We start from the raw sequence: 44,205 nt of genomic DNA, 5'->3' as shown, positions 1-44,205 counted from the left end.
AGGCGATAGCCACTCTGGCCGGATAGATACGCTTGGACTAATTTGATTTTGAACGGCAAATCATATTTTGTCATTGAAAAGACCCCTAAAAGTTGAATGGGTGTCCAACTTTTTGGGGTCAGTTCAGGATGTGGGAACGGTTTGACGCGATACCAGCCGACCGGCACGCTGTCGGACGGGTTGTAGATCAGGCGCGGCAGCGGCTGCACGAGCACCGTCCAGGCCAGCGCAGCGAGGCCGACGGCGGCGAAGCCCGCCAGGACGATGCGAGCGCGCCAGCGTGAGCTAGGAAACGGCGCGACTTCGGGTGTGCGGGCGGTGGTGGAATCGGCGGTCATGACAGCACTCTCCCAGCCAGCCAGGCAGTGTGCCGCTCAATGGTGTATTCGGGCAGCGCCAGGCGGGCCGCCAAACGGTTGCCCAGCGTGCGCCAGTACGCTGGCGATGTGGCGGCGGGCACGATGCCCAGCGCCTCGATGGCGTCAATGCGCTCCAGCACAGAACGAACTAGATGATTGCCTTCGACGTTCAGCAGCAAACGCGCACCGGGCTGTACGCCGGGAATGCGCAGCGCCGCGTCCAACGGTGTGCAAGCCTGCATTACCATGAGCTGCCAGCGTACCGTGCCGTAATCGCTGGCCTGCCAGCGGACGCGGCAGAATATTACGCCCGGCATAAACACCGCCCAGCGCCGCCAGCGATCCAGCCGGATCATGTGTGCCGGTTCGCCAAAACGCAGATAGAGATTAAAATGCGGTTCGATCGTGGCCAGCGCCACGCGCGTCAGCGGCACGCTGTTGGTTTGGTTGGCAAGCGTGGCGGATAGCGGCAGCGATGCCGCCGTCGCCGCGCCCGTGGCGGACGAGGCGGAGGTATTCATGGCGTGTCCTCTTTGCGATGTGCTGGAAACTCGCGCTCCAGCAGACCGCGCAGCAGGTCGGCCACGGTCAGGCCTTGCGTGAAGGCCGATACCTTGATGCGCGCCCGCATGGCGGGGGTGATGTCCAGCGTCAGGCGGGCGGTGTAGCAGTCGCCCTTGTTCAGTGCGCTGGCCTCGCCCTGGCGAATCCAGGCCTCGGCGTGCGGATTCGCAGGCGGACGCGCGCCGATTCCGACGCGCTTAGCCGGACGTTTGCTGTTCAGTGGCGGCTTCGCTGTCATGTCGGCCACCGCAGCAGTTCATCGACCAGCGCGGTGATTTCACGCGCCGCCGCGCTGTCGGGCGCTGTCTCGCGTGCAAGTCGCCCGGCGGCCACACTGTCGGCAAAGACGATTCTTTGCCGAACCTCGGCGCGCAGCGCCGGCAGCGGCTGATCGGCCAGCGCCTGGCGCGCTTCGCGTCCAATGACGGTGGTACTGACCCGTCGATTAATGACAAAGGCCGCTCGCAAAGCGGGCCGGAAGACCTGGGCTTCACGGATAAGCGCCACCATCTCGGCACTGGCCCACAGATCGTAGGGGCTGGGCTGCACGGGAATCAACACACGTTCGGCTGCCAGCAGCGCGGAGCGCGCCAGGGCGGCGATGCGCGGCGGGCCATCGATCACGACATAATCGGCCCGTCTGGCCAGTTCCGGCGCTTCCTGATGCAGTGTTTCGCGGGCCAGACCCACGGCGCTGAACAGCCTTGGCAAACCTTGCTGACTTCTACGCTGCGTCCAGTCCAGGGATGAACCCTGCGGGTCAGCGTCCAGCAAAATGACATGCTGACCACGTAGCGCGAGTTCTCCCGCGATGTGTGTGGCTAGAGTGGTCTTGCCCACACCGCCTTTCTGATTAAGCAAGGCGACGATCATTGCGCAGCCCTCCCATCTGGAGAACCTGTCTGTTCTTGTCTTGCCAAACGGGCACAGTGCTTCGGCTGGTTTCGCTGTTCAGACTGTCCTGATTTTGAATTTTTGGAAATTACCCATGGAAATGGCGCATCTGTATTAAAAGTTAGAGTAGTTAAGTTAGGTAAGTTAAGGGGCACGCAAACCCAGTAATGGCGAGGGGTTGCGGCCGTTTTTGTTGCCTGATAGCACGAGGGTTTGTTGCCTGATAGCACGAGTGTTCTGTTGCCTGATAGCACGACACTATCCACAGGATACTCACAGCTTACCCACAGACTTATCCCCGTGCCGTAGGCAGCACGGGCCGGAAGGTGAGCAACTCCTTCTTTTCCCTCGGTATGAGTACGATGCCCAGGACGTAGCCCGGTAATGATTGCCGGGCCACCAGGGTGCGCAAGTCGGCGGCGAAGTCGTAGAAGCGCGCCGCACTGCCGGATTTGCGGTACAGGTGCCGAAAGTCGAACTGCCAGCCATGTTCCTGGCGACCGCCGTGCTTGCGCACCAGCCGGTACAGCCAGCGTTCGATACCGCCCGTGAGCCGGAAGTACGCTGGGTCGATGGTCAGCACCAGGGCGGCATCGAGCACGCCGGCATAGAACCAGCCCGGCAGGATGAGTTCGATACCCAGCGGCTTGCCGTTGGTATCGGCCAACTCCTTCCATTCGTTGATCCACGAAAAACGGTGCAGCCGCCGCCCCGTGGTTTCGCGGATGGAGGTCGCCACCGTGGTCGATTGCAGACGGTCCAGCGCCGCTTTCAAACGCTGATAGTCGCGCACACCCGTGCCGCGCCCGATGAAGCGCAAGATCTCGTAGGGACGTACCTGCATCAGTCGTGAACTGCGAATGCCCGCATCGCGGGCTTGCACGATCTGGCTGGCGGCCCAGATCAGAATGTCGGCATCCCAGATGGTGGCGATGCCATACTCTTGCGTACCCTCCACGCGGATGGTGACGTTGCCGCTGCGAAAGTCGATCGGTGCGGTGCGCCGCGACTTCGCCAGCGAGAAAAAGGGATAGGCCATCAAGTCCTGGGCATCGCGCGGTGCCAAGTCTTCGCCTGGCAGTGCCCGAAACAACTCCAGTTGTTCGCGCTGCTGCACGGGTCGCGGCCGTGGTGGCGGCGAAGGACTCGGCATGGCGGTGAGTACCGTCGCGCCGACGATCAGCGGCCATCACGATAATCACCCGCGTGACGCTCGGCATATTCCGGGTCGGACGTGGCCTCATAGCTGCGTGCATCAGCCCAGGCATCCAGATCGGCCACGGCGTACATGACGCGCCGGCCAAATTTGCGAAAGCGCGGTCCGCCGCCGATCACGCGCTGCTTTTCCAGCGTGCGCGGCGACAGACGCAGGTAGTCCGCGGCTTCGTCGTTGGTGAGATAAGGTTGGGGCTGCACACGCGCCGAGGCGGGAGCGGCGGCAGGTCGTAAGGGTGCGGGTCGCATAAGGAGAACCTCCATCGGTTGAGAACGCCCGGCCACACAACGCGGCCGGATGCAGACAGTCTCAACAAAGATGAGGCGCTTGCTCAGGGACGTTTTACAAGAAGTGCGAAACGTCCCCCTAATCATCCAACGGCAGCAATGGAAGCTGCACCAAGCGGCGGTAGCCGCCGCGCATGAGCGCATCGCCCCGACGCACCAACCGCCGCACGCGGGCGCGCAAGGCGCTGTCAGCGTGCCAGTCGGCCACGACGGCATCCACACCAAACAGGCCTTGGGCCACCTCGCGCAAGGACGCGCCCGCCAGCGCCGCATCAAGCGTCTGCAAGGTGTGCAGCTCCAGCAGGGCGGTCGGTGTGGGACGGGAACGGGTTATGGCCACAGGCGTGATCTTCGTGGCGGCGGTCAGTGCGTCCAGCCTGGCGGCGAACAAGCGATACCGCGCGCTCGGCGTGGCACAGGCTCGAACGGCGTAAAGATAGGCCATGCCGTCTTGCAGATCGGGAGCCAGTACGAATCGCAGACTGCCGCCAGGCCAATACGCCACCAGCACCAGGCGCTTGCCATCATGAATCAGGTGTTTGCGCCCTGGGATATGCCAGAACGCAAAGGCAGCCGCATTCGGTGGCGGGTCGGCATCCGGGTGGAGCTGCACTGCGATGTCGTGATCGGAAAGCCAGGCGGCGTGAGCATCGCGGGCATCCAGCGCTGGATTTTCCAGCAGGCGCAAGCCCCAGCGACGCGCCGCATCAGGGTGGCGATGGCGGCTCAGCCAGTCGAGTCGGTAATCCGGGTTTCTGCGCAGATATTCCCAAGCCAGTGAAGCATCATCCAGATGCAGCGTATAGAGATACGCCGCTGTCGGATACCAACAGTGATGGGCGGTGAACGAATCGGCCATGACGCAACCTCCTTTGACTCAGCGGAGGCGACCTCATAGAAAAACAAACACAACGCCGTTTCAATGCGTTAGGATTTAATAACTAATCGCATAATATGAAACTAAAAACATCAAGTCCGATTGCGTCTTAACCATTGCGCTGTTGATCTGAATGCGTCGCCAACGCCGCTAAATAATCAACGTGCAGCACCTATCACCCTGCCGCATTACGCGCAAAAGATCATGACTATTTAAGTCTGAACCGCTGCGTTTTCCTGCAACGCTCATGATTCAGACCGTACCGGTCTTGAATATGACCGAAATAGTCTCAATGCACCTTGATTGAATGGGTTGCTTGCGTGTATTGCAATAGTCCATTCAATCCGTGATCGAACCATTTTCTTGTGCCAGGCGCACGTATTCCAAGAGCGGGCGCACCGCCTGGAAATAGCGGTCGCGCATCACAGGCTGCTTGCACGGGCCGACGATGGAGGCCAAGGCGGAAAGCCGCACGGTGCCCAGCTCCGGCATACCTATTCCCAGATCGATCAGCCCATAGGCCGTGTCGCCGTCTTGCGGATCAAGGCTGGCCAGCAGCCAGGTCGCATGCGCGTCCGGCGTGAATATCCGCACAACAGGCGGCGGGTCGATGCGCTGGCCCGCAGCGCGAGCCTGCCCGTGGGCGAGCAGTTGTGCGCGTTCGTCGTCGGTAATGAGTGGCTGGTTCACGTATGCTCCGCCAAAGCGTAAAGCCGTCGATCTGTCTTTGTGCTTTCCTGCAAAGACCCGCAAGCAGTTTGTCTCGAATCCGTCAAAGCGGGCAATCGCAATGCCGGTTGTGCGCAAACCATCAAAAGCACAATAGTAAACCTCCGCTTTTGAAGAAATTCGCCCATACGGATTTCCGTAATTAAACAAGAAAAAGCTGAAATTTGGATTAATGAGTTAAAGATAACGTGGTTTTAATTGTGCCGAAGAACGACGCTTCTGTCTATGCAAAAGCGTCCCATCCAGCGCGGCCGACCCACCGGCGCCACCACTTTCGACGCCGAACTGGCGCAAGCCTTCGGTGCAGCGGTGCGCGCGCTGCGCACCGAGCGCGGCATCGCACAGGAAATGCTGGCGAATCTCGCCAATGTTGAACGCTCCCACCTGGGTAAGATCGAGCGCGGCGAACACACGCCCACCCTGGCGATTATCTTCAAGATCGCCGGCGCGCTGGAATGCAGTACGGCCGTGCTCATGANGGACAGAAGCCCAGCTTACCCAAGGCAAGGTCTCAGAATAAGGTCTGGGGCGGCCGCGCAGCTATGGGCCGTCGGGTGGACAGGCGCCCCGCCAAAAGGCGGGGCGCTGTGGTTTAGGCCGCCTGCGGCTTGCTGCGCGTCCACAGCAGATCATGCGTGCCATCCTCGCCTTCGATCAGGCGAGCGTAGACGGTGGCCGGGAACGTGGGGTCGTCCAGGGTGACGGACAGGTATTCCCGCCCGGCCTCGCTGGTTTTCTTCCACGCCGCGCCGATGTCATTACCGGCGGCCTGCAAGCGAAAGTCGGGGGCTTTGTCGTTGTCGCCCTTGTCGTTGGCGACCAGCTTGACCTTGGCGTTAAGCGTCAGGGTGCGCAGGGTGCCGGTGTAGCCGTTGTTGTCTGCGGTGAAGGTTCCGATGTTAGCCATGGTAATACTCCTTTCAGGAATTCAAGGTCGCGCCAGTGCGTCCTTGTTGTGATCCGGTCGGCGGGGGTGGGCGGGCCGCACCGCGCCAGCGGCCGTAACAGCGTGAAGGGCCGGGAAGCACATACAATTTGTCTCGCGAGGAAGCCGATCGCGGCGGCGGGGAAATTGTTTGTGCTGGACGGTTGCGGCCAAAGCCCGAAGGCTTGCCGTCCCCCGCCAGGATTCACGACAAGACAAGGACGTACAGGCCGACCGTCCTGCAAGGAAAAATGGTGCACTCGGTTTCTCCGCATACAGGCTCGACCGGCAAGCGCCCTGATGCGAGCAAGAACCAAGCTGCCGATCTTGGGCGAAAACGTCCCCGCCGCACGCTGCGGCGCCATCATTGAAAGCGCGGTGTGCAAGCTCCATAAGCCAGGCCGGGCGGCGTGTCGGTGAACCGCTCCTCGTGATGTCCGGACAAGCAACCGTCAGCATCGAGGACGGCACGCTTGCGTGCAACCTGCGCCAGCAAGCCCAGGCGTAGCCTTGTCCGTGCCGCCTTTGGCGGGACGCCATATAGAAGCCCAAAACGCTTGATGCTGCCCATCTAATAAGAAAGAATGCAGGGCGCGATGCCCTGCAATGTTTTAGGGCTTTACACTTGCCCCCGCTCTGCCAGTGAGGTCGTGCTGGCCGCCGTCACGATGACATGATCGAGCAGCCGTACATCGATCAATGCCAGCGCATGCTTCAGGTGTTTGGTCAGGTTCAGGTCGGCCATGCTGGGCTCGGTTATACCGGATGGATGGTTATGCGCCATTATCAGCGCGGCGGCGTTCAAGCGAAGTGCGGTTTTCACGATCTCGCGCGGATAGACGCTGGCCTGGCTCAATGTGCCTGATCCCTGCTCGATGTAGCGAATCGGCTTGAAACGCGAGTCCAGATAAAGGAAGGCCGCGCATTCGTGCCCCAGCCCGGCCAGCTTGGCCTGAAAAAACTGCTTCACCTTGGTCGGCTGATCGACTGGCGACAATTGGGAAACCAGGCTTTCCGCTGCCGTGCGGCCCGCCGCCAGAATCTGTTCGTCGCTGGCCAGCTTGTAGCGGCCGCTGGGACTGCGTACATACAGGGTGCATGTCTCGTCCATGTTGTCATAGCTCAGCGCGGCGATGTTGTTGTCCATGATGCTCTCCAGTGTTCAGGGCGGGATTGCCCGGAACCCGAAGGGCATGGCGCAGCGCAGGTATCAAGGGTCGAAGACGGCCAGCGGCCGCAAGCGGCGCCCACGGCGGCGAGCCGCCCTTGAAACCAAGAACGGCATGACACAATGACCGGGAGCAAGACAGCCCCACAGTGCCACTTGGTTTTTCGTTGGAAACTCCGCGTGAAGCGCGGCTAGGCTTTCATGGGTGCGCCCCGCGCAATCCGCAAACGAGAGTGCGCAGCGCCGCAGGTGCGAAGGCGTAAGGGATGCGTAAGGCTGGCCAAGACCAGTCCCATCAGGGATGAGCGAATAGCGAACCTGGAGCAGCGCGGTCTGCGCAAGCAGAGACGCCATGAGTGTTCAATGATCTTCAAAAAAACCGCGCTGTTTGTTTTTGATACATTTAATGGCGATAATCCACGGGAATCAAGGACGAGAATCTGCCAGAAGCGTACGTTCGGCGCGCGGCGCCGAAAGCTGTCGTTTATGACCCCATTGTGGGATATGCCAAAGCAAGTGACCCTCCCAGAATCGGCCTAACAACTCAGTCAATTGCGGATTGCCTTCGGCATCCGCTTACTTCATTCGTTACATTCAGGAATCCCGCATGCAGACACCCACCGTCTTCATCTCGTACTCTCACGACAGCGATGGACATAGAGACTGGGTATATCAGCTTGCTTGTCGGCTCGTCGAGAACGGCGTTGAGGTAGTTCTCGATCAGTGGGACATACAACTTGGCTCGAATATCCTTAAGTTCATGGAGAAGGGTCTGACCAATTCGGACCGGGTGTTGGTTGTTTGCACGGACAACTACAACCAGAAGTCCAACGAAGGACTGGGCGGTGTCGGGTACGAGAAGAACATCCTGACCGCAGAACTCTTCTCTTCCCAAGATACCAACAAGTTCATCCCTTGTATACGAGGCGTGTCCACCAAACTCAAGACTCCCGTCTGCTTAGGTGGGCGCACATACATTGACTTCACTGATGACGGGAACTTTGATTCCAACCTGAAGCAGCTGCTGCATGAGCTCTATGGAATACCGTTGAAGCCGAAACCTGTACTCGGGAAGAGTCCGTTCGCTCCTATGGACGAAGACGCCTTACCGTCGATTCGCGGCGAGAGTAGTACCGTGTTCTTCAGCAATCGATTTAGCGACGCATTTCCTGGAGTTCGTGGCATTCAATGGTTCCGGCAGCCAGCCGATGCCATCGAACGGCTGCGGATTCTCTTTCGGAATCCATTCGTGTTTCATGAATCAACCCCGATCTGGTGGTGGCGAACCGGCGACATGCACATCAACAGCTTCGATGTTCTTGCTGCCGATACCGTCCTACTCGATCACCAGGAGCTCGTCATTGATGAACTGGCAGCCGTCAACGCTGGTGCGTACTACCAATCATTCGTTTACATCAAGGCCAAGCCGTCTGAGCCGACAGGTCTCTACGATCCTGCGTCTGTGCCGTCGCAGGTTGAACACTGGGGGTACGCACGCGAGGAGTTTGGTCTGTTTCGCGGACGCCCAGTGACCAGGGCAGAGTATGACGACGGGTCAACAGTTATCGATGGCAAGGTAGTCGATATGGACCGCGAGGCAGAGCTTCGTGTGAGGTACGTGACTCCTTACAACTTGTTGATCGCGCCACATGACAGCCCCATCAACAACAACAGATTCGATCGACAAAGGGACGAGTTGCTGAACTCCATCCTTCGAGGGGAGGCATCGCTGGATACCTTGGTTGGAGCGGTCTTACAGCTCCCGAAGAGGTCGCGCGCCTGAATCTAAGCCTTCGCTTGAGCTGACCCGCTACGGCAGGCGCCGCAGGCGGTTCAGCTCAAACGTTTAATGACGGCTTTCCTTGCTCTTCGATTGTCAGCTATGGGTCTATTGTGTTGAAAAACTCCAAACCAACCGTTTTTGAACCATCGGAAGGGGTGCTTGACCCCTTGCCTGAGGTCCGATCGTGGCATACGCACGATTCTGGAAGGTCGCCTTTTTCTCAGTTCGAGTTCAAACGTCAAGAATCGAGTTTTTCAACACAATAGGTCGAAACCGGCCCCCCTTCCTATACTTGAAGGCAAATGCCGACAGGCACGCGGCAGGCTCGGAATGGAAGCCGAATGGCCGTGACGGCAAGGTCGGCACGGGGCGCTGCCCGACAGCCCGGCGGCGCTTGCGCCGACACGCACGGCTTTATCCACAGATTCTGTGTGCAAGCCTGTGTATAATCCGTGAAGTTTTCGTGACACGCCTTTGTTTGCCACAACTTACGATCACATGAGCGGCACTTGGCCATGACACCGATGCTGTCCAGCGTGAAGGTCGATCAGCCAGCGTCAGCGATCGGACACACGCCCAGGCCGCTCAAACGAGCCGAGGAAACACAGCGTACAAGCCGCCGCTGCGCCATCCAGTCGGAGATGGTGCAGCGGCGGCTTGCCATTCCTGGCTTTGAGCGTGATACACCGGGCCAGCCGGATGGCTGTGTCCGGCCGATGTGCCTTTGGGGGTTGGCACCGGGCGCGACAATGCAGCGCCCGGATTTTTATATCATCGGTTCCAAGGTGTCGTCGCCTTGGAGCCGATGCTGATTGAATCCCGCCGCGCTCCGGTCACATCGGGGCGCAGCGGGCCAGCTTGTGCGGCCTTCGATGGGCCGGCAAGCCGTCCGGCGTTCGCAAAAAACAGCTATCGGAATACTTGCAGCCGGTGAGGACATGCCCCGACGACAGGCCGGGGCATATAGGGAGGCAACGCTTACGCGGCTACCGCATCAACCGTTTCGTCAGTTTCTACGGCTTCATCCTGCGGATCTTCCATGCGGAAAATAGCGGGCATCCACCCCGACCCTTGCATCAACCGTTCGGCTTCGCTGGCAATATCGGCTTTCTTCAGCTTCGCCAGCCGGGAAACGTGGTCAGGCGCGAACTCGTCCACGGCATCAAGAATCACGGCCTTGGAGACATGCTTGAAGTAGCCCTCGGCGGTGGGCTGCCACCATGCCGCCATGTTCAGCCCCACGGCCTGCGCCAGCTCCGCTCCCGGCTGATGCTGGCTGGCGCGGGGAGTGATGACGTCCACGCTTGCCGCCGCGCATATTGCCAACAGCCGCAGCAGTTCATCTTGCGGCTTTGCCAGCAAGACGGCGAACAGGTCGGCGCTGTCCTCCGGCAAGTCCTCGCTCACGGTCTTTTGCAGTTCTGCCAGAGCCACGGCGGCGGGCGATTCGGGCCAGTCCGGGGCCAGGCTTTCCAGCCGGTCTTGCACGGTCAAGCATATTTCCAGCGGTAAGCCATCACGATGATAACGATCATGCAGCAAGACCGTCTGCACCATGCCATGCACCACAGCGGCCAGCGCCGCTTGCGGATGGCGGGCCAGTTCGATTTGCAGCGCGGCGGTGCGGTGGGCGCTCAAGCGCTGCGCCAGCCGGTCGGACATGGACGCGACCTTGGGCTGGTCGTCATCCTCGCCGTCGCCGTTCGCGTCATCCTCGCCGCTGAATCCCTGCCTCAACCGTTCCAAGGTGCGTAGCGCCTTGGCTTCGGCTTCCCGCATCAGGCCGCGATGCACGACAATTTCCCCTTGCCGGTCAAGGGTCACGATAGCTCCAGCGGCGGCTTTGACGTTCGTGGCGTAATCCAGCAAACGATCTTCCAGCGCCTGTAACTGCTGGCCCACGCGGTCACCTTCCTCTTGCAAGGCGTCGGCTTTTTCCTCATCATTTTCGTCCAGCACCATATCGAGTGCTTCACCAATGGTCTGCATCTTGGCTTCCAGCTTTTCCATGCGGTCGGCCTCCCGCTTGGTAGGACTGCGCCGCTCTCGCGGGGCGCGCTGGAAGACTTGCAGATCGGCGTAGGTGACGGCGGTCGCGGCATCCACCCATGCCCAACCTTCCGCCTTCACTTCGGCGGCGTGGCCGTCCAGCTTTTCGCGCACCAAGGTTTCCAGCAGCGCGGCATCCGTCACATACACGCCGCTATCGTCCTGCGCGAACAGATCACGGCGAATGCCGCCGCCCGCGGCTTCGTAGGCATCCAGCCCCACGAAACGCACCAGCGCGTGGGATGCGTCAATTTCCCTTTCCGTCAGGCGATCACGCAAGGCATGGGGGCTGCGCTGCCATTCGGGTGCATCGTAAAAAGCTGCGTCCTGCGCCGCATGATCGTCTGTGATGGCAAGGGCCATCAACTGATCAAGGTTCACGGCATCGGCCCGATAATCGGCCAGCAGGCGCGGCGAGACATTCGCCAGCTTCAAGCGGCGCTGCACCACCAGCGGCGTGACGGAAAAATCCGCTGCGATATCCTCGATGGGTCGGCCTTCGGCCACCAGCGCCGCGAACGCTTCAAACTGGTCTGCCGGGTGCATGGCTTCGCGCTGCACGTTTTCGGTCAAGCTCACGGTGCGGGCGTTGGCGTCTGCCACCAGCAGGCACGGCACTTCCCAATCCTTCGGGATACGTCGGGTCTTGGACAGCAACTTCAATGCGGCCAGCCTGCGGCCACCGGCCACGACGTCGTAATGCTCGCCGTCGCGGGCCAGAATAACGGTGAGGTTTTGCAGCAGCCCCACGCGGGCGATGCTCTCGGCCAGCGCATCAATGGACTGGCCCGCCGTCTTGCGCACGTTACGCTTGGACGGCCGCAACCGCGACAGCGGCACCCTTATCAGGTTCTGTTCCGGGGTAATGGCGTCGGTGACGGCGTTGATCGTGTCGATGGCTTGGGTTTCGGTGTGCTTAATCGCGTTCATGGTGAACACTCCTATGAGTTTGTGAATTGCAGCCATAAAAGACGCGGCAAGGATGGCTGCCTGACCCTGCCGCGCAAGGGGAATCAGGCTTTCAACTGACGCATGCCCTCGGCCAGCAGCCACAGGGCGCGGTTCAGGCGAATATCGGAATCAATGCCTTGCACCGCTCGGGTGCTTTGGCGGCGACCGTTGGCGCTGCGGCCACGCAAACCGCCTTTGGTGAGGTTTTCTTGCAGGCGGTTGAAGGTCATCCACAGATCGGGGCGGCGGTCGTCATATCGGCGCGGCATCAGAATCTGGCTTTCCGTGATGGGTGCGGGCTTGTCCGAGTCGTCGTATTTCAGGGCCAGCGCGGCGCGGGCGAGAATGTGGGCTTCGCCTTCGTCCAGCGTGATGGCCTGCATGGCTTCGCGGGATTCCTGCACTCTCTCGAAACCGTCCAATACCTCGAACGCGCCTTCAATCACCTGCCCGGTAATGTCGCCCTTATGCGGAATACGAACATCGGCCACGGTATCGCCGCATACAAGGCCATTTGCGCAGACAAATCGGAAGGCTCCACCGAGCATCTGATAACTGCTCGTACCATCGTGCGAGTTCAAGAGGATGATTTCATTGGCGATGCTGTCATTCACCTGATTGGCATGGCGAAGCCGAATCATGTGTTTGGTGTGTTCGCGCCGGTCTTGGTTGCGTACTCGGGTCTGCGTCACCATGAAGGGCTGAAACCCTTCTTTCCGTAGTTCCGTCAGCACCGCCGCCGTGGGGATGTAGCTATAGCGTTCTGAACGGCTTTCGTGTGGGGCATCGGCATAGATGGACGGAACCACGGCCCTGATCTGATCGTCCGACAGCGGCCGGTCGCTGCGAAGCACCGGGGAAAGGGAACCGAAGCGGGATGCAAGCATGGGATTTCTCCTGACAAAGAAAGGGTTTGCTGTTCACCGCACACCGGATTCCAAGATTCGGAAGCCCAAGGGTTTGAGCTGTTGATGTGCGGTCGGCACGAAGAACCCGGTTGGCCTCGTTGCCACCGTCTTTCCTGAGTTCATCGCCCGCGACGGTCAGGAGCCCACGAACGTGGGCCGTCAAGGAGAAAAGCGTCAGGTTGGTGCGGCCCGCAGGCGTAGCCGAGGACACGGCCTGGCGCGCCTTGACGGCACGCGGCCACGGGCTACAGTCGCGGACAAGGTGATGAGGTCAGGAAAGATGGCTGGGCAGGCAACGGCCAGGTCTTTGTGTGCAGATTGCACGCAAGCGCCAGCGTGCAGGCCCGAAGCTGCGAAGCCGGGCCGGAGGCGTCAGGGATGCGCAAGGCTGGCCGTGACCAGTCCCGTCAGGGATGAACGAAAAGCGAACCTGAAGCAGCGCGGTCTGCGGAGCAGAGACGCAAGAAAACACTTCGTTTATTATCTATTTGTATGTATTGACTACTTTCATCTACGGACGACAAACGCACGAGACTGAATATTTGGACTTGCCAAAGTCAGCGTGCGCACACTGAGGGAAGATAAGGTGCGAATTAAATTTGTCGAAATTACAAATTTTCGAAAACTGAAGTCTACGCATATTGACTTCGACAAAAAAACAACGATTTTTGTTGGTGCCAATAATAGCGGCAAGACATCAGCGATGTTGGCTCTCCGAATCTTCCTACTCTCACCAAACCGTCTCGCCCTACGCGATATAACAATTGCCAATTGGACAAAAATTGATCTCCTGGGTGAGGAGTGGGAGGCGGATGGTGACCCAACCGTCGATCTAAATAATCTTCTTCCTTCGCTCGATGTATGGCTCGACGTTCCGCTCAGTGAAATCCAACACGTTGTTCACATTCTCCCAACATTGGATTGGGCCGGCGGCATGCTTGGCGTTCGGCTCTCGTATCAGGTCAAAGATTTTGACAAGCTGAAAGTTGAATATCTTGCGCAACGCACCGCAGCGCGGGACGCATCAATCACCGGAGAGAATGGTGAAAACATCAAGATCGCATTGTGGCCAAGTAGCCTGACCGATTTCCTTGAACGCAGATTCCAAGCACATCTGGAACTCGTAGCTTATCCTCTCGACCCAGCCGCCGTCACACTACCGGGGAAGAATGGCCTTGCCACACCACAGATACTGCCCACCAGTGCACTCGCGTTCGACCACCCGCCGTTCAAGAATCTCATTAAAATTGATGAGATCGCCGCTCAACGTGATTTCACAGACGCTGGGAGCAATGAAGATCACGAAGAAAGAGGAGACAGAACTACTCGGCGTTTTAAGCGTCGTCTCTCTGACCAACTTCGCTCTTACTACGACCGCCATCTGGATCCGTCGAAAACGCCTTCAGAGAAAGATTATGAAGCTCTTGGAGCAATTCAAGCGGCCGAACAAAGTTTTGACGCTCGTCTTGAAGCCGGATTTTCCGCTGCTTTCGAAGAACTCGAAGATCTAGGCTATCCCGGCATGAACAACCCTAAGCTCAAAATATCAACACTACTGCGAGCAACTGATGGTTTAAAGCATGGATCCTCCGTCCAATATCAGGTTGCAGACCCATCAGGTGATGGCACTAAGACACTCAAGCTTCCGGAAGACTATTCCGGCCTCGGTTATCAAAACTTGATCGCCATGGTATTCATGCTCATGGGTTTCCGCGATGACTGGATGCGTGTCGAAAAAGCAGGAATCCACGAAGGTTCGGACGTATCACATGAGATACAGCCTTTACACCTCGTACTCGTCGAAGAACCTGAGGCCCACCTTCATGCGCAAGTCCAGCAAGTCTTTATTAACAAAGCGTATGATCTCCTCAGGAAGCACGGCGATCTTGGCAACAGCGATAACTATTGCACCCAATTGATCGTCAGCACCCATTCTAGCCATGTCGCACATGAAGCTGATTTCTCTAGCCTGCGGTATTTCCGGCGTCGATCTGCCCCGCATAAAGGAGAAACACCGACAACAACGGTCGCTAATCTTTCTCATGTTTTTGGTGACGGTGATGATACAAAGCGCTTTGTTAAGCGATACCTAAAGGCTACGCATTGCGACCTATTTTTCGCAGACGGAATCATATTCGTCGAAGGACAGGCAGAGCGCATACTCGTACCCCACTTCATCCGACATCATTTTCCGGAGTTAGCGCGACGATATGTAACTTTGCTTGAGATCGGCGGAAGCCACGTACATAGCTTTCGCGATTTAGTTGACTCACTCGGCATTGCAACATTAATAATCGGTGATCTTGACGCCACGACAGCAGTAAAAATCATCGACAAAAATGGCAACGAGACAACACGCTGGAAATCCACTCGCCCCGAACAAGGCAAAGCACAACAAACGGCAAATTCGGTGCTCAAGGAGTGGCACCCCAAGAAGAAACTGATCGACGAACTAATTACGCTATCACCTGAAGAACATGAGTCGACGACCAATGGCGACTATGAGCTCTACGTCGCCTACCAGAAACCAGTTAAGGGCGTGAGCGATGACACCGTCCAAACCATTCCTCGGACATTTGAGGATGCCTTAATTATAGAAAACCTTTCCACGGTAGAGAAAGTTCAAGGTTCGGCCACGTCAAAAAAAATCCGTGAAATCGTGACACAAAGTCTATCAGGCGACGACCTCCAAGATGAACTATTCGAATTGCTAAAAACTGCTGAAAAAGCAGCCTTTGCACTCGATTGCTTGATGCTCGAAGACCCAAAGACATTGAAACCGCCGCGTTATATAGCCGACGGTCTTAAATGGTTCGAAGGGGCTGTTAGCAAAGATGTCGCGGAAAGCGAACTCAAGGTGGGGCCAGATCATGGTAGAGGTTGAGACAGTATCGCCGGACTTTGATAACGACGCCGACGATCAAATCCAAACTTGCCTGAATCCATCCGCTCCGAAAAGCTTTTTCTTGTACGCCGGTGCAGGCTCTGGAAAGACTCGTTCACTCAAAAGCGCACTCGATACGTTTCGTGCAAACTACGGCGCGTCGTTCCGACGAACCGGCAAGAAGATAGCGGTGGTTACCTATACGAATGCCGCTGCCGACGAGATCGCAGCGCGCGTAGGTTCTGACCCACTTTTTCCTATTTCTACGATTCATAGCTTCTGCTGGAAGCATATCGAAACTTATCATCATGACATTCAGACGTGGCTACTCAAAACTCTTCCAGTTGACCTTGCCGAACTTCACGAGAAACAGGCAAAGGGACGCCCTGGCACCAAAGCGGCGATGGATCGCGAACGCGCCATCACTTCAACAACAAGACGCCTTGAATGGCTCAGCGTCGCACGACGCTTCACCTACAACCCTAACGGCGACAACTTTGGCCAAGACTCACTGTCACACTCCGAGGTGCTGAAGATTACGGCTTCGTTTATCGAAACAAAGCCATCAATGCAAGCCGTTCTTATCAACCAGTATCCTTTTCTACTCATCGACGAGAGCCAAGACACAAACAAAGGATTACTCACAGCATTCTTTATGCTCGCAGCCACGCACAAGGGAAAATTCGGCATGGGGCTGTTCGGCGATACCATGCAGCGCATCTACCTTGACGGCCATCCAGAGTTAGAGAGCCTTGTGCCAGATAATTGGGCCCGTCCAGTTAAGCGGCTGAATCATCGCTCGCCTCAGCGTATTATCGCGCTTGGCAATATATTGCGAGCGCCGATTGATCGCCAAAGCCAAGTGGCACGTGATGACAGCGAAATTGGTTTCGTCCGTCTTTTCATCGCACCGAATAATACCCCCGACAAACCTGGATTCGAGAAGCGTGTTCGCGAGCGAATGGCTAATCTGTGCAGTGATCCTGATTGGAACAATGAGGTAACAATCAAAGCGCTCACACTTGAACATCATATGGCAGCATCGCGACGCGGTTTTCTCGACATGTTCCGAGCGTTAGATCGCGACTCGCGCCTTTCGACGGGACTACGAACTGGTGATCTTCCTGGCCTGAGACTATTCACCGAACGCGTTGCTCCACTCATTGCTGCAGCTCGCGCAGAGGACAAATTCGCAATAATGGCTCACCTGAGAGCGACCTCTCCACTCCTGAAGCGGGCGGCCATTGCTCTTAGCTCAACGCCTGGAGATCCGCTACAACCGATACGATTTGCAGTGGATGCACTGCTTGCGCTACACCCAGAGCAATCAACTACCACCTTCCTATCGGTCCTGCAATGCGTAGCGGAACACCATCTATTCGAGATTCCAACTGCTCTGCGTCCTTTTGTAGTTAATGAGCGCACGACGGTGGAGAGTGCTCTAATCACTGATGATGCATCGAGTTATGAAGACGAAGCAGTAGAAAAATCACCCGAAAGTCTTGAGGCTTGGCGAGCATTTTTGGAAACACCATACAATCAAATAATTCCATTCGCCGAATATGTCAGTGACCGTGGGCCGTTCGGAACCCACCAGGGCGTAAAAGGTCTCGAATTCGAGCGCGTATTGGTCATACTTGATGATAGCGATGCACGTGGATTTCTATTTTCATACGAAAAACTCTTTGAAGCCAAACCATTGTCGGATACCGATCGTAAACATCTCGAAGATGCCACGGATGGGGGCGTCACACGTACACGCCGTCTCCTGTATGTCACTTGCACTCGCGCAAAGAAGAGTTTGGCTCTAGTCGCTTATACAGAGAATCCCGACGCGCTGCTCGCGGCTGCACTTCGTAATCAATGGTTTGTTTCAGAAGAAATTGAACGACTATGATGGAAATCCTGATTGTTGCGGATATCTCTTTAGATAATTCCGCTTAGCCGTCTGGCGGGCGGCTTCAAGAATCTGTTCCGTGGTCGCTAGCAGGTAGCGTCCCTGCACGTCACTGGCCAGCAAAGCGGAATCGAAAGAGGAACAGGTTATTCAAGCATGATCGTGCTTTGGTTTCTCGGACTGAAGGGCCCGGAACTGTGTTCAGCACGGTGCAGCGCAAGCAGCGCGACCCGGCCTAACCGGGAAGCGCACCGACTAAGCAGGTATTTCACTTGTTGTTGGTGTCGATTTTGTACTGCTTCTCCATGCAGTTACGAACGTATCCATAACTTCGAAACACAAGCACTCGTCATGCCCATCACCCATGTATGCACCCCGTTGCGCCATGCCCGCGACGCGAAAGCGGTCATCAGTGAATGGCCCACCGCTATTGCCTGGGCGAATGCTGCCAGCCCCCGAGATCGTAAAACTAAACATGCTGCGGTTTGGCTCGGTCCGGTTTAGCACCTTTTGCTCATTCTGATCAGGCAGGTTCCAGTTCTGGTAGGCAGGAAAGCCGATCAGGAGGCCGTCGGCTCGCGGCTTAATCGGCGTATCCATGGCGGAGAAATATCGGTGTGGTGGCACCGGCCCCTCAAATTGGAGAATTGCAAAGTCGAACTGCCTGTTACGGTAAACGATCCGCGCGGGCCAAGAATCTTTAGTGCCAGGACGGACTAACCTGAGTGACTTATTGACGATCTCAGGTGCCTCATAATCCGTTGGCGCCTTCAGGCTTCCGACTGTGGCATCTACTTCAAAAACATGATCGCACGTCACCAACAGGTTCAGTTCGCGATAGGCAAAAGCAGTCCCTTGCGCTTGAAGCGTATCTTCGTGACGCCCCGGGGAGCTATGGTAGTCACCTGCCCACTCTACGACGAAGACACCTTCCTGAGCTGTATCATGATCCCGTACGACTGGTTCAATAGGAAGTTTCGGTGCAGCAAATGATCCGAACGATTGCTCAAAATCAACTAACGCGTTGAAACGCCCTGCAAGGCGGGTGTAAAGCACATCATCTTTACCTCTTACCATCCGTAGATAGAGCAACTTACCCCACAGCACATTTTTTAACTTGGGAACAACTCTACTTCGTGTCTGGCGCTTCCATAACACTTTCTCGTACGGCACCTTGCCACCGATTATCACGCGATCCTGCCACCCTTGTTCCGCTGCTTCGTACCCGTTTCGCTCCCATGCGTTCAAGGCACCCCGGATTCTGTCAATGAAGATCCGACGGACGTTCGGAAACTTGTTGATTGTCAGTCCGGTAACTTCCATGCGACGATGCCGGTCGCTCAACCGCGTTTTAGCGGCGTTGATCGCGAAATGGTGCTTTGCGGTGATCAGATCATGTAGCTCAGTTCCGAGAGTCACGTGACCGTCATCGTCCACTACGCAAATGGCAACCGGCAACCGAGAGGCGGTGCGAACATTAAACGAGAAAGTAATGTCATCGGCGTAACGCGTATAGGTAGCACGATTACGCCGCGCCAGTTCGGTTAAATCCCGATCCATCGACCGACAAATCAAGTTGGAGAGAAAAGGAGACGTTGGCGCACCCTGCGGCAGTTTGCCATCGAGTGTGCAGATGTGGGCGACAACCGTCGCGACATGATGCGAAAAGTTGAACGGGTGCTTTCGCAAAACGCCCCGCACACGGTAAAAGGTAATACTAGGAAAAAAATCTTGCAAGTCAAGATTCAGGATGTGTTGAGTCTTCGGCAAACAATGCACTTTGGCGTTGGTGACGATGCTGCGATCCACCACGAAGCCGTGAACGGCAGGCCTGACTGTTCCAGAACGCTCCTTCAGGAACGCCAACACCTGCTCCTGAACAATTCTCAAGCGTTGTCGCGGCTCTGCGATGGCGCGCGGGCTACCGTTCCGTTTGGTGATCGTAAAGCGTTTATAAGGCGGGCGCGGGTAAATCATTCGCATCAGTTGCGAATAAGGTACGCCCAGCACATGAGAGGAAAACCACGTGACGCTGGTGCGTAGCATGCTTTCGTTAAGCGCCATTGCGCTGGTAATGGCTACCATTTGACCTCATGTACATTTAATGAGTGCCACCCTCCGTCTGTCTTTCTCCTATATACGTTGCGGCGGATTGACTAGCCAGCTTCAGGCGGACAGGCCGGGGTTACCTCATCGAAAGCCTGCGTTAAACGCGGGCCTGGTTAAGCTCCATTCGGAGGGTGACAACCAATTGTAAGCGACTGCCGCGGATACAGGCAACGTCGCAGGGCAATCCTCGACGTAGACAAACCACATCGACTTCGCCGATGGCCAAGGCATGACCTTCAACTATATAGTGCAGCTATGACACTGTAGACGTACTCTGCAGTGTGCTGTTACGATGCGCAACAAAAACAACCTAATATTTACAAGACATACCTCCGCATTAAAAATGCGTTTTTTCGCGCCGGCTACTAAATGGAAGGTAAAGCATGGAGTATTTTTCGGAAATTTTGGCCTTTATTACTGGACTAGCTTCCGGCTGGGTATTAAAAGTCACCATAGATAAATCCAGAAACTCCACAGCGATTAACAATAACAATGTCGGTGGCGATATCGCTGGGCGCGACATCATAAAAAAGAAATAGTCAGGCATGGCAAGCATGATGACCATTGTTCGTGACAACACAACCCAAGGCGACCTCGCAGGCAGAGACATCCATAAAACCTATAACGCCGTACGGGAACCGACGGCGATGGCTAGGTTGGTCGAACAATATCTTGCGGAGACGCTCGCCGATCAATCACTCTCAGCGTGGACTGAAAAACTTGAACACTTCCTTTCCAACGAGACTAGTTCCGATATACGCGGACTGGAAGAAAAGCTGAAGTGTTCGGGACGCGAAGAAATGGTAAAGGTCGCGCTGCTCAGAAAGCAGTCCGCATGGAAAGCAATTATGCGGCAACAGGGATCAAAATCCGCCCAGACCATCTACACGTTTTTAATGGCTGAGATCGTCGTCAATTTCGAGCAATCAGTGCTGCCCCTAGTACAGGGCAACGCGTCCAGAGAAATGGTCGACACAGCAATGCTAGACAAGGTGATATCTCCAGCATTACAAATGCTTGAGTCCAATCCGCTCATGCTAAATAAGATGGACATTCAAGGCTTGGTTTATTTTTTGGCGGGCAATTGCTATATCAGGTGGGACGCATGCTAATCTACGACCCTGCCCTCGACCCCTACCATAGTGCCGTTAGAATCTTAGCCATTCTTGAGTCTGCCACCGATAGAGTCATTGATTTATCTATCGACACGGCCAGAATCACGGACTACTTCCTTGTCTACCCATACAAATTGCTCAGCTTCAAATTTCCTAGTGAATATAAAGCTATGCGCTCGGCAGTAAAGGAAACTGAAACTCCATATCGACATGCTTTGGGCAATCGCGCGCCTTTTGAAAAAATGCGCCCCATATTTTTTGCAGCGTTGAGTGGATTGGTAGCAGCAGATCTTATCAACGCGGATAAGCTGAAGCGCGGGATCATATCGCTGTCTGGAAACAGCATACCGGACGATCTAGCAGCCGCGATTTCACGGTTTCAGAAACGACAAACTACGGTGGGCCAGTTCCTACTGTCGGATTTTCTAGAACTTCCCGCCCATGGAAATAATGGGATTAAGCATCGCTCTGGCCTTATCGAGTTTCGTTATGACCCTGTTTAAACCAACTATTCTTGTTAATCGTTTGATCGTTGTAAAAGACGGTAGATCTGTTATAGACATTTCTTTTCATGCGGGACTGAACGTTATCGCTGGTCAGAATAGTTCAGGAAAAACAACCGTCATCCGTTTCATTGCATATGCGCTCGGATCTGAGAATATTAATTTCAATCAAGTGGCTCAAATGTGCGATGACATATATTTAGAAATCGCAGCAAACGAAGCGGTCGTGACATTGCGCAGAAACGTGTCAACGCAATTAATGCAGCCGTTATCAATATTCTGGGGAAGCATGCTGGCCGCGATGGATGCAGGGCCAGCAATGTGGCAGTTGTATCCATTTAAACGGAGTGAATCCAAGGAAAGCTTTTCGCAAGTTCTATTCAGGCTGTTCGAAATGCCAGAACTTCGTAGCGAAGGTGGATCGAATATTACGATGCACCAATTGATGCGGTTGGTCTACTCCGACCAAGAGACGCCTCCATCGGATCTATTTCGTCATGATCGATTTGACCGAGCTATAACCCGAGCGGCTGTTGGTGACTATCTTCTAGGAATCGACTCGACTGAACTGTATGATCTAAAGCTAGAGGAATCGTCGTTAGACAAGGAGACGACTGCTATTCGTGCAAGCATCAGGACAATCTACAGCACGTTCGGACATTCTGGAACAAATATATCACTCGAGTTTCTTGACGAAAAAATCCAAACGCTCGCAAGCGAAGTTTCTGACTTGCAAGTTCGATTAGCTAATCTATCCGCTGAGTCTCATAAAACCTCATCAGCAAAGGAAGATAACTCCCTTAGAGAACAGTTGAACGACGCACATTCGTCCCTCTCTAAGCTCAAACAACAAAAAATCGCTCTTCAGGCTGAAATCGCAGACTCGGAACTCTTTCTTAAGGAGCTTGAGGAAAGGCTGTCTAGTTTAGAAGAGTCTGCCGTTGCTGAATCCTATCTAGGCACTGCCATTTTTTCATTTTGTCCAAGTTGCTTTACAAAGCTGGAAAGCGCTGACGAAAACCTATCGACCTGCACACTTTGTAAATCTGAGATTGCCGAAGATGCAGCACGCTCGCAATTGGCCAGAATGAGAAACGAGCTTGCATTACAACTTAGTGAGTCCAACACCATTCGCACACAACAATTACGTGAGCTCGATTCGATTTCTCTGGAAATTCCTTCGGCGGAAATGCGACTGAAATCCTTAGAGGATCGGTTCAAACGCAATCAGTCTCACTGGAGGTCACCACATCAAATTATGATGCAGTCTATTTCCAAAGATATCGGCAGCAAAGAGCAAGAGATTAAAAATACCTTGGAGTTAAAGAAGCTCGCTAATTTGCTTGAACAACTGAACACGAAACTTGGGCAAGTGGAAAGCCAGTTGGAATGGACGCGAGGACGGATTGAGGCAGTAAGTCGCGCACAAGTGGATCGTCGAAATATTGCATATTTGTCCGTCGCGGACAACTTGAAAGAAATCCTTAAAGAAGACTTATCTCGTCAGACTGAATTCGCAGAGGCTAACGAAATCGATATCGATTTCGCCGCCAATCGACTGACTATAGATGGGCAAAGCCAATTCTCTGCAAGTTCGATGGTTTTTTTGCGACACGGATTTCATTTAGCACTCCTCCTCTCATCGTTGGACAATGAGTACTTCCGCTATCCAAGACTTTTAATTTTAGACGGCATTGAAGATGGGGGAATGGAAGTTGAAAGGAGTTATAACTTTCAAAATATTATTGCGAACCGCTCCAATAACTCCGATACAATTCATCAAATTATCATGACAACAATGGATGTATGTCCAGAACTGGACAACGAAGCTTACCTCGTTGGAAGAAAATTCACTCATACTGAAAAGTCGATCGGCATCAGTTAGTCGGCACCGAACTTTGACCAATGCAGGTTCTCTATATTGTGGCGTAAAAACATCGCTATATAAAATAGTCCCCTGAGGTGTACCCCAAATTTTTCATAAATGACCTAACCCGCATGTTTACTAAGCTAGAGCATTTATTGCGATTCCGGCCCCGGCACCACAAGATAATCAATGGACGTCAACAGACGTCTATTTTTTTGCCTAAAATCCTTTATTTATGCGGCTCTCAGGGAATTTTCAGTATACTGAAGTCAACAAGCCAAAACGTATTTCAAAATAGCCACAATCTAAGTTTGTGTAAATTTAGATCGTTCCATGATTTCCTTCATCAAAGATAATAATGGCAGAAATCTCTGGTTTTGGCTTGTGCTGTCATTGATCTAAATATCGGGAAACCGAAAATAATAGTTAGAATTCAAGCGTCATTATTCAAAAAATAAAAGTCATTTAATATGATACGCAAATTCATTATGGTTCTAATGCTCAGTTTAGGTGCCACACTGGGAAATAACCTTGCCGTGAAAACAGATCAAGCCATTATTCAGAAGGCTGAACAAGGTGATGCGGTCGCCCAGTTCAATCTGAGCGTCATGTACGAAAATGACCAAGGAGTTCGGCAAAATTATGTCCAAAACACTGCTGACTTCTTCTCACCTGCTTTTTTTGGACTGCAGCCCGTTTCTCCTCTGCCTCTTTCACGTTAGAATATGCTTTGGCTACCCTTTACTCGTCCTTACAACGGAGCACATATGATGCACCATCTAGATCATTTGGTCTTAACCACAAGCCAGAAAGAAAAATGTATTGATTTTTATACCAGAGTACTGGGCATGAAACTTGAAACCTTTGGTCAGGGACGAATAGCGTTCAAGTTTGGGGAACAAAAGATCAATCTTCACATAAAGGGCCAGGAATTTGAGCCCAAAGCGCATCTTCCTGTCCCGGGCGCACTGGACTTGTGCTTTATTTCGAGTATCCCCCTGGCAGAGGTCATTACCCATATCCAGGGCTGTGGCTGGGAAATAGAAGAAGGTCCGGTCAGGCGAACCGGAGCCAACTACCCCATCATGTCAATTTACCTGCGCGATCCAGACCTTAATCTGATTGAAATTTCTGAGCAAATTAAAGAATAGCGAACGTCGCACAAAATAGTCGCGCCGCAAAACGTGCCGGTTCGTCCCCGGCACTTAGCACGAACCGTTATTAGCGATAACGCCAGGGGCGGGATGTAATTTCCCTGTCTATTTTCTGCAATCTACCCAAATGGTTGACATGATTGATACCCAAAACTTCACGAACCAAGGCCATCAATTCAGGCAAATGCTCAAAATGCACCTTATTTATAAGATCCTCAAGTTTTGACTTCACCGACTCCAGATACTCTTTAAAATTGAATCCCGATTTTTTGACTTCAGGCAAAATACGCACATAGGCCATGATATCTCCTCCTTGAACCTATTATTTTTTGAATAGCATCCCCAACAGCGCAAAATTCAGTACAAGTCAATAGTGTAACTTAACTTTCCTTGCGTTAAATCAAAAAATATTTGTCGGAAATTTGCCAATCCCCTACAATCCAAATTGCGTTACTTTTATTTTCAAAACAACCCAAAAGGAAACAAAATTGAAAGCATGGCATTTATTGGTAGCAGCTGCAGTAGCGTATGTCCCAACAACCGCTTTGGCAGCGAAGGTGGAATTCGTCAACAAGTCATCTTGGGAAATCCACGAGATCTATTTTTCTCCGGCAAGTCAAAAAGACTGGGGTGAAGACTATCTGGGTGATGAAGTACTGGAAAAAGGAGACTCCCTGACCTTGTCTGATGTTAGTGAAGGCGACTGGGATGTTTTGGTGGTGGATGAGGACGGAGACAAATGCGAAATTACGGACGTAACCATCGACAGCTCCGATCGCTGGGTTATTACTGACAAGGATTTGTTGGCCTGTCAGGCAAATAGCTAGGGTTGCATCAAGCAGGATTTTTCGCCAGCATGGTAAGAAACTTCAATTGGACCGGATTACCTCGGGTATCACGGGCCTGCATGGCTGACACAATCAGGTTATAGCAACCAGGATTGGTTTGCGCCAGCGACAAGAATGTCATTATTGTAAATAGGTTTTACGGTGGAAACTATTACCCTACTACCCTGCAAGCTATTATTGTTGCTGCAGGGTTATTTCTTTTTGCACCTTCAGCACCTTTACCGGCCAGCTGCTTTTAATGTATGCCAGTACCGCCACAATTTCCTCATCCGTCAACATATCACGATAAGCGGGCATGTCACTTTGATAACCGGGTGGTGCCGTTTTCCCCGGCACCAGGCCATTTTTAACCATATCAAACAGCAAGGCATCGGGGTGATGCCATGTATGCCCGCTCTGGTCATGCGGTGGTGCAGGCAGGCGCCCATTAGGCATGCGTTCGCGCCAGTTCGGTTGCCCCTGCAACGAAACGCCATGGCACGATGCACACAGGTTGTCATAAATCGGTTTACCCTGCATGACCAGCGTCTGGTTAGCGGGATCAATGAACGCAGGGCCCGGATTACGCCCCTGAAAATATGAAAGAGCCCCCGCTGCAACTACAGCAAAACCGGCAACCGTAAAAAGCAATTTTGTTTTTGTCATGTTTTCCCTGCTTTAGTTAACCCGCACCTTACCCACCATTCCGCCTTCCAGATGACCTGGAATGGTACAGGCAAAATCAACCGTACCAGACTGGTCAAATTTCCAGACCAGGCTTCCACTTTGGCCAGCTTCAAGCGTAATGGCATTCGGCTCATCGTGCATCATGGATGGATTATGTCTCATTTCAATGGCATGAGCCTTCAAGTCATCCAAAGAACCAATCACCATTTCATGCGGCAATTTTCCCGCATTTTTAACAATAAAACGAACCGTTTCCCCGGCATTAACACTAATTTCACCAGGCATGAAACGCATGGTGTCCAGCATTTCAATTTCGATGGTACGCGTAACCCGGGCAGGGTCTCCCGGCTGGCCAACGGGAGCCGACACATGCGCATGGCCAGTCATCTCATGACCATGGCCTGATGCACCATGATGACCGCCGGCATGATTACCGGAAGCCAGGGCAAGGACAGGCAATGCGCTTAAAATCAAAACGGAAAGGTTTTTTTTCATGATAAATATTCGCTTTACATTCATTCAAACAAAAAGGCATTTAATGCCATTCGATATAAGAATTTTAGTCACGCATAGCTGTCGCACGGGTGACAGCTTCATTACATTCCTGTCATCATACAGATTACAATACTGTAATGCTTAGGTCATTTTCCAGTCAGTGTCGTGTGGGTAAACTTACTTCAGACATAAATCCACCCGCATTGCAGACAATTAAGACTGCCAGCATGCGTATTACAGGAGCAAACTCATGAAACTGCTTGTTGTGGAAGACGAGGTTAAAACAGGTGACTACCTGCGCCAGGGTCTTGCCGAAGCCGGTTTTATCGTAGACCTGGCGCGCACGGGCCTGGACGGACACCATTTGGCGTTAACCGGCTCCTATGACCTGATTATTCTTGACGTTATGCTACCCGATGTTAACGGGTGGCGCATCATCCGTGCTCTGCGGGATGCAAAGCCATCTACACCGGTCCTGTTTCTGACCGCGCGTGACAGTATTGAAGACAGGGTAAAAGGCCTGGAACTTGGCGCTGATGATTACCTTGTCAAACCCTTTGCCTTTGCCGAGTTTCTGGCGCGCGTACGTACATTATTGCGCCGTGGTGCCGCTCCCGCACAGAATGATCAATTGCAAGTGGCCAACCTGACGCTTGACCTTCCCCGCAGGCGTGCCCAGCGCAATAATCAACGCATTAACCTGACCAATAAAGAGTTTGCCCTGCTGGAGCTGCTGGTAAGACGCCAGGGTGAAGTCCTGCCGCGGTCTCTCATCGCCTCTCAGGTTTGGGATATGAATTTTGATAGTGACACTAATGTTATTGATGTCGCCATCCGGCGACTGCGTGCAAAAATCGATGACAACCACGAGCCCAAGCTGATTCACACCGTACGCGGCATGGGTTACATGCTGGATGTGGACGAGGCTGACCCCGTACCTGAGCAATGAAGCGACGTCCCACCTCTCTGGCAGTCCGCCTTACCGTTTCTATTGGTGCGGTAATAACTCTTGTCCTGCTCTCATTCGGCTGGATGGTGGAACGCTCAATCAACCACCATTTCATCCAGCAGGATATAGACGAACTGAACGCGGTGCGGCAGGCGCTTGAACACACATTGGCCCTATTGCCCAGCAACAATCCTCAGGAAGCAATACAGGCAACATTTGCCAACGTCATTGTGGGCCACTACAACGCGCAATACCGCATATCCACTTCAACCGGCACGGTCCTCTATGCAACCCCCGGATCAGATCTGGAAAAATTTGCAAAAACCACGCCACCCGTCATGCAGATCAACAGTGATACCGTTTCAATATGGAAAGATAATGGCACGACCTTCAGGGGCGTGGTGCTACCAATCACCACTAACAATCCTCTCATCACAAACGACTTTACCCTTGCTATCGCAACCGAAATAAATTTTCACCTGCACTATCTTGAGAGTTTCCAGCATTACCTGAGAATTATCACGGCAATTGCCTGCATGGTCGCGATTTTGGCAACCTGGCTGGTGGTATATCAAGGCCATGCGCCCATACGGCGCATTAGCCGTGAGATAGAAAAAATCAACTCGGAACAGCTGCATATCCGCCTGAATGCAGAAGCCGTTCCTGCAGAACTGACCGAGCTGGCAAAGTCATTCAATAAAATGCTTGACCGGCTTGAAGGAGTATTTAAACGGCTGTCGGATTTTTCCGGAGACATTGCGCATGAGCTTCGCACACCCATTACAAACCTCAGAACGCAGACAGAAGTAGCCCTTTCCCAGGCAAGAAGCAGCGGGCAATACCAGGAAATCCTGTATTCCAACCTTGAAGAATATAACCGGATGGCAAGGATGATAAGCGACATGCTGTTTTTGGCCCAGGCCGACAACAAACTGCTGAAGCCGGAACTTGTCAATATCGATCTTCAAGCCGAAGTTCATACCTTGTTCGACTATTTTGAAGTCTTGGCCGAAGAGCGCGGGGTAAACCTTGAACTGGCCGGGGAACATACCTGTATCACGGGAGACCGGCTGATGCTTCGTCGCGCATTAAGCAACCTGCTGTCCAACGCCATCCGTTACACGCCCCACGGAAAAACCATTATGGTCAGGCTGATAAAAAACACCGCTACGGATACGTTAAAAATTTGCGTACAAAACCCTGGCGCGGTTATTCCGGAAAAGCATTTGCCATACCTTTTTGAACGGTTTTATCGCACTGACTCCTCGCGCCAACGCATTGGAGAGGGTGCCGGTTTAGGGCTGGCTATTACCAAATCCATTATTGAAGCGCACGGAGGCAGTATTGCGGTTATCTCAAACGAAGCAATGACTTCATTTGAAATATCGCTTCCAGACAATGCAGCACCTGTTGCAACCAAATCAAATGGCAGTGATATCTGAAAAGAGCTGTCACTCCAGTCTACAGTTTTTTCAGCATCCAAACATCGCACCCGCTATGAACAACACCTTCCAGTGGGCGGTCAAGATGCTGAAACCCGAATTTTTCATATAAGGATATTGCTGACTTCATGCCAGACAAAGTGTCAAGATAGCATTCCTTATATCCCTTTTGGCTTGCATAAGCCAAACACCTGGCAACCAACTCCTTCCCAATCCCCAGACCCCTAACTTCTTTTAAAAGAAATAATTTTCGCAGTTCGCAAGTCTGATTGCTGCCATTGAAAGGGGCAACGCCGCAGCCTCCCACAATACTTCCGTCCATACTCGCCACCAGGTACAGGCTGCTATTCCGGTCACCATAGTGCGCACTCATTTCAACAACTTCCGCATCGGAGGGGCCGTACCCTTCACCGATAGCACCAAACTCTTCGCCAACCATTTTTATTATGTTGCAAATCTCATGGTCGTGCCCTGCCTGGATTTCTAAAATTTCAACCGCCACCCACTGCTCTCCTTTTATATCGGGAAAATTAGACCTGCTTCCAACTGCTACACGTTCCCACGCAGAGCATGGGAACAAGAATGAAATAAAATTAAATGCCCCACCAGTTCCCACGCAGGAGCATGGGAACTAGCGTAATAAGTCGTTCCCACGCCTGCGTGGGAATGCCTGTCACGCTGCCAATGTCGCGTTATCAATCACAAAGCGGTACTTGACATCACCCTTGAGCATACGCTCATAGGCCTCGTTAATCTGGTCTGCCCGAATCATTTCGATATCAGCCACAATGCCATGCTCGGCGCAGAAATCCAGCATTTCCTGGGTTTCTGCAATGCCTCCGATCAGCGACCCGGCAAGGCTTCGCCTTTTCATGATCAGGCTGAACACGTTTGGTGAAGGGTGCGGTGTTGATGGCGCTCCCACCAGTGTCATCGTGCCATCCCGCTTAAGCAATGCAAAGAAAGGATCCAGATCATGCGGGGCGGCAACCGTGTTAAGAATAAAGTCAAGACTCATGGCATGGGCTGCCATTTCATCGGGGTTATGGGAAACCACCACCTCATCTGCACCCAGCTTGCTGGCCTCGGCACGCTTGGACCCGGAAGTCGTGAATGCCACAACATGAGCGCCCATGGCATGGGCCAGCTTAATGCCCATATGCCCCAACCCGCCAATACCCACCACACCCACTTTCTGGCCTGGCCCCACTTTCCAGTGACGCAATGGAGAATAAGTCGTAATACCTGCGCACAGCAAGGGTGCTACGGCCGCCAACTGGTTTTCCGGATGACGGATACGCAGCACATACCGTTCATGCACCACAATTTGCTGGGCATAACCGCCAAGGGTGTGCCCCGGCGCATCGGGCGTGGGACTGTTATACGTGCCCACCATATGATCACAGAAGTTTTCCAGCCCCTCGTTGCAATCCGGGCAATGCTGACAACTGTCAACAATACAACCAACCCCCACCAGATCGCCCCTCTGAAAGCCGGAGACCTGCTCGCCCACTGCCAATACCCGGCCAACAATCTCATGACCCGGTACGCAGGGATACAAGGTGCCTGCCCACTCGGAGCGCACCTGGTGAATATCAGAGTGACATACACCACAAAAGGCGATATCAATCTGTACATCGTGTGCCCCCGGCTGGCGCCGGGTAATATCCATGGATTCAAGGGGCAAATCGCCCGCCCGGGCACCATAAGCTTTTACTTCCATTGCAATACTCCTTGATATTGTCATAACACGACTGTTTTCGGATTGTATAGTCAGGCTCTTTCCAAAAACTCTCCCACATAAATCATATGCTCAAAGGGCAATGTCCCCCCTTCTGTCCGCTCAACAATGGTATCTAGCGTGGCCCGCAATACTGATTGCTTTTCAGCCACACCGGCGTGCAAAACAATGGCAACGGGGGTCTTTTCCGGATAATGCTGCATTAACTGCCTGACCACTTCAGGCAAGGCCAAACCCATGGTAAAAAAAGCCAGGGTGGATTGGGATTCAGCCAGTTTTACCAAAGGGTCCGTACCCTGGTAGCCTTCACGCGTTGTTTTGGCCGCCGTCAGTATCACAGATTCATTACGCGGTCCATTGGTGACCCCTTGCGCAAGAACAGCATTGGCGGCGTTAAAACTGGAAACACCAGGAATCACGACCGGGTTCAGGTCTTGAAATTCTTTCAGATAACCAACCTGCGGCCCATACACCAAAGGGTCCCCGTAATCAAGCACGGCAATGGTTTTGCCTGCGTTGACAGCTTTACGGATAATATTACGCGTTTGCGCTTCCAGTGCATCAACTTCTTCATCCGTTACCTTGCGCCGGGCCATTGGGGTGAACAGGCCATGTCCGGCGTTGTACACTTCCTTGCCCTGAAGCAATTCAGAAAAGTTTTCCTGTACCCGCGTCATGGCAAAAACCACATCTGCCTGCCGGACTGTTTTTAACGCACGGACTGTTATATTGTCCGGATCGCCAATACCCATACTGACAAGGTAAAACTGACTGCTTGTTTGCCCATTGGCATCCAAAGAAAACATATTCATTCCTATCTACTATTTTTTTTAACATTCAAATGTTGCGACCACTTTGGTGTTTAGGTGGAGAGTGTATTTGTTCCCACGCGGGAGCATGGGAACTAGTCTGGTGGCCTAATGGGTTAGCGTTTATCCTGCTCTTGCAGCCACTGTTCCCTGCCATAGGCATACCCCGGAAACTCGTTTTCAAGCGTGGTTTGCCCCCGAAGCAGGCGGTTTGCAAGATCGGTTACGTTTTCAAGTTCTGTTTCATTGCGCACTTCCAGCGGGGCCACCAGCTCTACCCCGGTGGCCCATGAAAGACATTCACGTTGCCAACGGGGTTTTACGGCAACATCCATCCCTTCTTTTTGCAGTCGCTGTTTGATCGTACCCAGCCTGTCATAATATTGCCGGGCTTCATCCGTACCTGGGGGTACAGTGTAGTTGATGATTTTTTTACGTGAGCGACCAACCGGTTTATGGTTGGGGATACCATCATCAAAAAGCCGGCCATTTACAGGAGAATGACCGGCCTCCTTGCGGGCCTGCTCATCAAGCGCATCGGCATAGACGAAGCGCGGATGCTGCCACCAGACCATCACGCGCCGGTCTCCCAGAATAAACCCGGCATCATCCCACCATGACAAGTCATCCGGCTTTTTTTCATCATATGAATGGATCACATATATGCCATTTTTCATCACCCATTTACAGCGGCGGTGATAAGCCTTTTGTGCCTTACGCAGGCGTTCAAATCGTTCAAGTTTCATAATGCGGCCTTTGAAAACGGGCGTTTTTCCCACCTTCCCAAAGCAAGTAATTATTATCCATGGCCTGTTGGTAGGCCCAGGACGCAACACGGTGAGAGCGCCTGATATCCGTCAGAAATCCCTGACGGGACAATTCGGCAGTAATCAGTGAATCATGCTGGACATTACGTTCCTGCCATTGTTGCAGATAATTTTCTGATGCCAGAAAATTGCTTTTGTGCGAGTTGCACGTACTGTCCGCCAACACAAAGTTATGTCCGGTATCCGCCGGATATAACGACCAGGGTATGAAATGATCCACTGCAATTTTCTTGTTCTTCAGTGACTGATTGCAGTAAAAACAGCGGCACTGCTGCAAATCCATTAAAAAATCGGCCACTTTGCCCAGCTGGTTCCGGCTGGGTGCAAACAGAAACTCATTCAGGTCTGGCAAGCTATCCAATACGGGCAGGTTGTTTTTATTTTCCCGCACAAAATCCACCCAGCGTTTTTGGCACAGCTCTTCAATAATTTCACTAAACTGTCTTAGGCAATACATCACCTTGGGCAATAACTGCAAATGATGCTTCGATGCATCCAGATGGTATAAAAATTCAGTACTTTGGCCATTCAGGTTTTGCAAATACACCACCGGCATTTTTTTGACTGTACCGACGACCGTTTTTTTCAGCTTCAACCATTCTGCGGCATTTTGCCTGGCCGCTGCCAGGGTTTTAAACCTTTCCTGTGCCAACACAACCGAGTTCACAATACTGGCCTGTGGACCCGTGCTTTGCTGCAGTACGAAAGGTGCCTGCTCATTAAACTGATAGGGTCTGGCCTGCCACCAGTACAGATCAATAAATTTTTCTGCAATATCAAGATAATCCAACGTCAGGCGTTCACCGGTATCTGCCCCCTGCTCAATAGCCAGTCTTGACAGGCTGATAAGCAAAGCAAACTTATAGGTAGACGTAAAGCTTCCCGATTGCAATATTTTCTGAATCTGCTTCAAAAATCTTAATTGCTCTTGTGGCGTGGGAATCGAAATATCTTCAAGCATGAAATGTCCATTACTGATCAACAATATTCGATCATTGCTCAACGTCACTTGGAAGTTGAAATTGATAGAAAAGGGTTATATTGATTTTAAGGACTTTTTTAGCTATTGTGGAAAATACGAAGCCATCAGGCAACGTACCCATTTACGATGCATGATGGCTCTGGTGTTATTACCTGCTGCTTCCGGCTTGTTAGCGCCGGCAACCGCAAGGCGTCATTCAACTAATAATTAATACCGATCTTGCCAAAATGTCCACCCGCCAATTGCAAACGGAAAGCATCAGCAAGCTGGTCCAACGCAAAACTGCGATCAATGACTGGGCGCAGGTTGGTGGCTTCAACGGCGCGGATCAGATCAAGCTGGTGCTGGCGGCTGCCCACGCCAATACCGGTGACACGTTGCTGACGCAGCATCAGCTCGACGGTTGGCACCACATCGGCAAAGCCGGTAAGTGCGCCGATCAGGGCAATATGCCCACCCACCCGTGCTGAACGCATTGACTGGGTAAGCGTACCGGGGCCACCCACTTCAACCACGTGATCAACACCGCGTCCGCCGGTAATTTCCAACACTTGTTTGGACCACTCGGGATACTGGCGGTAGTTAATGCCATGATCGGCACCCAGCGCAGCGGTGCGAGCAAGCTTTTCTTCAGAAGACGAGGTGGTAATTACTGTTGCACCAGCCGCCTTGGCCAGTTGCAGCGCGAAAACAGACACACCACCAGTGCCAAGCGTTAGCACGGTATCGCCAGGCTTCAGGCCACCAGCAACCACCAACGCACGCCAGGCGGTCAGGCCGGCAGTGGTTAGCGTAGCCGCTTCCTGATGGCTCCAGCCACGCGGAGCATGGGTAAAGGCCGAAGCCGAGCGCACGGCTAACTCGCAGGCATAGCCATCAATGCCGTCACCAGGGGTGGTGGCAAAACCGGCGGCAAGGGGCCCTGGCCCACCAGTCAGCCATTTTGGAAAGAAGGTTGAGACAACGTGGTCGCCCACTGCGAATTCATGCACGCCATCTCCCACGGCTTCGACAACACCCGCGCCATCGGACAGCGGAATGCGGCCGTCCTCGGTTGGCAGTTGCCCCTGCACGACAGCCAAATCATGGGCATTCAGTGAACTGGCATGCAGACGCACGCGTATTTCACCAACACCGGGCGGTCCCGGATCAGCAATATCGACGTGTTCAAGATATTCCAATCCGAAAGGGTGGCGCAAGCGGATGGCTTTCATTGTGATAACTCCTGATTTGACCTTACTTCCGGCTCTTGCGCCAGCGGTAAAGCCGATTGTTCACCAGACTGGTCTACAAAAATAAGGTCTTGTGTTTTGAACCCCAGACTGTCCATTTTCGCCAGCAGTTGTTTTTTAACGGCCTCATCAATGGTTGGAGTTCTGGACAACAGCCACAGAAAGGATTTTTTATGACTGGTGATCAATGAGTATTCATAATTCTTGCCTAAATCAAAAATAACGTAAGACCCGTAAAAAGGACCAAAGAAAGAAACCTTCAGGTAGCCCTGCTTGCTGTCTTCCACAAAATAGGCCTTGCCTTCGGCTTCTTCCCATTTATTTTTGGCCGTATTAAAGCCGCGGTTAATCACCTTGATGCCACCATCATCACGAAGCGCGTATTCGGCGCTTATGCGCTGCAACCCGCGCTCAAAAGAATGGTCCAGCCGTGCAATTTCATACCATTTACCCAGATAGCGCTGGTAATCAAAATTCTGAACAGGTTCTATCCCTTTGGGGATGCCCGTACAGCCTGTTAAAAACAAAAACAATAAAATTAAAAAATAGCGCATTTAACCAAACTCCCGTATTAAGTGATTAACTGAAAACATAAATGGACTGGCTAAAACCAGCAAGACCAAGCTACGCCTCATTTTACAACGTCTGGCACCCCCAAATATTGCACTATCAATTACAGCAAGAAACTCAATAGTTAATTCCAATGAAGAAATGAGGGCAGACACGCATTACACAAAAATGAAAAGCTCGCTTCAAAAGCACTACCCCTTTCCACCCAGAACCAGCGACATTCGCTGAACCAGGGGCTTGCAACCTTCCAGCACCAGTAACAGCCCAATACCCAAGCCCAAAGATACCAACATATCTTCCCAGGCAATCGATCCAAACTTCAACAATTCCTGGGCAGCAGGCAAGAACAGGATTAACGCGGTAACGCTTGCCTGCACGAGGCAACTCGTTAGGACCTTCTACACGTAGCCGCTCAGCCGCCATGTCGGTGGTGAGTCCATGAAGCTGATTGTCATTTTTCGTTGCCACCTACTTGATTCCTTGCAGGAAAACGGGTCTAAACAATAGAACTGTACGCAAATACCGCCCAACCGGATTCTTCAACAATGGCAAAAGCGGCAAAACCTTTATGAAACCGCAGTTGCCGGGTACGAATGGCAAAGCCGCACAGCACCACAAAAATACTTATATGCATTATATAGGGAAGCCCCAGATGCGCCAGGTAGTCTTGCCCTTTCAGCGTGGTGTCCAGCAAATCCGTCACGTTCAGTGCAATCAGCAAGCCAAAAAACCAGGCCCGTCTGGAAAGGAAGTAGTCATCCATCCGGTTAATATGATCTATTTTGTCCGGATAAAGAATGGTGCAGGTAAAAAAATAAAGCGAGGCATAGAAAAGGATAAACAGATATAAGTCATAACTCCATGCCACCGTGTTGGCCAATCTGATTTGAAACCACCAGAAATTGACCATGTCCAGCAAAAGAAAAAAAGTCCAGCCAATATGAACAAAAAACACATGGTTTTTATTGGGTTGCTGAACAAAACGGCTTAAACCGTTTAGCAAACGGGTCATGCATAAGCCGGTAATTATTCCAACAATAATACGGACATGGGTAAACGTATCAGCTTTCAATGGTGAAGACAGGTCTATCATCCAGGGCTCCAGGCGAAGATTGGTTTATGCCTTAGCTAACCCATACATTACGGGATGATGACCTGTTGAGCAAGCGATAATTTTGGCTTAAATATCCAGACTCAGGTATTTGATCTCGATATATTCCTCGATACCGTATTTGGACCCTTCGCGTCCCAGGCCCGATGCTTTCATGCCTCCGAAGGGGGCAACTTCAGTTGAAATGACGCCCGAGTTAATGCCTACCATGCCATACTCAAGTGCTTCGGCCACCCTGAAAACACGACTGATATCCCGTGTATAAAAATAGGCCGCCAAACCATATTCGGTGTCATTGGCATAGGCAATGGCCTCTTCTTCATGATGAAAGCGGAAGACGGGTGCCAGGGGACCAAACGTTTCTTCCTTGGCCACAACCGCATTAACAGGCACATCAACCATAACGGTAGGCTCAAAGAAAGTGCCACCCAGCGCATGGGGTTTGCCGCCGGTCACAATGCGGGCTCCTTTTTCAAGAGCGTCCTCGATGTGTAACTTGACCTTGGCCATTGCATGTTGGTCAATCAATGGGCCCATTGTGGTTTCCGGCTCCATCCCATTGCCAACCTGGAAGTTTTCTACCGCCGCAGCCAGTTTCTGGACAAAAGCGTCGTAAACCTTGTCATGGACATACAGGCGGTTTGCACAGACGCAGGTTTGCCCGTTGTTGCGGAACTTGGAAATGATCGCCCCCTGAACGGCGGCATCCAGATCGGCATCTTCAAAAACGATAAACGGGGCATTGCCGCCCAGCTCCAGCGACACTTTCTTTACATCGTGCGCACACTGGGCCATTAACAGGCGCCCCACCTGGGTGGAACCGGTAAAAGACAGTTTACGTACCAGCGGATTGCCGGTTAATTCGGTGCCAATGGCAATGGCATCACCCGTTACAACGTTGAATACACCATTGGGGATACCGGCACGCGCCGCCAGCTCGGCCAGGGCCAGTGCGGAATACGGCGTTTGTGGCGCGGGCTTCAAGACCATGGTGCAACCGGCCGCCAGGGCAGGTGCCGCTTTGCGGGTAATCATTGAAGAGGGGAAATTCCAGGGGGTAATGGCTGCCGTGACACCCACCGGCTGTTTAACCACAATGACACGCTTGTTGGCCTGTGGTCCGGGAATCACATCACCGTAAACCCGTTTAGCCTCTTCGGCAAACCACTCCACAAATGAGGCGGCATACAGGATTTCCCCTTTGGCTTCGGACAATGGCTTGCCCTGCTCCAGCGTCATCAAACGGGCCAGTTCATCCTGATGCTCAATCATTAGCTCAAACCATTTACGCAACAGTTGCGAGCGTTCCCTGGCGGTTTTTGCACGCCAGGCAGGCAAGGCATTATTGGCCGCTTCAATAGCCAGCGTGGTTTCAGCCGCCCCCATAAGTGGAACCGTACCCAGTACCTCACCAGTGGCCGGGTTCAGGATGGTTTGTACCTGACCTGAATCGGCATCCAGCCATTGACCATTAATGTAAGCCTGCTGATGAAATAAACCTGTATTTTGCATAATCGATTTCCAAATATTATTTAAACCGGGAAAGGATAGAGTGTTAATGATTGAGCAATCCTTCATTCTATCCAAGAGTGGACATAAAACAAATTGTTTTTTCAGCCCGTTAATTCATGGTAATCTTTCGAAAACACACCTGTGCCCATTCATCCGCAACTTGTTAATACCGTGTTTCCAACCCATTCCACTACCCAAGGAGTGAACAATGAGCGATACACCTGAACGTTACGGCAGTTTGTCCCGATGGTTTCATTGGGGAATGGCCATCCTGATTGTCTGGCAATTCATGAAAATCGGCGACCTTATTGATGAGGGCGAACACTGGGTTGGCCGAACCCTGGTGCCATGGCATATTTCCATCGGTTTGCTGATCTTCATCCTGGGCATTTTGCGTGTATTCTGGGCGATCAAACAGTATCCGCATCGACCGCAATTAAGCGGCCCATTGGCACCACTGGCCAGAATCGGTCATTTCCTGCTGTATCTTGTCATGCTGCTGCTACCGGTTCTGGGTATTTTTTATATGATTGGCAAAGGTTACGGTCTTAAGGTTTTTGGCCTGCAATTAGTCGAAAAAAGCGAAACCGGCATCGCCTGGATGGCCTCTGTTGGCAGCCTGCACGCTCCCGTGGCCGTGCTGTTTCTTTTGCTGGTGATTGGTCACATATGTGCAGCGTTTTACCACCATTTCATCTTGCGTGACGATACCCTCAAGCGCATGACACGATAGAAAAGCTTACAACGCTTTCATAACATCGCACCGGCTCAACTCGATTCGGCGCGCAGAAATAAATAAAAGCACAAAAAAGCCCCCGAGATGCTGGCATCAAATCCAACATTTTGGGGGCCGTTCATGACTTCCCAACTGTGAAGGTATTACGCGGCAAACGCATCTGCGGCATCAAACTTCAAAGCACTCACCCCAGCAGTTTTGGCAGCCACAGCGAGATGGCGGGCACATACGTCACAAACACCAGGAAGCCCAGCAGTAAAATCAGCCATGGTGAAGCGGCCCTTATCACCTGGCCAATGGTCATTTTTGTAATGCCTGCCGTCACAAACAGATTCAAGCCAATAGGGGGTGTTACCAGACCAATTTCCAGGTTAACCACCATAATAATACCCAAATGAACCGGATCTATCCCCAGCTCCATGGCGATCGGAAACAGGATGGGAGCAAGGATCAAAATAATACCGGTGGGCTCCATGAACATGCCGGCAATCAGCAACAGAATATTGACAACGATCAGAAACTGCCAGGCTGCCATGTCCCAGGCAATGATTTGCTCGGCAATGATTTGCGGAATGCGTTCAGTCGTTAACACGTGAGCAAACAGCAGCGCGTTAACAATAATGAACATCAGCATGACTGTCACTTTGGAAGCATCCAGTAAAACCCCGGGCACTTGCCTTAACCCAATATCACGATAGATGAAAACGGCCACAACGAAAGCATATACCGCCGATACAGCCGCTGCTTCGGTTGGCGTGAAAACCCCTCCATAGATACCGCCCAGGATAATGAAGACCAAAGCCAGCCCCCAAATCGAATCCCGACCCGCCGTCAAGACTTCCCTGGCTGACGCCCTGGGTTGCAGGGGAAATTTCTTGATACGGGCAATGATATAAATGGCGACCATGAGCGACACACCCAGGGTGAGGCCCGGTATGACACCAGCCATAAACAATGCCCCCACCGAGGTTTCGGTGGCCGCACCATACACCACCATCACAATGGACGGTGGAATCAGGATACCCAGTGTACCCGCATTAGAAACCACACCAGCGGCAAAAGGCTGCGAATACCCGGCACGTACCATGCCGGCAATAACAATAGAGCCCACGGCAACCACAGTTGCCGGAGAAGAGCCGGAAACCGCGGCAAACAGGCAGCAGGCCATGACCGAGGCAATGGCCAGGCCACCATGCAAGTGCCCTACCGAGGCATTGGCAAAGCGGATCATGCGACGGGCCACGCCCCCTGTTGTCATGAAGGCACCTGCCAGCACGAAAAAAGGAATGGCCATCAGCGTGAAGTGTTCGGATGTCTCATACATTTTAAGAGACAGCGAAGCCAGCGAGTCTGTACCGAAAAACAGGATGGTAAGGATGGAAGAAAGCCCAAGAGCCACCGCTACAGGCGTGCCTATGAACATGAACACGAATAGCATGACAAAAAGTGCGATAGTGGTCATTTGCGCTCCTGCTGGTTATCGGGATGGTCATCATCATGAAGATGTTTGAGCGCTTCTTCAGCCTCATCACCAAGCAACTGGCTACGGTGACCGTGCAGCATATGAAACAGTACTTCGGCAAAGCGAATGAAGAGCATGGCAAACCCGATGGGAAGCACAAGCCGAGGTACCCATTGAGGAATGGGGATATCCTGCGCAAGAATGCCGATCATGTACATTTTATCCACATAGATCCAGGCTCCGTAAAAAACAATAACGGTATAGCCAAGACAAAGCAGGCAGGCAATAATCCCCACCACATACGCAATTTTTTTTGGCAATATTTTGATCAGGGCATCCACCCCGATATGGGCGTTCACCCGCACCCCATAGGCCAGGCCTAAAAAAATCAACCCGGCAAAAAGGAAAATGGACAATTCAAGCGCCCAGACGAAACTGTAATTGAACATGTACCGCGCAATGACCTGAGCAAAAGTCACCAGTGTCATTGCTGCCAGCAAAAAAGCGATCAACCCTTCTTCAAGTCGATGAAACCAGCGAACATTCATGGTTGTACTCCATGTTATTAGTGCCAGAAGAAGGGTCCTGCATCAATACGCCCCCTCTATGTAAATAAATGACCGGTTACAAATTGCCTGCCTGTAAGAAAGGAAAAAGCAGCCCGTAACCAGCCAAACGACTCAGTTTATTGGTTGGCGTCCTGGGCAGCCTTGATCAGGTCTGCGCCAATATCACCCTCAAACTTTTTCCAGACCGGCTCCATCGTTTTACGCCAGGCCTCCACATCTTCCTTGGATAACTGGACAACCTTGGCCTTGTTGTCATTGATAATATTTTGCTTGTCTTGTTCATTCAGCTTGGCGGCCTCTTCGTTAGCAAACTTGGTGGCTTCATCCATAGCTTGTTGCAAGCCTTCACGAACATCTGCGGGCAGATCATCCCACCACTTGGCATTGGTAACCACCATGTAGTCAATCACGCCATGGTTGGTCTCGGCGATGGTTTTTTGAACCTCATGGAATTTTTGTGAATAGATGTTGGACCATGTGTTTTCCTGGCCATCCACCACTCCGGTTTGCAGGGCCTGGTAAACCTCACTGAAGGACAGTTTTTGCGGATTGGCGCCAAGGGCACGAAACTGGGCTTCAAGCACGTCTGATGCCTGGATACGGAATTTCAAGCCCTTGGCATCCTCGGGGCGCTGCAACGTGTCTTTGTTGGTGGATAATTGTTTCATGCCGTTATGCCAATAAGCCAGGCCCATCAGCCCACGATTGCGCATGGAGCTTAGCAGCTCTTTACCCTTGTCGCTTTGCTGAAAGCGGTCCACGGCTTCCATGTTATCGAACAGGAAAGGCAAATCAAACAGCTGCACTTTTTTGGTGTAACGGTCAAACTTGGACAGTGACGGTGCAATTATCTGCACATCACCCAGCAACAGGGCCTCCAGTTCTTTGCCATCCCCAAACAACTGTGAGCTGGGGAAAACCTGAACCTCAACCTTGCCCGGCAACAGCTTTTCAGCCACCTCTTTGAACTTGAGGGCCCCCTGCCCCTTGGGAGTTTTAGCAGCAACAACGTGACTGAACTTGACAACAATAGGCTTATCAGCAGCCAGGACACTGCCTGAAAAAGCCAGAGCACAGCTCATACCCACTGCACTCAGGATGCGCATAGCAGTAATTTTCATGGAAATAGTCTCCGTATTATTTAAATTAAATATTTTCCGTGCACCGAGAACTGTTTATATCAAATACACGACTGAATAACCCAGTTTCAGTGTAACAACCTGGAGCAAAAAAATTACTTAGGGCTTACCATAAATGGGGCTGCTTAATCCGTATGCACTGCCAACCAAATCGTGGCCTCATCCTTTGCAGTAAAGGCAACCCGATGCCGGCATCCGGCAGGCAACCAACAATGGTCACCCTTTTGCAAAACAACCGGTTCTTCCTTTCCTTCAATCTGTAAAGCAGCACTGCCCTGCAAAACCATCACCCACTCATTCCAATCCTGTTCATACCAGAATCCGGGTGGACTGACCTGCCCATGTGACACAATACGTTCAATACGCAACCCGGGCACGGCCAGCAGGTCGTCAAAGGACTCCTGCCCCGTAACCATGGGCAATTGTTCGAACAAATTATTCAGCATCATGTTTTCCTGTAAGATATGCTGTTAACAAAAATACACGCAAATATTAAAAGATCTTACATGGAGCATACAATAAAATGAGGAAAGCAGTAGATGGCAAAGCCAGCGCAATTATGGTGTTGCTTTGCCTGATCTGGGGGCTTCAGCAAGTCGCCATCAAAGCCGTAGCCGCAGACATCCCTCCAGTATTGCAAGTTTCCGTCCGCTCCGGCGTCGCTGCTGTACTGGTCTTGCTCTTTACCCGCCTGTTCTCGCGCGACCAATGGCTTGAAGGCGTGGCGTTTCGCTCTGGGCTGGTGGTTGGCTTTCTGTTCGCGACCGAATTCATGCTGGTTGCTGAAGGATTACGCTGGACATCAGCATCACACATGGTTGTTTTCATGTATACGGCCCCATTGTTTGCAGCTATCGGACTACATCTGCGCTTACCCGAAGAACGCCTGAATCCGCGTCAATGGTTTGGCATGGCACTGGCTTTCGCGGGCTTGCTGATTACCTTTTTGCTCACCCCGCAAGCCCAAAACGAAGCCATCCCCAATCAATTACTGGGCGATTTGTTGGGTTTATGCGGTGGTTTTGCCTGGGGCATGACAACCGTGGCGGTACGGGTCAGCCGCCTTAGCGAAGCGCCACCCACACAAACCCTGTTCTACCAGTTATTCGGTGGATTCATCTTCCTGATGCCGGTGGCATTTTTTACCAATCAAATAACGTTCAACAGCACGCCACTTGTTTGGGCCAGCCTGGGCTTCCAGACACTGGTCATTTCCTGCGCCACTTATTTCACCTGGATATGGCTGATGCGCAAATACCTGACTGGCCGCCTGGGTGTGCTGTCATTCATGACGCCCCTGTTTGGCGTACTGCTGGGCATACTGCTGCTGGATGAACCTCTGGAACCCACTTTCCTGGTGGGCTCGGCGCTGGCCCTAAGCGGACTTATTATTGTGAATACCAGCGGCAAACAAAAATGAAAACGCCAACAACAAGCGTTGTGCCGCCTTTTACTCAATAACATCAATCCTGAAACTGTTTTGTTGCAAGTTGGAAAACGGCAGTTGTCACTTAATTGATATTCAGCACGCATTTTTAGTAACATACTTACACACAATTACCCCTAAACCGGGCTACACAAACCGGTAAAAACAAAAACACCCTGCCTGGCATTTTTGCTTTGGTCTGGAGACACGCTGTGAGGAAACCAATGTCTGCTTATTATCAATTTCTGGATAGAACCGTTAACCCGGATGGCACGGTTACTAGCCGTTATTGCTCCACCATCCACGCACAAGGCGCGTGGAACCCGCACGAACAGCACATGGCACCGGCCAGTGGCGTCATGGCCGTTGAACTAGAACAGTTTGCTCCGCGTGCCCACATGCGAATAGGCCGTATCAGTTTTGATATTTTCGGTTTGATCCATTTTGGCGAGTTCAGTGTTAACACCCGCATTATCCGTGCCGGCAAAACCATCGAACTGCTTGAGTCCGAAATGCAGGCCAATGGCAAAACCTGCATTGTTGCCCGAGCCTGGCGCATGTCAACGCAAGACAGTAAACATATTGGCGGACTTGAAGACCCGGCAATCCTCCACCCGGAAACCTACCCGCTTTGGACCGGCCTGCGGCGCTGGCCAGGCGGCTATATTCACAGTCTTGAAACCAGAGCCGATGAAAACAACCGGACCGGCAAGGGTATTGTATGGTTAAACAATGATCTGGATATGGTTGAAGGCCAAACAACCACCCCCTTTGCGCATTTAATCGGCATGGTAGATACCGCCAACGGCATTGTACCCAGACAGGATGGTGAATTTTCCTGGGCTTTTCCCAATCTGGACCTGCAAATTCATATGCACCGATATCCTACCGGACAATGGCTGGGTCTTGAAACGGTGCAACAATATGGCGAAGATGGGATAGGTTTGACCAGTTCGGTACTGCACGACATCCATGGCCCTTTTGGCCGCAGTGAACAAATTCTTACCTTACGCAAAATGGCATAAAAAAATTTGTTCAGGTCATACAAGCCCTGCCCAAACAGGGCTGAAGCCAGGCTTGCACAAATCGGCGGTCTTTACTTATGCCTTTTTTTGTAGAGGTACCCCCAACTTAGGCCAACGATGGCTGCAGTCAGGGAAGCCAATAATACACCCAGCTTTGCGGCACCAAGCAGATTGGGATCTGCCAATCCAAGCGTGGCAATAAAAATCGACATGGTAAAACCAATTCCTGCCAGCAAACCAACCAGACTGATCCCACCCCAGCTCAATCCCGGGGGCAGCACACACCATCCTAAACGAACGACCAGCCAACTGGCGGCAATCACGCCAAACGGCTTGCCAAATACCAATGCCAGCAAGATGCCCAGTAAAACCGATTGTGTCCCCCCCATTGCCAAATCCACCCCATCCAGGGTAACCCCTGCATT

46 protein-coding genes and 2 pseudogenes (1 of these 48 running past the window's edge) are annotated in these 44,205 nt (G+C 52.5%); 16 read left to right on the top strand and 32 right to left on the bottom strand.

What is annotated here, in order from left to right; translation table 11 throughout:
• The 8 genes and pseudogenes from IE074_RS14850 to IE074_RS08030 all read right to left on the bottom strand — a co-directional run.
• Positions 1–338, bottom strand: a pseudogene (locus IE074_RS14850) (S26 family signal peptidase); the annotation flags it as partial.
• Positions 335–880 (bottom strand): DUF2840 domain-containing protein, encoded by a 546-nt coding sequence (locus IE074_RS08060; RefSeq protein ID WP_189384954.1) that lies wholly within the window; start codon positions 878–880, stop codon positions 335–337. The gene IE074_RS08060 and the pseudogene IE074_RS14850, both read right to left, overlap by 4 nt.
• A complete protein-coding gene (locus IE074_RS08055; RefSeq protein WP_189384953.1) occupies positions 877–1,161 on the bottom strand; it encodes a chromosome partitioning protein ParB in 285 nt (94 codons plus the stop codon). The genes IE074_RS08060 and IE074_RS08055 overlap by 4 nt, the downstream gene beginning before the upstream one ends.
• Positions 1,158–1,796 (bottom strand): ParA family partition ATPase, encoded by a 639-nt coding sequence (gene parA / locus IE074_RS08050; protein WP_189384952.1) that lies wholly within the window; start codon positions 1,794–1,796, stop codon positions 1,158–1,160. Before parA ends, IE074_RS08055 begins: the two co-directional genes overlap by 4 nt.
• Before the next feature lie 313 nt (positions 1,797–2,109).
• Positions 2,110–2,970, bottom strand: coding sequence for a replication initiator protein A (locus tag IE074_RS08045; protein WP_189384951.1), 861 nt, complete (start codon positions 2,968–2,970; stop codon positions 2,110–2,112).
• A gap of 26 nt (positions 2,971–2,996) precedes the next feature.
• Positions 2,997–3,281 carry a helix-turn-helix transcriptional regulator gene (locus IE074_RS08040; RefSeq protein WP_189384950.1) on the bottom strand — a complete coding sequence of 95 codons (285 nt, stop codon included), beginning with the start codon at positions 3,279–3,281 and terminating at the stop codon, positions 2,997–2,999.
• A 118-nt stretch (positions 3,282–3,399) separates the two neighbouring features.
• Positions 3,400–4,179, bottom strand: coding sequence for a DNA -binding domain-containing protein (locus IE074_RS08035; RefSeq protein ID WP_189384949.1), 780 nt, complete (start codon positions 4,177–4,179; stop codon positions 3,400–3,402).
• A gap of 357 nt (positions 4,180–4,536) precedes the next feature.
• On the bottom strand, positions 4,537–4,887 hold the full coding sequence (locus IE074_RS08030) for a DUF2958 domain-containing protein (RefSeq protein WP_189384964.1): 351 nt from the start codon (positions 4,885–4,887) through the stop codon (positions 4,537–4,539).
• Positions 4,888–5,151: 264 nt separating this feature from the next.
• Between IE074_RS08030 and IE074_RS08025 the strand changes: the two are divergent.
• A pseudogene (locus tag IE074_RS08025) lies at positions 5,152–5,409 on the top strand (helix-turn-helix domain-containing protein); the annotation flags it as partial.
• Positions 5,410–5,518: 109 nt separating this feature from the next.
• Here IE074_RS08025 and IE074_RS08020 read toward each other — a convergent pair.
• Together IE074_RS08020 and IE074_RS08015 are read right to left on the bottom strand one after the other, a co-directional pair.
• Positions 5,519–5,833: a DUF736 domain-containing protein gene (locus IE074_RS08020; RefSeq protein ID WP_189384948.1), complete on the bottom strand. Its 315-nt coding sequence runs from the start codon at positions 5,831–5,833 to the stop codon at positions 5,519–5,521.
• A gap of 637 nt (positions 5,834–6,470) precedes the next feature.
• Positions 6,471–6,998, bottom strand: a complete 528-nt coding sequence (locus tag IE074_RS08015) for a JAB domain-containing protein (RefSeq protein WP_373297792.1) — start codon at positions 6,996–6,998, stop codon at positions 6,471–6,473.
• 628 nt (positions 6,999–7,626) lie between these two features.
• On the opposite strand from IE074_RS08015, the gene IE074_RS08010 reads away from it, so the two are divergent.
• Positions 7,627–8,802, top strand: coding sequence for a TIR domain-containing protein (locus IE074_RS08010; RefSeq protein WP_189384947.1), 1,176 nt, complete (start codon positions 7,627–7,629; stop codon positions 8,800–8,802).
• A 978-nt stretch (positions 8,803–9,780) separates the two neighbouring features.
• Here IE074_RS08010 and IE074_RS08005 read toward each other — a convergent pair.
• Together IE074_RS08005 and IE074_RS08000 are read right to left on the bottom strand one after the other, a co-directional pair.
• The gene (locus tag IE074_RS08005; RefSeq protein ID WP_189384946.1) at positions 9,781–11,781 is read right to left on the bottom strand and encodes a ParB/RepB/Spo0J family partition protein; all 2,001 of its coding nucleotides are present in this window, start codon (positions 11,779–11,781) and stop codon (positions 9,781–9,783) included.
• An 83-nt stretch (positions 11,782–11,864) separates the two neighbouring features.
• The gene (locus tag IE074_RS08000; RefSeq protein WP_189384945.1) at positions 11,865–12,689 is read right to left on the bottom strand and encodes a DUF932 domain-containing protein; all 825 of its coding nucleotides are present in this window, start codon (positions 12,687–12,689) and stop codon (positions 11,865–11,867) included.
• A gap of 607 nt (positions 12,690–13,296) precedes the next feature.
• Here IE074_RS08000 and IE074_RS07995 point away from each other — a divergent pair.
• Both IE074_RS07995 and IE074_RS07990 read left to right on the top strand, forming a co-directional pair.
• The gene (locus IE074_RS07995; protein ID WP_189384944.1) at positions 13,297–15,594 is read left to right on the top strand and encodes an ATP-dependent nuclease; all 2,298 of its coding nucleotides are present in this window, start codon (positions 13,297–13,299) and stop codon (positions 15,592–15,594) included.
• Positions 15,581–17,491 (top strand): UvrD-helicase domain-containing protein, encoded by a 1,911-nt coding sequence (locus IE074_RS07990; protein ID WP_189384943.1) that lies wholly within the window; start codon positions 15,581–15,583, stop codon positions 17,489–17,491. The genes IE074_RS07995 and IE074_RS07990 overlap by 14 nt, the downstream gene beginning before the upstream one ends.
• A 255-nt stretch (positions 17,492–17,746) precedes the next feature.
• Here the strand turns inward: IE074_RS07990 and IE074_RS07985 are convergent, their stop codons facing one another.
• Positions 17,747–19,576, bottom strand: a complete 1,830-nt coding sequence (locus IE074_RS07985) for a reverse transcriptase domain-containing protein (protein WP_189384942.1) — start codon at positions 19,574–19,576, stop codon at positions 17,747–17,749.
• 407 nt (positions 19,577–19,983) lie between these two features.
• Between IE074_RS07985 and IE074_RS07980 the strand changes: the two genes are divergently transcribed.
• The 6 genes from IE074_RS07980 to IE074_RS07955 all read left to right on the top strand — a co-directional run bounded on the left by IE074_RS07980 (position 19,984) and on the right by IE074_RS07955 (position 24,236).
• Positions 19,984–20,139, top strand: coding sequence for a hypothetical protein (locus IE074_RS07980; RefSeq protein WP_189384941.1), 156 nt, complete (start codon positions 19,984–19,986; stop codon positions 20,137–20,139).
• 15 nt (positions 20,140–20,154) lie between these two features.
• Complete coding sequence (locus tag IE074_RS07975; RefSeq protein WP_189384940.1) at positions 20,155–20,712, top strand: ABC-three component system protein; 558 nt, start codon at positions 20,155–20,157, stop codon at positions 20,710–20,712.
• Positions 20,706–21,218, top strand: coding sequence for an ABC-three component system middle component 5 (locus IE074_RS07970; protein ID WP_189384939.1), 513 nt, complete (start codon positions 20,706–20,708; stop codon positions 21,216–21,218). The genes IE074_RS07975 and IE074_RS07970 overlap by 7 nt, the downstream gene beginning before the upstream one ends.
• Positions 21,166–23,103, top strand: coding sequence for an ATP-binding protein (locus tag IE074_RS07965; RefSeq protein ID WP_189384938.1), 1,938 nt, complete (start codon positions 21,166–21,168; stop codon positions 23,101–23,103). Before IE074_RS07970 ends, IE074_RS07965 begins: the two co-directional genes overlap by 53 nt.
• Positions 23,104–23,621: 518 nt before the next feature.
• A complete protein-coding gene (locus IE074_RS07960; RefSeq protein WP_189384937.1) occupies positions 23,622–23,807 on the top strand; it encodes a sel1 repeat family protein in 186 nt (61 codons plus the stop codon).
• 45 nt (positions 23,808–23,852) lie between these two features.
• Positions 23,853–24,236 carry a VOC family protein gene (locus tag IE074_RS07955; RefSeq protein WP_189384936.1) on the top strand — a complete coding sequence of 128 codons (384 nt, stop codon included), beginning with the start codon at positions 23,853–23,855 and terminating at the stop codon, positions 24,234–24,236.
• A 70-nt stretch (positions 24,237–24,306) separates the two neighbouring features.
• On the opposite strand, the gene IE074_RS07950 is transcribed toward IE074_RS07955, so the two are convergent.
• Entirely contained in the window at positions 24,307–24,540 is a 234-nt protein-coding gene (locus tag IE074_RS07950; protein WP_189384935.1) for a hypothetical protein, read from the bottom strand.
• A gap of 187 nt (positions 24,541–24,727) precedes the next feature.
• Here IE074_RS07950 and IE074_RS07945 point away from each other — a divergent pair, with 187 nt between their 5' ends.
• Positions 24,728–25,066, top strand: coding sequence for a hypothetical protein (locus IE074_RS07945; protein ID WP_229793945.1), 339 nt, complete (start codon positions 24,728–24,730; stop codon positions 25,064–25,066).
• A 7-nt stretch (positions 25,067–25,073) separates the two neighbouring features.
• Here the strand turns inward: IE074_RS07945 and IE074_RS14970 are convergent, their stop codons facing one another.
• The 3 genes from IE074_RS14970 to IE074_RS07935 are packed head-to-tail and all read right to left on the bottom strand — an operon-like array spanning position 25,074 to position 26,248.
• Entirely contained in the window at positions 25,074–25,208 is a 135-nt protein-coding gene (locus IE074_RS14970; protein WP_268247308.1) for a hypothetical protein, read from the bottom strand.
• A gap of 53 nt (positions 25,209–25,261) precedes the next feature.
• Positions 25,262–25,732, bottom strand: coding sequence for a c-type cytochrome (locus tag IE074_RS07940; protein ID WP_189384934.1), 471 nt, complete (start codon positions 25,730–25,732; stop codon positions 25,262–25,264).
• A gap of 12 nt (positions 25,733–25,744) precedes the next feature.
• Positions 25,745–26,248 (bottom strand): cupredoxin domain-containing protein, encoded by a 504-nt coding sequence (locus IE074_RS07935; protein WP_189384933.1) that lies wholly within the window; start codon positions 26,246–26,248, stop codon positions 25,745–25,747.
• A gap of 250 nt (positions 26,249–26,498) precedes the next feature.
• Here IE074_RS07935 and IE074_RS07930 point away from each other — a divergent pair, with 250 nt between their 5' ends.
• Both IE074_RS07930 and IE074_RS07925 read left to right on the top strand, forming a co-directional pair.
• On the top strand, positions 26,499–27,197 hold the full coding sequence (locus tag IE074_RS07930; RefSeq protein WP_189384932.1) for a heavy metal response regulator transcription factor: 699 nt from the start codon (positions 26,499–26,501) through the stop codon (positions 27,195–27,197).
• Positions 27,194–28,639 carry a Cu(+)/Ag(+) sensor histidine kinase gene (locus tag IE074_RS07925; RefSeq protein ID WP_189384931.1) on the top strand — a complete coding sequence of 482 codons (1,446 nt, stop codon included), beginning with the start codon at positions 27,194–27,196 and terminating at the stop codon, positions 28,637–28,639. The genes IE074_RS07930 and IE074_RS07925 overlap by 4 nt, the downstream gene beginning before the upstream one ends.
• 19 nt (positions 28,640–28,658) lie before the next feature.
• Here the strand turns inward: IE074_RS07925 and IE074_RS07920 are convergent, their stop codons facing one another.
• The 10 genes from IE074_RS07920 to gabD form a co-directional block, all read right to left on the bottom strand.
• A complete protein-coding gene (locus IE074_RS07920; protein ID WP_229793944.1) occupies positions 28,659–29,141 on the bottom strand; it encodes a GNAT family N-acetyltransferase in 483 nt (160 codons plus the stop codon).
• A gap of 171 nt (positions 29,142–29,312) precedes the next feature.
• Positions 29,313–30,362: an NAD(P)-dependent alcohol dehydrogenase gene (locus IE074_RS07915; protein WP_189384930.1), complete on the bottom strand. Its 1,050-nt coding sequence runs from the start codon at positions 30,360–30,362 to the stop codon at positions 29,313–29,315.
• Positions 30,363–30,412: 50 nt separating this feature from the next.
• Complete coding sequence (locus IE074_RS07910; RefSeq protein WP_189384929.1) at positions 30,413–31,186, bottom strand: SAM-dependent methyltransferase; 774 nt, start codon at positions 31,184–31,186, stop codon at positions 30,413–30,415.
• A 119-nt stretch (positions 31,187–31,305) separates the two neighbouring features.
• On the bottom strand, positions 31,306–31,935 hold the full coding sequence (locus tag IE074_RS07905; protein ID WP_189384928.1) for a hypothetical protein: 630 nt from the start codon (positions 31,933–31,935) through the stop codon (positions 31,306–31,308).
• Positions 31,925–32,977, bottom strand: a complete 1,053-nt coding sequence (locus IE074_RS07900; RefSeq protein WP_189384927.1) for an HNH endonuclease — start codon at positions 32,975–32,977, stop codon at positions 31,925–31,927. The genes IE074_RS07905 and IE074_RS07900 overlap by 11 nt, the downstream gene beginning before the upstream one ends.
• Positions 32,978–33,198: 221 nt before the next feature.
• Positions 33,199–34,212 carry a zinc-dependent alcohol dehydrogenase family protein gene (locus IE074_RS07895; protein ID WP_189384926.1) on the bottom strand — a complete coding sequence of 338 codons (1,014 nt, stop codon included), beginning with the start codon at positions 34,210–34,212 and terminating at the stop codon, positions 33,199–33,201.
• Complete coding sequence (locus IE074_RS07890; protein WP_189384925.1) at positions 34,209–34,784, bottom strand: lipocalin family protein; 576 nt, start codon at positions 34,782–34,784, stop codon at positions 34,209–34,211. Before IE074_RS07890 ends, IE074_RS07895 begins: the two co-directional genes overlap by 4 nt.
• A gap of 207 nt (positions 34,785–34,991) precedes the next feature.
• Positions 34,992–35,177: a hypothetical protein gene (locus tag IE074_RS14845; protein WP_229793943.1), complete on the bottom strand. Its 186-nt coding sequence runs from the start codon at positions 35,175–35,177 to the stop codon at positions 34,992–34,994.
• Positions 35,178–35,296: 119 nt separating this feature from the next.
• A complete protein-coding gene (locus IE074_RS07880; RefSeq protein WP_189384923.1) occupies positions 35,297–35,893 on the bottom strand; it encodes a hypothetical protein in 597 nt (198 codons plus the stop codon).
• An 87-nt stretch (positions 35,894–35,980) separates the two neighbouring features.
• Complete coding sequence (gabD, locus tag IE074_RS07875; RefSeq protein ID WP_189384922.1) at positions 35,981–37,423, bottom strand: NADP-dependent succinate-semialdehyde dehydrogenase; 1,443 nt, start codon at positions 37,421–37,423, stop codon at positions 35,981–35,983.
• Positions 37,424–37,631: 208 nt separating this feature from the next.
• On the opposite strand from gabD, the gene IE074_RS07870 reads away from it, so the two are divergent.
• Positions 37,632–38,156, top strand: coding sequence for a cytochrome b (locus IE074_RS07870; protein ID WP_189384921.1), 525 nt, complete (start codon positions 37,632–37,634; stop codon positions 38,154–38,156).
• A 187-nt stretch (positions 38,157–38,343) separates the two neighbouring features.
• Here the strand turns inward: IE074_RS07870 and IE074_RS07865 are convergent, their stop codons facing one another.
• From IE074_RS07865 to IE074_RS07850, 4 genes are all read right to left on the bottom strand, one after another.
• Positions 38,344–39,621: a TRAP transporter large permease gene (locus tag IE074_RS07865; protein ID WP_189384920.1), complete on the bottom strand. Its 1,278-nt coding sequence runs from the start codon at positions 39,619–39,621 to the stop codon at positions 38,344–38,346.
• Positions 39,618–40,169, bottom strand: coding sequence for a TRAP transporter small permease (locus tag IE074_RS07860; RefSeq protein ID WP_189384919.1), 552 nt, complete (start codon positions 40,167–40,169; stop codon positions 39,618–39,620). The genes IE074_RS07865 and IE074_RS07860 overlap by 4 nt, the downstream gene beginning before the upstream one ends.
• A 137-nt stretch (positions 40,170–40,306) precedes the next feature.
• Positions 40,307–41,311 carry a TRAP transporter substrate-binding protein gene (locus IE074_RS07855; protein WP_194517346.1) on the bottom strand — a complete coding sequence of 335 codons (1,005 nt, stop codon included), beginning with the start codon at positions 41,309–41,311 and terminating at the stop codon, positions 40,307–40,309.
• Between the two features lie 143 nt (positions 41,312–41,454).
• Complete coding sequence (locus IE074_RS07850) at positions 41,455–41,778, bottom strand: cupin domain-containing protein (protein ID WP_189384918.1); 324 nt, start codon at positions 41,776–41,778, stop codon at positions 41,455–41,457.
• A gap of 74 nt (positions 41,779–41,852) precedes the next feature.
• On the opposite strand from IE074_RS07850, the gene IE074_RS07845 reads away from it, so the two are divergent.
• Together IE074_RS07845 and IE074_RS07840 are read left to right on the top strand one after the other, a co-directional pair.
• Entirely contained in the window at positions 41,853–42,749 is an 897-nt protein-coding gene (locus IE074_RS07845) for a DMT family transporter (protein WP_189384917.1), read from the top strand.
• A gap of 230 nt (positions 42,750–42,979) precedes the next feature.
• Positions 42,980–43,780 carry a thioesterase family protein gene (locus IE074_RS07840; protein WP_189384916.1) on the top strand — a complete coding sequence of 267 codons (801 nt, stop codon included), beginning with the start codon at positions 42,980–42,982 and terminating at the stop codon, positions 43,778–43,780.
• A 71-nt stretch (positions 43,781–43,851) separates the two neighbouring features.
• Here IE074_RS07840 and nhaA read toward each other — a convergent pair whose 3' ends face one another.
• A protein-coding gene (gene nhaA / locus IE074_RS07835) for a Na+/H+ antiporter NhaA (protein ID WP_189384915.1) crosses the window boundary here: on the bottom strand, positions 43,852–44,205 show its final stretch. Its footprint extends 990 nt past the window's final position; 354 of the gene's 1,344 nt are visible here — the last part of the coding sequence; its start codon lies beyond the right edge, outside the window — the gene reads right to left on this strand; its stop codon occupies positions 43,852–43,854.

The organism is Advenella faeciporci (assembly GCF_014652395.1).
Classification (GTDB): Bacteria; Pseudomonadota; Gammaproteobacteria; order Burkholderiales; family Burkholderiaceae_B; genus Advenella; species Advenella faeciporci.
This window is presented reverse-complemented; position numbering and strand designations above follow the sequence as displayed.

Bases quoted from the DNA above. Each gene is read 5' to 3' on its own strand.
- IE074_RS08060 (WP_189384954.1), bottom strand. From the start codon at position 880: ATGAATACCTCCGCCTCGTCCGCCACGGGCGCGGCGACGGCGGCATCG.
- IE074_RS08055 (WP_189384953.1), bottom strand. From the start codon at position 1,161: ATGACAGCGAAGCCGCCACTGAACAGCAAACGTCCGGCTAAGCGCGTC.
- parA (WP_189384952.1), bottom strand. From the start codon at position 1,796: ATGATCGTCGCCTTGCTTAATCAGAAAGGCGGTGTGGGCAAGACCACT.
- IE074_RS08045 (WP_189384951.1), bottom strand. From the start codon at position 2,970: ATGCCGAGTCCTTCGCCGCCACCACGGCCGCGACCCGTGCAGCAGCGC.
- IE074_RS08040 (WP_189384950.1), bottom strand. From the start codon at position 3,281: ATGCGACCCGCACCCTTACGACCTGCCGCCGCTCCCGCCTCGGCGCGT.
- IE074_RS08035 (WP_189384949.1), bottom strand. From the start codon at position 4,179: ATGGCCGATTCGTTCACCGCCCATCACTGTTGGTATCCGACAGCGGCG.
- IE074_RS08020 (WP_189384948.1), bottom strand. From the start codon at position 5,833: ATGGCTAACATCGGAACCTTCACCGCAGACAACAACGGCTACACCGGC.
- IE074_RS08015 (WP_373297792.1), bottom strand. From the start codon at position 6,998: ATGGACAACAACATCGCCGCGCTGAGCTATGACAACATGGACGAGACA.
- IE074_RS08010 (WP_189384947.1), top strand. From the start codon at position 7,627: ATGCAGACACCCACCGTCTTCATCTCGTACTCTCACGACAGCGATGGA.
- IE074_RS08005 (WP_189384946.1), bottom strand. From the start codon at position 11,781: ATGAACGCGATTAAGCACACCGAAACCCAAGCCATCGACACGATCAAC.
- IE074_RS08000 (WP_189384945.1), bottom strand. From the start codon at position 12,689: ATGCTTGCATCCCGCTTCGGTTCCCTTTCCCCGGTGCTTCGCAGCGAC.
- IE074_RS07990 (WP_189384943.1), top strand. From the start codon at position 15,581: ATGGTAGAGGTTGAGACAGTATCGCCGGACTTTGATAACGACGCCGAC.
- IE074_RS07985 (WP_189384942.1), bottom strand. From the start codon at position 19,576: ATGGTAGCCATTACCAGCGCAATGGCGCTTAACGAAAGCATGCTACGC.
- IE074_RS07980 (WP_189384941.1), top strand. From the start codon at position 19,984: ATGGAGTATTTTTCGGAAATTTTGGCCTTTATTACTGGACTAGCTTCC.
- IE074_RS07975 (WP_189384940.1), top strand. From the start codon at position 20,155: ATGATGACCATTGTTCGTGACAACACAACCCAAGGCGACCTCGCAGGC.
- IE074_RS07970 (WP_189384939.1), top strand. From the start codon at position 20,706: ATGCTAATCTACGACCCTGCCCTCGACCCCTACCATAGTGCCGTTAGA.
- IE074_RS07965 (WP_189384938.1), top strand. From the start codon at position 21,166: ATGGGATTAAGCATCGCTCTGGCCTTATCGAGTTTCGTTATGACCCTG.
- IE074_RS07955 (WP_189384936.1), top strand. From the start codon at position 23,853: ATGATGCACCATCTAGATCATTTGGTCTTAACCACAAGCCAGAAAGAA.
- IE074_RS07950 (WP_189384935.1), bottom strand. From the start codon at position 24,540: ATGGCCTATGTGCGTATTTTGCCTGAAGTCAAAAAATCGGGATTCAAT.
- IE074_RS14970 (WP_268247308.1), bottom strand. From the start codon at position 25,208: ATGACATTCTTGTCGCTGGCGCAAACCAATCCTGGTTGCTATAACCTG.
- IE074_RS07940 (WP_189384934.1), bottom strand. From the start codon at position 25,732: ATGACAAAAACAAAATTGCTTTTTACGGTTGCCGGTTTTGCTGTAGTT.
- IE074_RS07935 (WP_189384933.1), bottom strand. From the start codon at position 26,248: ATGAAAAAAAACCTTTCCGTTTTGATTTTAAGCGCATTGCCTGTCCTT.
- IE074_RS07930 (WP_189384932.1), top strand. From the start codon at position 26,499: ATGAAACTGCTTGTTGTGGAAGACGAGGTTAAAACAGGTGACTACCTG.
- IE074_RS07925 (WP_189384931.1), top strand. From the start codon at position 27,194: ATGAAGCGACGTCCCACCTCTCTGGCAGTCCGCCTTACCGTTTCTATT.
- IE074_RS07915 (WP_189384930.1), bottom strand. From the start codon at position 30,362: ATGGAAGTAAAAGCTTATGGTGCCCGGGCGGGCGATTTGCCCCTTGAA.
- IE074_RS07910 (WP_189384929.1), bottom strand. From the start codon at position 31,186: ATGTTTTCTTTGGATGCCAATGGGCAAACAAGCAGTCAGTTTTACCTT.
- IE074_RS07905 (WP_189384928.1), bottom strand. From the start codon at position 31,935: ATGAAACTTGAACGATTTGAACGCCTGCGTAAGGCACAAAAGGCTTAT.
- IE074_RS07900 (WP_189384927.1), bottom strand. From the start codon at position 32,977: ATGCTTGAAGATATTTCGATTCCCACGCCACAAGAGCAATTAAGATTT.
- IE074_RS07895 (WP_189384926.1), bottom strand. From the start codon at position 34,212: ATGAAAGCCATCCGCTTGCGCCACCCTTTCGGATTGGAATATCTTGAA.
- IE074_RS07890 (WP_189384925.1), bottom strand. From the start codon at position 34,784: ATGCGCTATTTTTTAATTTTATTGTTTTTGTTTTTAACAGGCTGTACG.
- IE074_RS07880 (WP_189384923.1), bottom strand. From the start codon at position 35,893: ATGATAGACCTGTCTTCACCATTGAAAGCTGATACGTTTACCCATGTC.
- gabD (WP_189384922.1), bottom strand. From the start codon at position 37,423: ATGCAAAATACAGGTTTATTTCATCAGCAGGCTTACATTAATGGTCAA.
- IE074_RS07870 (WP_189384921.1), top strand. From the start codon at position 37,632: ATGAGCGATACACCTGAACGTTACGGCAGTTTGTCCCGATGGTTTCAT.
- IE074_RS07865 (WP_189384920.1), bottom strand. From the start codon at position 39,621: ATGACCACTATCGCACTTTTTGTCATGCTATTCGTGTTCATGTTCATA.
- IE074_RS07860 (WP_189384919.1), bottom strand. From the start codon at position 40,169: ATGAATGTTCGCTGGTTTCATCGACTTGAAGAAGGGTTGATCGCTTTT.
- IE074_RS07855 (WP_194517346.1), bottom strand. From the start codon at position 41,311: ATGAAAATTACTGCTATGCGCATCCTGAGTGCAGTGGGTATGAGCTGT.
- IE074_RS07850 (WP_189384918.1), bottom strand. From the start codon at position 41,778: ATGATGCTGAATAATTTGTTCGAACAATTGCCCATGGTTACGGGGCAG.
- IE074_RS07845 (WP_189384917.1), top strand. From the start codon at position 41,853: ATGAGGAAAGCAGTAGATGGCAAAGCCAGCGCAATTATGGTGTTGCTT.
- IE074_RS07840 (WP_189384916.1), top strand. From the start codon at position 42,980: ATGTCTGCTTATTATCAATTTCTGGATAGAACCGTTAACCCGGATGGC.